At 71.9% G+C, this 55,851-nt stretch carries 51 protein-coding genes, 1 tRNA gene and 4 pseudogenes (2 of these 56 only partly in view); 35 read left to right on the top strand and 21 right to left on the bottom strand.

The window, feature by feature from the left end; genetic code table 11:
* The 3 genes from EJG53_RS23870 to EJG53_RS23860 all read left to right on the top strand — a co-directional run.
* Positions 1-210 carry the 3' end of a TetR/AcrR family transcriptional regulator gene (locus tag EJG53_RS23870; protein ID WP_125046479.1) on the top strand. Its footprint begins 366 nt before the window's first position, so 210 of the gene's 576 nt are visible here — the last part of the coding sequence; its start codon lies off the left edge, out of view; its stop codon occupies positions 208-210.
* A gap of 80 nt (positions 211-290) precedes the next feature.
* Positions 291-1,169, top strand: a complete 879-nt coding sequence (locus EJG53_RS23865) for a MerR family transcriptional regulator (protein ID WP_125046478.1) — start codon at positions 291-293, stop codon at positions 1,167-1,169.
* Positions 1,166-1,411, top strand: coding sequence for a hypothetical protein (locus tag EJG53_RS23860; protein ID WP_125046477.1), 246 nt, complete (start codon positions 1,166-1,168; stop codon positions 1,409-1,411). Before EJG53_RS23865 ends, EJG53_RS23860 begins: the two co-directional genes overlap by 4 nt.
* On the opposite strand, the gene EJG53_RS23855 is transcribed toward EJG53_RS23860, so the two are convergent.
* Positions 1,371-2,666: a M20/M25/M40 family metallo-hydrolase gene (locus tag EJG53_RS23855; RefSeq protein WP_125046476.1), complete on the bottom strand. Its 1,296-nt coding sequence runs from the start codon at positions 2,664-2,666 to the stop codon at positions 1,371-1,373. The genes EJG53_RS23860 and EJG53_RS23855 overlap by 41 nt on opposite strands.
* 553 nt (positions 2,667-3,219) lie before the next feature.
* Here EJG53_RS23855 and EJG53_RS23850 point away from each other — a divergent pair.
* The 8 genes from EJG53_RS23850 (at position 3,220) to EJG53_RS23815 (ending at position 11,041) form a co-directional block, all read left to right on the top strand.
* Positions 3,220-3,573 carry a WXG100 family type VII secretion target gene (locus EJG53_RS23850; RefSeq protein ID WP_125046475.1) on the top strand — a complete coding sequence of 118 codons (354 nt, stop codon included), beginning with the start codon at positions 3,220-3,222 and terminating at the stop codon, positions 3,571-3,573.
* A 162-nt stretch (positions 3,574-3,735) separates the two neighbouring features.
* Positions 3,736-4,074 (top strand): hypothetical protein, encoded by a 339-nt coding sequence (locus EJG53_RS23845; RefSeq protein ID WP_244955297.1) that lies wholly within the window; start codon positions 3,736-3,738, stop codon positions 4,072-4,074.
* A 127-nt stretch (positions 4,075-4,201) separates the two neighbouring features.
* On the top strand, positions 4,202-5,821 hold the full coding sequence (locus EJG53_RS23840; RefSeq protein WP_125046473.1) for a cysteine peptidase family C39 domain-containing protein: 1,620 nt from the start codon (positions 4,202-4,204) through the stop codon (positions 5,819-5,821).
* Positions 5,822-5,829: 8 nt separating this feature from the next.
* Positions 5,830-6,708 carry a hypothetical protein gene (locus EJG53_RS23835; protein ID WP_125046472.1) on the top strand — a complete coding sequence of 293 codons (879 nt, stop codon included), beginning with the start codon at positions 5,830-5,832 and terminating at the stop codon, positions 6,706-6,708.
* Positions 6,709-6,758: 50 nt separating this feature from the next.
* Positions 6,759-7,913, top strand: coding sequence for a low temperature requirement protein A (locus tag EJG53_RS23830; protein WP_167515158.1), 1,155 nt, complete (start codon positions 6,759-6,761; stop codon positions 7,911-7,913).
* A gap of 319 nt (positions 7,914-8,232) precedes the next feature.
* On the top strand, positions 8,233-9,003 hold the full coding sequence (locus tag EJG53_RS23825) for a L,D-transpeptidase family protein (RefSeq protein ID WP_241269157.1): 771 nt from the start codon (positions 8,233-8,235) through the stop codon (positions 9,001-9,003).
* A gap of 121 nt (positions 9,004-9,124) precedes the next feature.
* Positions 9,125-10,363, top strand: coding sequence for a P1 family peptidase (locus tag EJG53_RS23820; RefSeq protein WP_125046470.1), 1,239 nt, complete (start codon positions 9,125-9,127; stop codon positions 10,361-10,363).
* Positions 10,364-10,507: 144 nt separating this feature from the next.
* Positions 10,508-11,041, top strand: a complete 534-nt coding sequence (locus EJG53_RS23815; protein ID WP_125046469.1) for a YIP1 family protein — start codon at positions 10,508-10,510, stop codon at positions 11,039-11,041.
* 48 nt (positions 11,042-11,089) lie between these two features.
* On the opposite strand, the gene EJG53_RS23810 is transcribed toward EJG53_RS23815, so the two are convergent.
* The gene (locus EJG53_RS23810; RefSeq protein ID WP_031008742.1) at positions 11,090-11,356 is read right to left on the bottom strand and encodes a hypothetical protein; all 267 of its coding nucleotides are present in this window, start codon (positions 11,354-11,356) and stop codon (positions 11,090-11,092) included.
* A 284-nt stretch (positions 11,357-11,640) separates the two neighbouring features.
* On the opposite strand from EJG53_RS23810, the gene EJG53_RS23805 reads away from it, so the two are divergent.
* Both EJG53_RS23805 and EJG53_RS23800 read left to right on the top strand, forming a co-directional pair.
* A complete protein-coding gene (locus tag EJG53_RS23805) occupies positions 11,641-12,879 on the top strand; it encodes a CaiB/BaiF CoA transferase family protein (protein WP_371858718.1) in 1,239 nt (412 codons plus the stop codon).
* 81 nt (positions 12,880-12,960) lie between these two features.
* Positions 12,961-14,235: a L,D-transpeptidase gene (locus tag EJG53_RS23800; protein ID WP_125046468.1), complete on the top strand. Its 1,275-nt coding sequence runs from the start codon at positions 12,961-12,963 to the stop codon at positions 14,233-14,235.
* Positions 14,236-14,297: 62 nt separating this feature from the next.
* Here EJG53_RS23800 and EJG53_RS23795 read toward each other — a convergent pair whose 3' ends face one another.
* The 4 genes from EJG53_RS23795 to EJG53_RS23780 form a co-directional block, all read right to left on the bottom strand.
* Positions 14,298-16,319 carry a PTS fructose transporter subunit IIABC gene (locus EJG53_RS23795; RefSeq protein WP_125046467.1) on the bottom strand — a complete coding sequence of 674 codons (2,022 nt, stop codon included), beginning with the start codon at positions 16,317-16,319 and terminating at the stop codon, positions 14,298-14,300.
* Positions 16,320-16,415: 96 nt separating this feature from the next.
* Positions 16,416-17,363 (bottom strand): 1-phosphofructokinase, encoded by a 948-nt coding sequence (pfkB, locus tag EJG53_RS23790; protein ID WP_125046466.1) that lies wholly within the window; start codon positions 17,361-17,363, stop codon positions 16,416-16,418.
* Positions 17,360-18,130 carry a DeoR/GlpR family DNA-binding transcription regulator gene (locus EJG53_RS23785; RefSeq protein WP_125046465.1) on the bottom strand — a complete coding sequence of 257 codons (771 nt, stop codon included), beginning with the start codon at positions 18,128-18,130 and terminating at the stop codon, positions 17,360-17,362. Before EJG53_RS23785 ends, pfkB begins: the two co-directional genes overlap by 4 nt.
* Positions 18,131-18,417: 287 nt before the next feature.
* Positions 18,418-19,419: a sigma-70 family RNA polymerase sigma factor gene (locus EJG53_RS23780; RefSeq protein WP_031008728.1), complete on the bottom strand. Its 1,002-nt coding sequence runs from the start codon at positions 19,417-19,419 to the stop codon at positions 18,418-18,420.
* Positions 19,420-19,593: 174 nt separating this feature from the next.
* On the opposite strand from EJG53_RS23780, the gene EJG53_RS23775 reads away from it, so the two are divergent.
* Both EJG53_RS23775 and EJG53_RS23770 read left to right on the top strand, forming a co-directional pair.
* Positions 19,594-20,115 (top strand): GNAT family N-acetyltransferase, encoded by a 522-nt coding sequence (locus EJG53_RS23775; RefSeq protein ID WP_125046464.1) that lies wholly within the window; start codon positions 19,594-19,596, stop codon positions 20,113-20,115.
* 103 nt (positions 20,116-20,218) lie between these two features.
* On the top strand, positions 20,219-20,800 hold the full coding sequence (locus EJG53_RS23770) for a hypothetical protein (protein ID WP_174856446.1): 582 nt from the start codon (positions 20,219-20,221) through the stop codon (positions 20,798-20,800).
* An 85-nt stretch (positions 20,801-20,885) separates the two neighbouring features.
* Here the strand turns inward: EJG53_RS23770 and EJG53_RS23765 are convergent, their stop codons facing one another.
* Positions 20,886-21,449: a pyridoxamine 5'-phosphate oxidase family protein gene (locus EJG53_RS23765; RefSeq protein ID WP_244955296.1), complete on the bottom strand. Its 564-nt coding sequence runs from the start codon at positions 21,447-21,449 to the stop codon at positions 20,886-20,888.
* A 148-nt stretch (positions 21,450-21,597) separates the two neighbouring features.
* On the opposite strand from EJG53_RS23765, the gene EJG53_RS23760 reads away from it, so the two are divergent.
* On the top strand, positions 21,598-22,653 hold the full coding sequence (locus EJG53_RS23760) for a questin oxidase family protein (RefSeq protein WP_125046463.1): 1,056 nt from the start codon (positions 21,598-21,600) through the stop codon (positions 22,651-22,653).
* 143 nt (positions 22,654-22,796) lie between these two features.
* Positions 22,797-23,293 (top strand): annotated as a pseudogene (locus tag EJG53_RS23755) (MarR family winged helix-turn-helix transcriptional regulator).
* Positions 23,294-23,429: 136 nt separating this feature from the next.
* Here the strand turns inward: EJG53_RS23755 and EJG53_RS23750 are convergent.
* A complete protein-coding gene (locus EJG53_RS23750; protein ID WP_125046462.1) occupies positions 23,430-24,965 on the bottom strand; it encodes an MFS transporter in 1,536 nt (511 codons plus the stop codon).
* Between the two features lie 396 nt (positions 24,966-25,361).
* Complete coding sequence (locus tag EJG53_RS23745) at positions 25,362-26,030, bottom strand: TetR/AcrR family transcriptional regulator (RefSeq protein ID WP_125046461.1); 669 nt, start codon at positions 26,028-26,030, stop codon at positions 25,362-25,364.
* Between the two features lie 259 nt (positions 26,031-26,289).
* Here EJG53_RS23745 and EJG53_RS23740 point away from each other — a divergent pair, with 259 nt between their 5' ends.
* Positions 26,290-26,946 carry a rhomboid-like protein gene (locus EJG53_RS23740; protein ID WP_125046460.1) on the top strand — a complete coding sequence of 219 codons (657 nt, stop codon included), beginning with the start codon at positions 26,290-26,292 and terminating at the stop codon, positions 26,944-26,946.
* Between the two features lie 118 nt (positions 26,947-27,064).
* On the opposite strand, the gene EJG53_RS23730 is transcribed toward EJG53_RS23740, so the two are convergent.
* Together EJG53_RS23730 and EJG53_RS23725 are read right to left on the bottom strand one after the other, a co-directional pair.
* Positions 27,065-27,877: a helix-turn-helix domain-containing protein gene (locus EJG53_RS23730; protein ID WP_125046458.1), complete on the bottom strand. Its 813-nt coding sequence runs from the start codon at positions 27,875-27,877 to the stop codon at positions 27,065-27,067.
* Positions 27,878-27,996: 119 nt separating this feature from the next.
* Complete coding sequence (locus tag EJG53_RS23725) at positions 27,997-28,647, bottom strand: TetR family transcriptional regulator (protein WP_125046457.1); 651 nt, start codon at positions 28,645-28,647, stop codon at positions 27,997-27,999.
* Between the two features lie 91 nt (positions 28,648-28,738).
* Between EJG53_RS23725 and EJG53_RS41195 the strand changes: the two genes are divergently transcribed.
* Positions 28,739-28,912 carry a hypothetical protein gene (locus tag EJG53_RS41195; RefSeq protein ID WP_167515157.1) on the top strand — a complete coding sequence of 58 codons (174 nt, stop codon included), beginning with the start codon at positions 28,739-28,741 and terminating at the stop codon, positions 28,910-28,912.
* On the top strand, positions 28,909-29,277 hold the full coding sequence (locus EJG53_RS23720) for a hypothetical protein (RefSeq protein WP_125046456.1): 369 nt from the start codon (positions 28,909-28,911) through the stop codon (positions 29,275-29,277). The genes EJG53_RS41195 and EJG53_RS23720 overlap by 4 nt, the downstream gene beginning before the upstream one ends.
* 42 nt (positions 29,278-29,319) lie before the next feature.
* Here EJG53_RS23720 and EJG53_RS44285 read toward each other — a convergent pair.
* The 3 genes and pseudogenes from EJG53_RS44285 to EJG53_RS23700 all read right to left on the bottom strand — a co-directional run bounded on the left by EJG53_RS44285 (position 29,320) and on the right by EJG53_RS23700 (position 33,027).
* Positions 29,320-30,620 (bottom strand): annotated as a pseudogene (locus EJG53_RS44285) (IS701 family transposase).
* A gap of 466 nt (positions 30,621-31,086) precedes the next feature.
* Positions 31,087-32,052, bottom strand: coding sequence for an aminoglycoside phosphotransferase family protein (locus EJG53_RS23705; RefSeq protein WP_244955295.1), 966 nt, complete (start codon positions 32,050-32,052; stop codon positions 31,087-31,089).
* A gap of 105 nt (positions 32,053-32,157) precedes the next feature.
* Positions 32,158-33,027, bottom strand: a complete 870-nt coding sequence (locus tag EJG53_RS23700) for a TetR/AcrR family transcriptional regulator (RefSeq protein WP_125046453.1) — start codon at positions 33,025-33,027, stop codon at positions 32,158-32,160.
* 437 nt (positions 33,028-33,464) lie between these two features.
* Between EJG53_RS23700 and EJG53_RS42695 the strand changes: the two genes are divergently transcribed.
* The gene (locus tag EJG53_RS42695; protein ID WP_435844692.1) at positions 33,465-35,084 is read left to right on the top strand and encodes an IS701 family transposase; all 1,620 of its coding nucleotides are present in this window, start codon (positions 33,465-33,467) and stop codon (positions 35,082-35,084) included.
* Between the two features lie 114 nt (positions 35,085-35,198).
* On the opposite strand, the gene EJG53_RS23680 is transcribed toward EJG53_RS42695, so the two are convergent.
* A complete protein-coding gene (locus EJG53_RS23680) occupies positions 35,199-36,299 on the bottom strand; it encodes an NAD-dependent epimerase/dehydratase family protein (protein ID WP_244955293.1) in 1,101 nt (366 codons plus the stop codon).
* A 37-nt stretch (positions 36,300-36,336) separates the two neighbouring features.
* On the bottom strand, positions 36,337-36,951 hold the full coding sequence (locus EJG53_RS23675) for a ScbR family autoregulator-binding transcription factor (protein ID WP_125049543.1): 615 nt from the start codon (positions 36,949-36,951) through the stop codon (positions 36,337-36,339).
* Between the two features lie 294 nt (positions 36,952-37,245).
* Between EJG53_RS23675 and EJG53_RS23670 the strand changes: the two genes are divergently transcribed.
* The 10 genes from EJG53_RS23670 to EJG53_RS23630 all read left to right on the top strand — a co-directional run bounded on the left by EJG53_RS23670 (position 37,246) and on the right by EJG53_RS23630 (position 46,637).
* The gene (locus EJG53_RS23670) at positions 37,246-38,262 is read left to right on the top strand and encodes a ScbA/BarX family gamma-butyrolactone biosynthesis protein (protein WP_244955292.1); all 1,017 of its coding nucleotides are present in this window, start codon (positions 37,246-37,248) and stop codon (positions 38,260-38,262) included.
* Between the two features lie 659 nt (positions 38,263-38,921).
* Complete coding sequence (locus tag EJG53_RS41190; protein WP_167515155.1) at positions 38,922-39,083, top strand: hypothetical protein; 162 nt, start codon at positions 38,922-38,924, stop codon at positions 39,081-39,083.
* A 305-nt stretch (positions 39,084-39,388) separates the two neighbouring features.
* Entirely contained in the window at positions 39,389-40,666 is a 1,278-nt protein-coding gene (locus EJG53_RS23665) for a phenylacetate--CoA ligase family protein (protein WP_125046451.1), read from the top strand.
* Between the two features lie 133 nt (positions 40,667-40,799).
* Entirely contained in the window at positions 40,800-41,321 is a 522-nt protein-coding gene (locus EJG53_RS23660) for a glycine-rich domain-containing protein (RefSeq protein WP_125046450.1), read from the top strand.
* Positions 41,322-41,361: 40 nt separating this feature from the next.
* Positions 41,362-42,759 (top strand): MFS transporter, encoded by a 1,398-nt coding sequence (locus EJG53_RS23655; RefSeq protein WP_125046449.1) that lies wholly within the window; start codon positions 41,362-41,364, stop codon positions 42,757-42,759.
* Positions 42,756-43,667, top strand: coding sequence for a hypothetical protein (locus EJG53_RS23650; protein WP_125046448.1), 912 nt, complete (start codon positions 42,756-42,758; stop codon positions 43,665-43,667). Before EJG53_RS23655 ends, EJG53_RS23650 begins: the two co-directional genes overlap by 4 nt.
* Positions 43,668-43,763: 96 nt before the next feature.
* Positions 43,764-44,366 carry a carbonic anhydrase gene (locus tag EJG53_RS23645; RefSeq protein WP_125046447.1) on the top strand — a complete coding sequence of 201 codons (603 nt, stop codon included), beginning with the start codon at positions 43,764-43,766 and terminating at the stop codon, positions 44,364-44,366.
* Between the two features lie 17 nt (positions 44,367-44,383).
* Positions 44,384-46,006, top strand: a complete 1,623-nt coding sequence (locus EJG53_RS23640; RefSeq protein WP_244955291.1) for a SulP family inorganic anion transporter — start codon at positions 44,384-44,386, stop codon at positions 46,004-46,006.
* Between the two features lie 257 nt (positions 46,007-46,263).
* Positions 46,264-46,339, top strand: a tRNA-Arg gene (locus EJG53_RS23635).
* 73 nt (positions 46,340-46,412) lie between these two features.
* On the top strand, positions 46,413-46,637 hold the full coding sequence (locus tag EJG53_RS23630) for a cold-shock protein (protein WP_125046446.1): 225 nt from the start codon (positions 46,413-46,415) through the stop codon (positions 46,635-46,637).
* A 135-nt stretch (positions 46,638-46,772) separates the two neighbouring features.
* On the opposite strand, the gene EJG53_RS23625 is transcribed toward EJG53_RS23630, so the two are convergent.
* Both EJG53_RS23625 and EJG53_RS43385 read right to left on the bottom strand, forming a co-directional pair.
* Complete coding sequence (locus tag EJG53_RS23625; protein ID WP_125046445.1) at positions 46,773-47,057, bottom strand: hypothetical protein; 285 nt, start codon at positions 47,055-47,057, stop codon at positions 46,773-46,775.
* 104 nt (positions 47,058-47,161) lie between these two features.
* Positions 47,162-47,701 carry a DUF4232 domain-containing protein gene (locus EJG53_RS43385; RefSeq protein ID WP_125046444.1) on the bottom strand — a complete coding sequence of 180 codons (540 nt, stop codon included), beginning with the start codon at positions 47,699-47,701 and terminating at the stop codon, positions 47,162-47,164.
* A 363-nt stretch (positions 47,702-48,064) separates the two neighbouring features.
* Here EJG53_RS43385 and recQ point away from each other — a divergent pair, with 363 nt between their 5' ends.
* Positions 48,065-50,044, top strand: coding sequence for a DNA helicase RecQ (gene recQ / locus EJG53_RS23615; protein WP_244955658.1), 1,980 nt, complete (start codon positions 48,065-48,067; stop codon positions 50,042-50,044).
* A 66-nt stretch (positions 50,045-50,110) separates the two neighbouring features.
* On the opposite strand, the gene EJG53_RS23610 is transcribed toward recQ, so the two are convergent.
* A complete protein-coding gene (locus tag EJG53_RS23610; protein WP_125046442.1) occupies positions 50,111-50,683 on the bottom strand; it encodes a hypothetical protein in 573 nt (190 codons plus the stop codon).
* A gap of 168 nt (positions 50,684-50,851) precedes the next feature.
* Between EJG53_RS23610 and EJG53_RS41185 the strand changes: the two genes are divergently transcribed.
* Positions 50,852-51,283, top strand: coding sequence for an effector-associated constant component EACC1 (locus tag EJG53_RS41185; protein ID WP_167515154.1), 432 nt, complete (start codon positions 50,852-50,854; stop codon positions 51,281-51,283).
* A gap of 4 nt (positions 51,284-51,287) precedes the next feature.
* A pseudogene (locus EJG53_RS23600) lies at positions 51,288-53,396 on the top strand (caspase, EACC1-associated type); the annotation flags it as partial.
* 123 nt (positions 53,397-53,519) lie between these two features.
* Here the strand turns inward: EJG53_RS23600 and EJG53_RS23595 are convergent.
* Positions 53,520-54,916 (bottom strand): annotated as a pseudogene (locus tag EJG53_RS23595) (sensor histidine kinase); the annotation flags it as partial.
* Positions 54,913-55,542, bottom strand: coding sequence for a hypothetical protein (locus EJG53_RS23590; RefSeq protein WP_244955290.1), 630 nt, complete (start codon positions 55,540-55,542; stop codon positions 54,913-54,915). The gene EJG53_RS23590 and the pseudogene EJG53_RS23595, both read right to left, overlap by 4 nt.
* 298 nt (positions 55,543-55,840) lie before the next feature.
* On the opposite strand from EJG53_RS23590, the gene EJG53_RS23585 reads away from it, so the two are divergent.
* On the top strand, positions 55,841-55,851 hold the start of the coding sequence (locus EJG53_RS23585; RefSeq protein ID WP_125046439.1) for a hypothetical protein. Its footprint extends 283 nt past the window's final position; the window shows 11 of its 294 coding nt (coding positions 1-11); its start codon is at positions 55,841-55,843; its stop codon lies beyond the right edge, outside the window.

The raw sequence follows: 55,851 nt of genomic DNA, 5'->3' as shown, positions 1-55,851 counted from the left end.
GTGCTGACCGAGCGCGTCCGTGCCGACGTCGACGCCAACGTGGCCTACCACCAGGAATCCGGCCTGCCCGGCGACGCGACCGCCGTCCGGCTGCTGTACCTGGCCTTCAACTGGCTCATCGTCGAACAGCTCACCCTGCCCGACGTGTTCTCGGAGGCCGAGCGCGAGGAGCTGGTGAACGCCGCGGTCGACCGCATCGTGGCGCCCTGACCGCCCCCGGCCCGCGCCCCGGGTCCCGTCCCGCCGGCCGGACTTGAACCTGACGTCGCGTGATGTTGCACCGTAAAGACATGACCGACGCCACCACCTGGAAGGTCGGCCGGCTCGCCGAGGCGAGCGGGCTGACCGTCCGGACCCTGCACCACTGGGACACCATCGGGCTGCTCAGCCCGTCCCGCCGCACGCCCGGCGGCCACCGCGAGTACACGGAGGACGACGCCGCCCGCCTCTACCAGGTGCTGGCCCTGCGCAGTCTGGGCCTGGACCTGGAGACCATCGCGGTCTGCCTGGACTCGGGCGTCGCTCCGCTGCGCCTCGTACGGGACCACCTGGCGGAAGTCGAGGAGTCCCTGACCGCCCTGGAAGCGCTGCGCGGGCGGCTGCGGCGGCTGGAGGAGTCACTGTCGGCGGGCACGGCACCGGGCACCCCCGACCTGCTGGCGGCGCTGGAGGCGATCGGCCGCACCGGCCCGTCGGCGGACCGCGCCCTGCGCCGCCACCTGGACGCGGACCAGCTCCAGGTACTCGCGGCGCGCGGCGCGGCGCTGGGACCGGCGGCGCACTACCTGCTGCGGGTGGAGTGGCCGGAGCTGTACCGCCGGGCGGAGCGGCTGCGTACGGCCGGGGTGCCGGCTGCCGATCGGCGCGTACGGCGCCTGGTGGCGCGGATGGACGAGCTGGGCGCGCTGTTCAGCGGCGGGGACGCGGGGGTGTCCGCCGGGGTGCGGGAGGCGTGGCGTACGGAGGTGGGGGCGGAGGAGGCGGGGCCGGGCTCTGCTCCAGGGCCAGGGACGGAGCCACGGCGAGAGCCTGGGCCAAGGCAAGAGCCGGAGCCAGGGGCAGCGGCCGACGGCAGCCTCAACGCCTGGGCGGCGCTGGCGGATTACCTCGACGCGGCGCGCGGGGTGCGCTCCACCGGCCCCCGAACGACCACAGGAAACGATTCATGACCCGCCACCCCCGCTCCCCCATCAGCACCCGCACCCGTATCCGCCTCGCCACCGCCTCCGTCCTCCCGACCCTGATCACCGTCCCCCTGTGCGCCGCCCTCGCCGCCGCGGGAGCGCTCCCCTGGGCCGTGCCGCCCGCCGTCGTGGTCGCGTTGGCCGTCCAGGGGTGGATGGCCTACGTACGTCTGGGCGTACGGGAGATCACCGGGCCGGCTCCAGGTGGCTCAGGGCCGCGACGGTGAGCGCCTGGACGCCCATGGTCAGGGTGGGCTGCTTGACCGGGGTGAAGTGCGGCGAGTGGTTGGAGGGGATGTCCTGCGCGAGGCGTCCGGAGGACATCGCGGCGCGGAACTCGTCCGGGTCCCAGCCGCCCAGCCACCAGTAGTAGAGCGGCGCGCCGGCGGCCGTGGCGATCAGTCCGGCGTCCTCGCTGCCGGCGGCCGGTTCGTAGCCGAACAGCCGCTGGGCGCCGAAGTGGTCGGTGAAGGCGGCGTTGACCCGTTCCAGCGTCCGGTCGTCGTTGCGGGTGACCGGGAAGGTGTTCAGCACCTCGGACTCCGGCTCGCGCGGCGCGCCGGACGCGGTGGCCTCGGCCTTGGCGATGCGGTCGATGGCCGCCAGCACCCGGCCGCGCACGTCCTCGTCGAAGGTGCGGACGCTGAGCTGCACCACCGCCTGGTCGGGGATGACGTTGGGGGCGTCCCCGGCCTGGAAGGAGCCCACGGTGACGACGGCGCGGTCCTTGGGCGCGACCTCGCGGGCGACGACGGACTGCAGCCGCTGGACGAAGGCGGCGGCCATCACGATCGGGTCGACGGCAGTCTCGGGCCGGGAGCCGTGGCCGCCGGTCCCGTGGAAGGTGATCTTCAGGCTGTCCGAGGCGGCCATACAGGCGCCGGGGGCGTACGAGATCAGGCCCGCGCCGAGCGGGGCGACGTGCTGGGCGAGCACCACGTCGGGGGTCGGCACCCGCCCCTGCCCGTCGGCGCCGGCACCAGAACCGGCCTCGGCACCGTCCGCCACGGCCCCGAACAGCCCGTCCTCGATCATCGCCCGTGCCCCGTCGCCGACCTCCTCGGCGGGCTGGAAGAGCACGACCAGCGTGCCGGACCAGTGCTCCCGGCCCGCCGCGAGCAGATCGGCGGCGCCCGCCAGGCAGGTGACGTGCACGTCGTGGCCGCAGGCGTGCATGACGCCGGGGACGGCGGAGGCGTACGGCAGGCCGCTGCGCTCGGTGACGGGCAGGGCGTCCATGTCGGCCCGCAGCAGGACGACCGGGCCGGGGCCGTTGCGCAGCACGCCGACCACGCCCGTCCGGCCGATGCCGGTGGTGACCTCGTAGCCGTACGAGGTCAGGCGGCGGGCCGCCTCGGCTGCCGTACGGGACTCCTGGAAGCCGAGTTCGGGGTGCCGGTGGAGGTCTTCGTAGAGGGATTCGAGGTCCGCCATGCGGGCGTCGAGCGGGGCCAGTACGGTGTCACGCGCGCTATCGCTCATATGTAGCATTTGATCATCCATCGGACGCGCGGGCGAGGTCCGGACCGGCCGTGGCGGGCCGGAAAACACCGTCCGGGCCCACCCCGGACCCACCGGCGAAAACCGGCGGCAGCCGACAGCAACCGGCGCACGGCAGACCGCTGCGCGCCCCCTCCTTTCCTGTGCAAATCCTGTACGGACAACGTCCGTTGCCCACGCGAGAGTTCCCGGCCGCGCCACCTTCTTCCGCCTTCTCCCGTCTTCCCACCCCGCCCGCGGATCACCCGCACGGAAACCCCCATGCGGGAATTCCCGGGACCGAAACGCCTGGAACGGTTTATTGGGCGCCCTATCGGGCCGAATGGCCGCCCCGCCACTCTTCGTCCGGCCGAAGTCCGACGGGAATCGGCTATGCTCCTCCGGCACCGAAGTGACCTGGTGAGCAGCGGAATACAGGGACCATGGAAACGGCGTGCGGTACGCGATTCGTCCGCATCCGGGAATTCCGCACGGCACATCAGGCAGTTCGGTACGGGAAGCGCACGCATACACGCACGGGGGACGGTACTCAGGCATGGCCGACGGGTCGGGTTACGCGATCAAGAAATCCGGTACGGAGAGCAGCGCGTCGGAACTGGATTCCGCCGCCGGACAACTCGCCTCCGTACAGAAATCCCTCCCGCAGCAGTCGTGCAGCAGGCCGGAATCGTTCGGCGGCGAGGACGTGGCGCCCGCCTTCGACAACTTCGCCGGCGCCTGGCAGCGCGAAGCCACCGTTCTGCACGACGCCCTCGGTGAGATCGCGAAGAAACTCCGCACCACGACGGCGAACTACGGCGCCGCGGACCATGCCGCCATCTCCGGCCTCCGTCACGCGGCCGCCGCCGCACCGGCGCCCTCCGGCGCGGGCAGCACCCCCTTCGGCTGACCGGCGCCCCCACCCGCCACCACCGAACCAAGCCGCCCCGGCCCGCACCCTTCCGTACCGAGCGGCGCCCCGCCCCGCCACGCCACCAGAACAGGGCAAGCCAGCCATGACCGCATTCCCCCGAAGACCGACGACGACCTGCTGCGCCTCGACATCCCGCCCATGCTCCGCTTCGGCCTGCCCGCCGAAGGCCACGCCCGCCGCGCCCTCTTCAGCGACGGGGCGATCGCCGCCGCCGTGACGCTCGGCCGGCTCGGCGTACTGCCCCGCTCCGTGGCCTACCTCGCCCGGGTCGTCCGCGCGGGCGGCGCCGCGTACGCCGCCGCGCTCGACCTGCCGCTGCCGGGCGAGACACCGGCCCGTACGGCGGGCGCCTGGCTCGCCGCCGCGGCCGGGGTCGGCGGGGGCGTGGACGACGACGAGACGCTCGCCCGCTGGTTCGAGGCGGTGGCCGCGCTGATGGAGCTGCGGCTGACCGCAGGCACCTCCCCGGCACCGTAAGCGCACATAAGCACACGCGAGCACGCATAAGCACCCACTGGCACCACCAGCTCATCACTCAACACCACCAGCTCATCACCACCGACACCACAGCAACAGCAGCACCACGGGGGAAAGGCGGCCCACCATGGCGGGCGAATCCACGACGGCGCGGCGGGCCGAACTCGCCGAGCGGATCAAGGGCATCGACGGTGCCGACAGCAAGAACGACCTGATATCCGAGATCAAGAAGGCGCTCGCCGTACCGGCGCCGTTCGGTGACCCCGGCGCGATCGAGAGCGCCGGCAAGAGCTACCGCGCCGCGGCCGACGCCTGCGCCCACGAGGTGCAGCCCCGTACCCAGAAGGTCGCCCAGGAGACCCTGCCGGACGCCTGGACCGGCACGACCGCGGTCAAGGCGGCGGACGTGGTGGCCGCGGCGGACCGGGCGGCGCAGCAGATGGCGGAGGCGTTCAGCAAGGCGGGCGGTGAGCTGATCCGGCTCGCGGACGCCGTACGGTCCGCCCAGGAGACCGACCGCCGGGGCCGCCCCAGCCTGGAGGAGGCGCTGAGCCTGCTCGGCGGCGAGGACGGGTTCTTCGACGACATGTGGGAGGACGACGGCGAGGAGGACGCCAAGAACCGGGCGAAGAGCCTGGCCCAGACCGGCGTCGGCGACCTCCACAGAGCGGCCGTGACCGCCGACGACGCGGGGCGGGAGGCGGCGCGCGAGCTGAACAAGTACGCCGCGGAGGCCCGTTCGGGCAAGGTGACCGCCCAGGGGCTGACCGCCGCGGACAAGCTGATGCTCGCCGACACCTCCACCGTCGACGAGAACGACCCGTCCCGCGAGCAGAACGAGATCCTCACCAGCAACGATCTCCAGCGCTCCAGCCAGTACCTGAACAAGATGAACGCCGAGGACCGGGCCGAGTTCGAGCGGATGCTCGCCGAGTCCAAGTCGCCCGAGGAACGCGCCTACCTGATGAAGGCGCTCGCCGCCGGCAACGACCTCGACTCCGTACGCGGCTTCCGCGACAAGATCCATCCGCACGGCGACGACGAGGCGTGGCTGGCCGCCCACCTCACACCGGTCGTCACCCAGGGCGACAGCAAGAACGACGAAGGGCTCAACGCCGACGGGTCGAACGTCAACAGGGACACCGCGGCCTTCAACGGCCAGGCGTGGGCCCAGGGCGGCGACGGCCAGGAGGGCACCTGTGTGGCCTCCTCGACCGTCACCGCGCGGGCGATGGTCGACCCGGTCTACGCCCTGGGCCTCACGGGCGGCGAGTCGGGCCAGGAGAACGACCCGAAGGCGTTCCGCGAGCGGCTGGTGGACGAGCAGCACCGGGTGCACGAGGAGGGCGACGGCGGCCACGAGGGCTGGTTCGGCACCGGAGCGCCCAGCGGTATGGACAACGACGGCAAGACCGAGGTCGTCAACAAGGAGATCAGCCCGCACACGGGCGGTGCGTACGAGCTGCGCGAGATCGGCAGCGCGGACGCCCGCCGGGACGCACTGCCGGACATCGAGAAGGCGGTGGCCGAGGGCAAGCCCGTACCGATCGGCGTCGAGGGCTACAAGGACGGCGACCGCAGCGGCCACGCCATGATGATCGTCGGCCAGGAGGGCGACATGCTCCAGGTCTACAACCCGTGGGGGACCACGACCTGGGTCAGCGAGGACGACTTCGTCAACGGCCGGATGCAGAAGGCGTCCGACAACGACCTGCCGGACGCGTACGCCGTGCACGTACCGAAGTGAGCCGCCCGATGCCGAATTTTCCAGGACCCGTTCCCCGGCTGCGCGCCGCCGCCCTGGCCACGGCCGGCGCCGCGCTCGTCGCCCTGACGACCGGCGCGTGCGGCGGCCCGTCGGACTGCTGCGTCAAGGCGCCGACCGCCTCGCCGTCGCCCACCGCACCGGACGGGGTCCGGGCGTTCCCGTCCCAGGCGACGAGCCTGCGGGTGCGGACCGGTACGGACTTCGACATCGTGCTGCGGGCGGGCGGCAGCAGCGGCCCGGGTGCAGGGGTGGCCGAGAACAGCGGCTGGCGGGTGGACGAGCCGAAGATCGAGGGCGCGGCGGTACGGCACCGGACCGGCCTCCCTGCTTCGCACGCCGGCGTACGGGCCGCCTTCCACGCCGTCAGCCCCGGCACCGCGCGCATCGTGCTGACCTCGGCGGACCGCGAGCGCACCATGACGTACCAGGTCACCGTCGGTACGGGCCCGGCCACCGCACCGAGCGCGGCACCGAGCGCGACGCACGGTGGCCTCAACCGGGGGCGCTCGCTGAGCACCGGTTTCGCGGCCGGTTCCGGCGGCGAGGTGACCGTCCGGCGCGGGGAACGCTTCTCGCTCCCGAACGCCTACTCGAACGTTCCGGGCATCACCTGGCGGGTCGTCAGCCGCAGCTCCTCCGGACCCGCTCCGCTGCTGAGCGACGTGCCGCACGTCGAAGGCGACGCGGCGGGCGAGCGCACGGACTGGTACACCTTCTCGGCCGACCGGCCGGGCACCACCGTCGTCGAGCTGTTCGGCTGCTACCGCTGCATGAACGGCGGTGCCGGCACCGGCCCCGGCACCCCGGAATCGGCGGAGAGCCGCGCGTACTCCGAGACCAGAACGGTGAAGATCACCGTGCGCTGACCCCGCGCGTCTCATGGCGATTTTCGGCCAAGCGGACTGTACTGATCACCATGATGGCCCGAATGACAGCCCGCGGCCGCTCCGAGGCGCACCGTGCGGCCACCCCGCTGGAGCTCTTCTTCGACCTGTGCTTCGTCGTGGCGGTCGCCCAGGCCGGGAAGCAGCTCGTCCACGCCCTCGCCGAGGGGCACCCGGGGCACGGCGTCCCCGGCTACCTGATGCTCTTCTTCGCCATCTGGTGGGCCTGGGTCAACTTCTCGTGGTTCTCGTCCGCGTACGACACCGACGACGCGCTGTACCGGGTGGTGACGCTCGTACAGATGGCGGGTGTCCTGATCCTGGCGGCTGGGGTGCCACGCGCGTTCGACGGCGACTTCGCGGTGGTCTGGTTCGGCTATCTGGTGATGCGGCTCGCGCTGGTGGCGCAGTGGCTGCGGGCCGCGCACGGCAGCACCGGCCCCGAGCGGACCACCGCGCTGCGCTACGCCGCCGGGGTGGCGCTGTGTCAGGTCGGCTGGCTGGCCGTCCTACTGTCTCCGGAGGGCGTACGGCCGTGGGTGTTCCTCGCGCTGGCGGTCGCGGAGATGGCGGTGCCCACGGTGGCCGAGCGCGACCACCAGACGGCCTGGCATCCGCACCACATCGCGGAACGGTACGGCCTGTTCGTCATCATCATGCTCGGCGAGACGGTCTCCGCCGCGACGATCGCGGTGCAGTCCGCGGTGGACGAGCAGGAGGAGCTGGGCAATCTGCTGCCCATCGCGGCGGGTGGGCTGCTGCTGATCTTCGCGGCGTACTGGATCTACTTCGCGGTCCCGATCCACCTGCACCTCTCCTCCAACCGCCAGGCGTTCCTCTGGGGTTACGGGCACTACCTGATCTTCGGCTCGGCGGCGGCGATCGGCGCGGGCATCGAGGTGGCGGTGGAGGAGTCGGTCGGCAAGGCGCACCTCTCGCAGTTCGCGGCGTCGGCGTGCGTGACGGTCCCCGGCGCGCTGTTCATGTTCACCGTGTGGCTGATCCATTCCCGCCATCAGAAGCGCGGCCTGGCCCAGCAACTGGTCCTGCCGGTGTCCTCCGTACTGGTCCTGGCCTGCACGTTCGCGGGCCATGCGGCAGTGCTGCTGGCCGGGCTGGTGGCGTCGCTCACGGTCGCGGTGGGGGTGACGCTGACCGCGCGGCAGGGGCAGGCGCTGGGCGACTGACGGAGGGCCCTGGGGCTTGGGTCCTGGGCCCTGAGTCCTGGGGCCTTGACTCTTGGTCCCCACGCGTCAGTACGCTCGTACCGCGCACCAGCAGACGCACGGAACCCGTGATTCCGGCCAAAGGGCCTGTCTCTTTCGGCCATTGACCTCTCCTGACGCATGAACAGCACCAGGACCGGTACGGAGCATTTCCCTGAACGGTGTAGGGTGCAGATTGCCCGATTTATACCTGCGACAGCCCACCGGCCAGAGCCGACGGGCGAGGAGACGCCACGACATGGCTGCCCGCCACGCCCAGCCGGGCGGTACGCGAATAAGGATGACCCGTCGCGGCAAGGCCGTGAGCGGTCTCGCCCTGACCACCCTCGTGGGCACCGCGCTGTGGGCCTGGCCCGCCTCCGGTGACGACCACGACGGCCACCGCACCGACCAGGCCCGCCCGGCCCCGTCGGCACCGGACGCCCCCGCGCACCACGTCACCGGCGGCACCACCGCACCGGCCCCGCGCACGATCCCGGGCCTGAGCGACGCCGCCCGCAAGCAGATCCCCGCCGAGTCCCGGCAGGTCCTGGTCGTCACGGGCCAGGGTCCGGACGCGCACGACTCCTCCGTCGTGCTCTACACCCGCGCCGAGCACTCGGAGGACTGGCGGCCCGGCACCCGCTGGGTGGCGCACAACGCCTCCCGCGGCTGGACCAAGGACCACCACTACGGCGACCTGCGCTCGCCCGAGGGCGTGTTCACGCTCAGCGACGCGGGCGGCAAGCTGGCACCCCCGGAGGGCACCAAGCTGCCGTACGACCGCAACGACAGCTTCGTCGCGCACGGCACCGGCGTCGAAGGGGAGCCGCTGGGCGGCGCCTTCGACTACGTCATCGCCATCGACTACAACCGGGTCAAGGGCTCCTCGCCCCTGGACCAGCGGCGCCCGCAGGGTGCCGCGAAGGGCGGCGGCGTCTGGCTGCACGTCGACCACAACGGGCCCACGCAGGGCTGCATCAGCCTCAAGCCCGAGGTGATGCGGGAGCTGCTGCGCACCCTGGACCCGGCACAGCACCCGGTCGTCGTGATGGGCCCGGCGGGCCACTGACCCCGCCCGCGTCGGACGGGCAGGCCACCGTCAGCGGCCCCGGCGGGGCCCGCCGAAAGCACCACCTAAAGCCCCGCCGCTCCCCGTACCGCCCCGGCTTCACACGTGGTACGCATGTGCCATGGCCGACGACCCTCGGAAGTCGCACGACGAAGCCGCCCCCCGCGTCTCCCTCTCCGCCCCTGAGGAGGCCCCGCAACGCTCCGGCCCCCGTGACGCGTTGACCGACGTCACCGGCCTGCGGGTCGGCCACGCGCAGCTCCTCGGCGACGGGCGGCTGACGGGCACCACCGTCGTCCTGGCGCCCGAGGGCGGTGTGATCGCCGCCGTGGACGTGCGCGGCGGCGGCCCCGGCACCCGGGAGACGGACGCCCTGGACCCGCGCAATCTCGTCCAGCACATCGAGGCCGTCGTCCTGACGGGCGGCAGCGCCTTCGGGCTGGACGCCGCCTCCGGGGCGGTGGCCTGGCTGGCGGAGCAGGGCCGCGGCTACCGCGTCGGCCCGGACCCGGCGCAGGTCGTCCCCGTCGTACCGGCCGCGGCCCTGTTCGACCTGGGGCGCGGCGGCGACTGGTTCGCCCGCCCGGACGCCGCGCTGGGCCGCGCCGCCATCGAGGACGCCGCCACCACGGAGCTGAACGCGCCCGTACGGGAGGGCAACACCGGCGCCGGTACGGGCGCGGTGGCCGGCGGCGTGAAGGGCGGCGTCGGCACCGCGAGCGTGGTCCTGCCGTCGGGCGTCACGGTCGCCGCGCTGGCTGCCGTCAACGCTGCGGGGTCGGTGGTCGATCCGCGTACCGGTGTGCTGTACGGGCGGTACGGGGACGTGTGCGAGGAGTTGGCGCGGTCGGTGCCCGAAGACGGTGCCGGACATCTGACCCCGGGGGCGCTCTCCGGCCTGCCCTCCCCCGGCGCGCACGCCCGCGCACAGCGCCGTCTCGCCGAGGCCCGTACCGCTTCCGAGCGACGTTCGGCCGTCTCCGCGCGCCCGCCCCTGAACACCACCCTCGCCGTCGTCGCGACCGACGCGGTCCTGACCCGTGCCCAGGCCCAGAAGCTGGCGGGCATCGGACACGACGGGCTGGCCCGCGCCGTCCGCCCGGCACACCTGCTCACCGACGGCGACACGGTCTTCGCGCTGGCCACCGGTGACCGGCCGCCGTGGTCCGAAGCCTCCGCCGGCCCGGCGTCCGGGGCGCACGCCGAGACCGCCGCCCTCAACGAGATCCTGGCCGCGGGGGCCGACGTGCTGGCCCGCGCGGTGGTCAAGGGCGTACTGGCGGCGGAGACGGTGGACACTCCGGGCGGCCACTTCCCGTCGTACCGCGACCTCTACCCGTCGTCGTACCCGTCACCGTAACCGCCGCCCTACCCGTCGCAGCCGCCCTCCTGACACCGGTGGTAGAACGGGCCTTATGTCCGTGCCGCCGCCTCCCCCACGCTCGTCCAGCCATCGCCCAAGAAGAAACCGGGCCCGCCGCAGCCGCCGAAGCGGCGCCGGCGGCTGTGGTGGCACCGTCTGTTCCTCGGGCTCTGGTACCGGCCCGTCGAGGTGATGGACGAGGCGCGCGACCGCAGCGCCTGGAGTGCGGCCGTCCTGCTGTGCCTGATCAGCGGCGCCCTCGGCATCGTGTCGGTGGACGCCTTCCGCAAGCAGTGGGCGATGGACCAGCGCGAGGCCCTGGAGCTGGCGGCCGTCGCGGAGGCGGGCGTCCTGCTCGCCAGTCTCGCGCTGGGCGTGGTCACCCACGCCATAGCGCGCACGATCGGCGGGAACGGCAGGTTCGAGCCGACGGTCAGCCTGTTCGTCGTGCTGTTCTGGGTCACCGACCTGCCGCGGCTGGTGCTGGCCACCTGGCTGCCGCACGGCTCGACGCTCGTGCAGGCGGTGGCCTGGACGACCTGGGGCTTCGGCTATCTGCTGGCCATCCTGCTCATCCGGGGCCAGCACCATCTGTCCACCGTCAAGGCGGCGGTGGCGGTGGCGGTGCAGATGCTGACGTCGCTGGCGCTGCTGAAGCTGGGGCCGGTGCGCTGAGGCCGGGTCCGGGGTGCTGAAGCCCGGCCCGGCGCCGCACGGCTCGGCTCAGTGCCGCTCGTTGCCGTCCAGTTGCCGTACGAGTCCGGCGAACGCCTCGCGCTCGGCGGCGCTCAACTCCACGCGCTCGGACGGCGGCCCGGCCGGGCCGGTCTGCCGCGGGACCGCGCGCAGCAGCGGTCTGGTGCCGTTCCCGGCCGGGGAGCCGAAACGGTGCCGGCGCACGAGCCGGGCCTGGCTCACGGCCCACCCCACGGTGACGGTGAGCAGGATGGCCAGGCCGATCTGCTGGAGGAGCGGAACGGAGGGGAGCATGCGGTCCTCCAGGTCGGGTGCGCGACGGTGCGGTTCCGGGCCCGTGCGGGCCCCGGCGGGCGGACTTCAGTAGTAGACACCATGTCAGGGACTTCCGTCAGGGGATTCAACGGACTTACACCCCACACGTGACGTAACTCCCACACTGTTCGCACACTTCCGCACGTCCCGCCCGGCCTCCCCACGCTTCACCCACACCGCCGCACGCCGACGCCCCCTTCCCCTCCCCCAAGATCGTCCACGAGCATGTGGCACACCGCCCTCCCGATACGAGGAGTACGCACGTGCCGCAGCCGACCGCGCCCCGCACCGCCCAGGAGGCGCCCGCCGCCCCGACAGCCCTGGCCTGCACCGCCCCCAAGGCCCTGGAAGGCGTCCTCGTAGCCGACTTCAGCCGTGTCCTGGCCGGCCCGCTGGCCGCCGCCACACTGGCCGACCTGGGTGCCGACGTGGTCAAGGTGGAGCGGCCCGGCTCCGGCGACGACACCCGCTCCTGGGGGCCGCCGTTCTCCGCCGACGGCACGGCCGCGTACTTCGACGCCGCCAACCGCTCCAAGCGCGGCCTCACCCTGGACCTTTCCGACCCCGGCGACGCGGCGGCCGCCCGGGAACTGGCCCGCCGGGCCGACGTACTGATCGAGAACTTCCGGCCCGGCGCGCTCGCCCGCTACGGGCTGGACCCGGCGGCCACCCTCGCCGCCCACCCGGGCCTGGTGCACTGCTCGATCACCGGGTTCGGCTCCGGCGAGGGCGCCCGCCTTCCGGGCTACGACTTCGTCGTGCAGGCCGTCGGCGGCCTGATGAGCATCACCGGCGAACCCGGCGGCCCACCCCTGAAGGCGGGCGTCGCGCTCGTCGACGTGCTGACCGCGAAGGACGCCACCACCGCCGTCCTGGCCGCGCTGCGCCACCGCGACCGTACGGGGCAGGGCCAGCACGTCGAGGTCAACTTGCTGTCGACGCTACTCGGTTCGCTGGTCAACCAGGCGACCGGGCACCTGGCCACCGGCCGCGACCCGGGCCCGATGGGCAACCGGCACCCGAGCATCGCCCCGTACGAGACGCTGGCCTGCCGGGACGGCGAGCCGCTGGCCGTCGCGGTCGGCAACGACCGGCAGTTCCGGGCGCTGGCGCAGGCGCTCGGCGCGCCCGGCCTCGCCGACGACGAGCGGTTCGCGCGCAATCAGGACCGGGTGCGGCACCGCGTCGAACTGGTCGGGGAACTGGAGAAGCGGCTGGCGGCGGAGACGCCCGCGGTCTGGACCGAGCGGCTGACCGCCGCGTCCGTGCCGTGCGGGCCGGTCAACTCCGTCGGCGAGGCCCTGTCGCTGGCCGAACGGCTCGGCCTGGACCCGGTCGTGCCGGTCGGCGCCGGCCGGACCCCGCAGGTGCGCAGCCCGCTGCGGCTGTCCGCCACGCCGGTCGTCGCCCCGCACGCCCCGCCCGCCCTGGACGAGCACGGCGACCCCCTGCGCGCCTGGCTGTCCGGCCCGGACGACACACCCCTGCCACCTCTTGTGTGACGTTCATCACAACCGTTTGGGGAGTGCAACCAAACCCGCCCGTAGTTGCTGTTTACCAGCACTGACTGACAACACCCTTGCATGGAGCAGCCCGTGACAATGCCGGACAACACCGCGCCGCCCGCACCGTCCCGCGCCAAGCGCCGGCTGCGTCGCGGTCTTGCGGCGGCCTCCCTCCTGACCGCCGGGGCCCTGGCCCTGTCCGCGTGCGGCGGTGACGCCTCGGCGGGCGGCAACGACGGCAAGGGGCAGGCGGGCGCGGACGCCGCGGCCGCCAAGGACGCCTCCGAGGCGAAGATCACGGTCACCTCGAAGAACGGCGCCACCGACGCCAGCATCAACGACACCGGGGTGAAGGTCAGCGGCGGCAAGCTGACCGACGTGAAGCTGGTGCAGGCGGACAACGGGGCGGCGGTCAAGGGCGCGATATCCGCCGACGGTTCGTCCTGGAAGCCGTCGGCGCAACTGGAGCGCGGGACGAAGTACAAGCTGGTGGCCAACGCCAAGGACGGCAAGGACCGGCCCGCCACCGAGAACGTCACCTTCACCACCGTCTCGTCGAAGAACAGCTTCATCGGCTCCTACACGCCCGACGGCGGCAAGACCGTCGGCGTGGGCATGCCGGTGTCCTTCACCTTCGACAAGGCGATCAGCAACAAGAAGGACGTCCAGTCGCACATCACGGTGACCTCCAGCAGCGGCCAGAAGGTGGTCGGTCACTGGTTCGGCGCCCAGCGGCTCGACTTCCGCCCGGAGCAGTACTGGAAGGCCGGGTCCAAGGTCACGCTGAAGATCGACCTGGACGGGGTCAAGGGCGGCCAGGGCATCACCGGTGTGCAGTCCAAGACGGTGTCCTTCACCGTCGGCCGCTCCCAGGTCTCGACCGTCGACATGAACACCCAGACCATGACGGTGGTCCGGGACGGCAAGACGGTCAAGTCGATACCGATCTCCGGCGGCAGCGCGAAGAACCCGACGTACAACGGCCAGATGGTCATCTCGGAGAAGTTCACGCAGACCCGCATGGACGGCTCGACGGTCGGCTTCGGCGGTGAGTACGACATCAAGGACGTCCCGCACGCGATGCGGCTGTCCAGCTCCGGCACGTTCATCCACGGCAACTACTGGGGCAGCCCGTCGATCTTCGGCAGGGCCGGCACCAGCCACGGCTGCGTCGGCCTCCAGGACAACCGGGGCGGCGGTGGCGACACCCCCGGCAAGTGGTTCTTCGAGAACTCGCTGATCGGTGACGTCGTGGTCGTCAAGAACTCCCCCGACAAGACCGTGAAGCCGGACAACGGCCTCAACGGCTGGAACATGTCGTGGAGCGAGTGGCAGGCGGGCAGCGCGGGCTGATTCCGCGTACGTACCAGTGACGGTGGCCGGTCCCCTCGGGGGACCGGCCGTCGTCGTTTCGCTCAGACCGCCACCGGGGTGTTTTCGGCGGGCGCCTGGGCCGGACCGGCCGCCACCTCGGGCGCGGCCGGCTTGCGCAGGCCCTTCAGGAGGATCACCAAGGCCGCGGTGACCGCCGTACCGGCCAGCACGGCCACCAGGTAGAGCAGCGGCTGCCCGATCAGCGGCACCACGAAGACACCGCCGTGCGGGGCCCGGAGCGTGCAGCCGAACGCCATCGACAGGGCGCCGGTCACCGCGCCGCCCGCCATCGCGGACGGGATGACGCGCAGCGGGTCGGCCGCCGCGAACGGGATCGCGCCCTCGGTGATGAACGACGCGCCCAGGACCCAGGCGGCCTTCCCGTTCTCCCGCTCGGTACGGGTGAACAGCTTGCCGCGTACGGTCGTGGCCAGCGCCATCGCCAGCGGCGGCACCATGCCGGCCGCCATCGCCGCGGCCATCACCTTCAGGCTGCCGTCGTTGGGGTTGGCGAGGCCGCCCACGGCGAACGCGTACGCCACCTTGTTGAGCGGGCCGCCGAGGTCGAACGTCATCATCAGCCCGAGGATGACGCCCAGGATGACGGCGTTGGCGCCGGACAGCCCGCTCAGCCAGTCGGTCAGCGCCTTCTGGAGCGCGGCGATCGGCTTGCCGACCACCAGGAACATCAGGAAGCCGACGACCGCCGACGAGAGCAGCGGGATGACGACGACCGGCATGATCCCGCGCAGCGCGGGCGGCACCGCGACTCGCTGGACCGCCATCACCACCGCGCCCGCGATCAGACCGGCGATCAGTCCGCCGAGGAACCCCGCGTTGACGGTCAGGGCGATCGCGCCGCCGACGAAGCCCGGCACCAGACCCGGCCGGTCGGCCATGCCGTACGCGATGAAGCCCGCCAGCACGGGGACGAGGAAGCCGAACGCGACGCCGCCGATCTGGAAGAGCAGCGCCGCCCAGCTCGCGGCCTCGGTCCACACGAAGTGCTCGGCGACGGACGGCGCCTTGTCGATGCCGTACCCGCCGATCGCGAAGCCCAGGGCGATCAGCAGACCGCCCGCGGCGACGAACGGGACCATGTAGCTGACGCCGGTCATCAGCCACTTGCGCAGCCGCGTGGCGAAGCCGTCGCCCGCCTCGCCGTCGCGGTCCATGGGCGCGGAACCGGCCGCGGCGGGAGCGGTGGTGTCGCCGCGCGCGGCCTTCTCGCGTACCTCGGCGATCAGTTCGGCGGGCCGGTTGACGCCCGCCTTCACCCCGACGTCGACCGTCGGCTTCCCGGCGAACCGCGCCCGGTCCCGTACCTCCACGTCGTGCGCGAAGATCACGCCGTCCGCGGTGGCCACGACCTCCGGGTCCAGCCGCTCGAACCCGGCCGACCCCTGCGTCTCCACGACCAGTTCGACCCCGGCCTCCTTGCCCGCCTTGGCCAGCGCTTCGGCGGCCATGTAGGTGTGGGCGATGCCGGTGGGGCAGGAGGTGACGGCGACGATGCGGAAGGGGGCGGCGGGAGGAGACGTTTCCTCCGGGGCGGGGTCCGCCTCAGCGGTTGCCGCGGGTACGGACGCGGCCTCCGGTACGGCATCGGACGCGGCCTCCGGCTCGTCGCCCCGGATCAGCGCCGCTGCCGCCGCCGGATCGTCCGCCGCCCGCAGCGCCCCCGTGAACTCCTCGTCCATCAGGTGCCGGGCCAGCGTCGACAGGATCGACAGGTGGTCGGCGTCGCCGCCCGCCGGGGCCGCGATCAGGAAGACCAGGTCGGCGGGCCCGTCCGCCGCGCCGAAGTCGATCCCGGCGGCGCTGCGCCCGAAGGCGAGCGTCGGCTCGGTGACGTGCGCGCTGCGGCAGTGCGGTATGCCGATGCCGCCGTCCAGGCCGGTCGGCATCTGGGCCTCGCGCGCGGCCACGTCGGCGAGGAAGCCCGCCAGGTCGGTGACCCGGCCGAGCGCGGCCATCCGCTCGGCCAGCGACCGCGCGGCCGCTTCCTTGGTCTCGGCGGACAGGTCGAGATCGACCAGTTCCGCGGTGATCAGCTCACTCATCGCGGGCTCCTTCGCTCGCATCAAGTCCCAGCACATCCAGCCCGTCCGGCAATTGAGGACGAGCGGAGCGACAACACGTGAGCCGGTCCGGGGCGCTCATCCCACCGGTTCCCGCAGCTCCAGCCCCACCGGCACGGGGGCGCCCACCAGAACCGCCGAAGGATCGAGATCCTTCGGTGTCGGCATGGCACTGCCGGGCAACTGCACGGCGGCCGCCCCGTAGGCCACGGCCGAGGTCAGCGCCCGTACGCCCGTACCGCCCGCCGCCAGGAATCCGGCCAGCGACGCGTCCCCCGCGCCGACGTTGCTGCGTACGGTCGCGACCGGCGCGGAGGCGAAGTGCTCCCCGTCCGCGTCGACCAGAAGCTGCCCGTCCGCGCCGAGGGAGGCGAGCACCGCGCCCGCACCCAGGGCGCGCAGTTCCCGTGCGGCCTCGACGGCGTCACCGACGGTGCGCAGCGGCCGGCCGACCGCCTGGGCCAGCTCCTCCGCGTTCGGCTTGACGACGTCCGGCCGGGCCCGCAGCGCGGCGGTCAGCGACGGCCCGGAGGTGTCCAGTGCGATCCGGGCCCCGGCGCGGTGCACCTGGGCGACCAGCTCCGCGTACCAGGAGGGGGCCAGGCCGCGCGGCAGGCTGCCGCAGCAGGCGATCCAGTCCGCGCCGGCCGAGCGGGTCCGTACGGTGTCCAGCAGCGCCCGCGACTCGTCCGCCGTCAGTTCGGGGCCCGTCGCGTTGATCTTCGTGAGGGTGCCGTCCGGTTCGACGGCGGAGATGTTCGAACGGGTCTGACCGGCCACCGGCACGCCCGCGACCTCGATGCCCTCCGCCGCCAGCAGATCGCCCAGCGCGTCGCCCGCCGGTCCGCCGAGCGGCAGGACGGCGAGGGTGCGGTGCCCGGCGGCGGCCACGGCGCGGGAGACGTTGACGCCCTTGCCGCCCGGGTCGATCCGGTCCGCTGTGGCCCGCAGCACGGCGCCGCGCTCCAGCGCCGGGATCTCGTACGTCCGGTCCAGGCTGGGGTTGGGGGTGACGGTGAGGATCATGCGCGCACTACTTCCGTGCCCGCGCGCTCGATGGCGAGGGCGTCGTCGGGGCTGAGCCCGGTGTCGGTGACGAGCAGGTCCACGTCGTCCAGTCCGCCGAAGCGGGCGAAGTGCACCTGCCCGAACTTGCTGCTGTCCGCGACGAGCACGACCCGCCGCGCGGCGGCGACCGCCGCCCGCTTCACGGCCGCCTCGGCGAGGTCGGGGGTGGTCAGGCCGCCCTCCAGGGAGAAGCCGTTGGTCGCCAGGAACACCACGTCCGCGTTGATCTCGCGGTAGGCGCGCAGCGCCCACTCGTCGACCGCGGCCCGCGTGCGGTGCCGGATGCGGCCGCCGACGAGGTGGAGGGTCAGGCCCGGGTGGTCGGCCAGCCGGGCGGCGACCGGGAGCGCGTGCGTGACGACGGTCAGCTCGGCCTCCAGCGGCAGCTCGGCGGCGATCCGGGCGGCCGTGGTGCCCGCGTCGAGGATCACGCTGCCGGGCGCGGACCCGCCGGGCAGTTCCGCGAGGGCGGCCCGCGCGATGCGCTGCTTCTCGTCGGCGGCGACGGTGTCCCGTTCGGCGAGGTCCGGCTCGAAGTCCAGGCGTCCGGCGGGGATGGCGCCGCCGTGCACCCGGCGGACCAGGCCGGCCCGGTCCAGGGCCTTCAGGTCCCGGCGTACGGTCTCGGCGGTGACCTGGAACTCCTCGGCGAGCGAGAGGACGTCGACCCGTCCGCTCTCCCGCGCGAGGCGCAGGATCTCCTGCTGCCGCTCCGCTGCGTACATGTGACTTCGCGCCTGCCTCGTGCCCGACTGTGTGGTTTCAGGCCAAAGGTACGTCCGGGCGGACGGGAAGTAAACACATCCGGGCAGACAACAAAAGCAAACGGGCATGAGTGGGCAGCAAAGAGCCCCGGCGCCGAGGGGGGGTTCGGCACCGGGGCTCGTCTATGGGGGAAGGGGTCGGATCGGGCGCAGGCTGCCGCCCCACACCGGGTCAGGCCACCGCTGACCAGCAGGAGCAACGCCATCGGCGTTCGACCACCGGGCCGCGGGCAGCGGCCCCGCGGCCACTACGCCGCCGCGTCGAACCCCGTGTCACGCGCCATCCGCTTGAGCTCCAGCAGCGCGTGCTTCTCTATCTGCCGGATGCGCTCGCGCGTCAGGCCGTGCTGCTTGCCGACCTCGGTGAGGGTCCGCTCGCGGCCGTCCTCGATGCCGTACCGCGCCTTGATGATCGAGGCCGTACGGTGGTCGAGCCGGTCGATCAGGTCCTCCAGCTCCTCACTGCGCAGCAGCGTCAGGACGGACTGCTCGGGCGAGGCCGCGGAGGTGTCCTCCAGCAGGTCGCCGAACTGGGTGTCGCCCTCGTCGTCCACGGACATGTTCAGGCTGACCGGGTCGCGGGCCCAGTCCAGGACGTCCGTGACGCGCTCGGGCGTGGAGCCCAGCTCCTGGGCGACCTCGGCGGGCTCCGGGTCGCGGCCGTTCTCCCGGTTGAACTCGCGCTGCACGCGGCGGATGCGGCCCAGCTCCTCCACGAGGTGGACGGGGAGCCGGATGGTGCGCGACTGGTCCGCGATGGAGCGGGTGATGGCCTGGCGGATCCACCACGTAGCGTACGTGGAGAACTTGAAGCCCTTCGCGTAGTCGAACTTCTCGACCGCGCGGACCAGACCCGCGTTGCCCTCCTGGATCAGGTCGAGCAGGGGCAGACCGGCGCGCGGGTAGCGGCGGGCGACCGCTACGACCAGGCGCAGGTTGGAGCGGATGAAGATGTCCTTGGCCTTCTCGGCCTCTTCGGCCAGCGCTTCGAGCTCCTCGCGGGTGCCGCCGGCGGCGTTGCCGTCTTCGACGGTCCCGTCGAGGATCTGCCGGGCGTAGACGCCCGCCTCGATGGTCTGGGACAGCTCGACCTCCCTGGCGGCGTCGAGCAGGGGTGTTCGCGCGATCTCGTCGAGGTACATGCCGACCAGGTCGCGGTCGGCGATCTCCCCGCCTACGGCGCGAACACTGTTGGCCCCGTCAGCACCGCTGCTGGTGGCCTGACGTCGGGCGACGGCACGGGTTGCCATGCGTGTGCTCCCTTTGCGATGAGTCGGTCGCGGGATGGTGGCGGTGGGACACCGGGTGCGAGACCCGAGTACCCCTTCCGAAGGAAACAACGGCTGGAATCCGGACAGAATTCCCCTGCCGAGCACCTATTTTCGTGATCATGCAGTACCCTGCATCCCCACCAAGGAGGTCGGATGTCTCCGGAGTACCGGGAAGTGCAGGTCAGGGCGGCAACCGAGACCGACCTCGGCAGCCTCACGGACCTCTACAACCACTACGTCCGTGAGACGCCCATCACCTTCGACACGGAGCCGTTCACCCCCGAGCAGCGCCGCTCGTGGTTGCTCTCCCACCCTGAAGACGGCCCGCACCGTCTTCTGGTTGCCCGGGACCGGACCTGCCGGAGTCTGTTGGGTTATGTGACCAGTACGCCTTTCCGGATCAAGCCCGCCTATGCCACCTCGGTGGAGGTGAGTGTCTACTGCGCGCGCGAGGCCGTCGGACGCGGCGTCGGCACACTGCTGTACAAGGCGCTCTTCGAGGCGCTGGCGGACGAGGACGTGCACCGCGCGTACGCGGGCATCGCCCTGCCCAACGAGGCGTCGGTCCGGCTGCACACCCGTTTCGGCTTCCGGCACGTCGGTACGTACGGCGAGGTCGGCCGCAAGTTCGGCCGCTACTGGGACGTCGCCTGGTACGAGAAGCACCTGGACTGAGCGGGCCTACGGCCCGGCGACAGGCCGGAACCGGCCCCTCCGGTTGACGGTGGCGAGGCCCGGGTGTCGCCTGGAAGACGGGGGCGACTGAGAGGAGCCCGTCATGGAGACACCCGTCCACCGGCACGGCGCCACCGCGGACCCGCAGTCCGGGGCCACGGCCCGGTCCCAGGCCGCATCGCACGAGAACGCACCCGGCTCCGCCTCCGAGCGGGGCTCCGGCTCCAAGCGGCGCGGCATGTCCACCACCGCGCTGACCCTGCCCGTCGCCGCCGCGGCCCTCTACGGTCTGTGGACCGCCTTCGTCGACCGCACCAGCGGCTCCTCACTGGGCCACGCCTGGCTGCTGGGCCTGATCGCGGCCGTCGTCAGCGGCGTGCTCGGGCTGGCGCTGGTGAGCGTCCAGTCGACGCTGATCACCGAGGTACGGGCACTGGCGTACGGGGCGCTCTTCGGCACCGCGATGGGCTACCTGTACAGCATCTCCCACACGACCGGACCGTCCATCCTGGAGTCGGTGCGAATGGGGCTGGTCCTGGGCGCGGTGATGTTCGTCGTCTCCTTGTACATCTTCCGCACCCACCGCACCCGCGAGCCCCACGGCGAACACCGGCCCCGTGGGACGGGGATGACGCATCGGTCCCAGGGAGCGCACCGGACACACCAGCCGCATCCGACCCGCTGAGAGGCGAACTCCGTGTGACTCCGTCCGGCTCCGTACGGCTGCACCCGGCTCCGTACGGTTCCGTCCGGGCGACCACGCAGGCGTCCTACGCGGACGCGACGGTGACCTCGGGCGGCTCGGCGCCGTTCCCCCGCCGGATGACACGCAGGGGGCCGCCGGGCCGCCAGGTCTCCAGCACGATGTCCGGGTCCTCGACATACGTACGGACCACCTCGGTCAGCTCCGCCCGGAACAGGTGGAACGGTTCCGGCGGCTTCGTCGCGTCCGCGTAGCGCGCGAGCACCGCCGGGTCGGTCACCTCCACGGCCCGGCCGGCGACCCGTACGTCACCGCCCGCCATGTCCGTCCCCGGCCCCGGGTTGGCGTGCAGTTCGAACCGCGGATCGCGCCGCAGGTCCAGCGCCTTGCGGGAGTTGGCCATCATGCCCAGCCTCAGTTCACCGGACCGGAAGTCCGCCTCGATGCCGCTGAGGCGCGGTGAGCCGTCGGCGCGCAGCGTCCCGAGGACGTGATGCCGGTACGCCGCGAAGCGCGCCTCCACCTGTTCCGCCAACTCCGGCTGCGCGGCCAGGAATCCCGCCCAGCCCGCGCCACGGGCCGTCCGGCCTGGGCGGTCGCCGCTGCTCGTGCCTGTCTTGTCGCTCGTCATGCGCCCACCGTCCCTTCCATACCCGACATCTCCTGTCCGGTATGGGGGGCGAGGTGGCGACCGCACCCGGCCTTACGACCATCGCCGTACAGCGGCGTAGGACCGGCGTCCGTTACGGAGGCCCGGCACCCCGCCTAGCCTCGACGCCATGGACTTAAGCAGCGGCATTCTCGACGAGGCCCTGGAGCGCCTGCACAGCTCGGGCCCTGAATTCGAGGGGTTTCTCGCCAATCACGGGCCGATGGCGGTGGAGGCCCTGGTCCGGCACGGGCAGGCGGACTCCGTCCACCGCTGGCTCGATCAGTACGCGACGAAGCTGGAGGAGGTCCCGAGTCCGCAGGAGGCGATCTCGGACGCCGACTGGCAGGCGGCGCTGGGAGATCCGCGCCGGGTCACCGACTGGACCACGTACTTCTCCCGGCTGGTCGCCGAGCGCCCGTGGCGGGACGTGCTCGCCGAGTGGTGGCCACGGCTGCTGCCCGGCATCGCCGGTGCCGCGACGCATCCCGTCATCCGGGTGGGGCATGTCGTACGGACGCTCCTGGAGGACGGCGAGGAGGCGCCTCGGCTCGCGGAGCTGGCGCATGCGCTCGGTTACTGGGCGGCGCGCCACACCACGCTGCCCGTCGCCGTGAACCCCGCCGGCACCGCCTCCCCCGACGAGGCGCTGGCCGCCCTTCCGCGCATCGCCGACCAGCAGGTTCTGCCGCTCGACGGCCTGGCCCAGCTCCCCGGTACGCCGGGCTGGACGGCCGCGGCGGATGCGCTGCGCGTGCCGTACGGGGACCCGGAGGCCGTCCGCGAGCAGTTGGCCGCGCTCGTCCGGGCCGCCGTGCACCGCTATCTCGACCGCGGGCACGGCAACGGCATCCTGATGGTGCACACCGCCACCGCCCCGAACGCCGTGCTGCGCACCCTGCCCGCGCTCCCCCGCGAGCTGTGGGCGGTGTCGCTCGGCGCGGCCTGGGCGGCGAGTGCCGCGATCACTTCGGTGTACGGGGCCGCCGAGGCGCTGCCGCCGCTGACGGGGGCCGGGACGCTCGACCCGGAGGACGTGTTCGAGCGTTCCGCCCGGCACGGCGACGAGCACGTCATCAAGATGACCGACACGGCGTTGGACGTGGCGGCCTCGGCCGTGGACGGTGACGACCGGGCGCTGGCCGCCGCCGTGCGCGCCCAGCGGCTGATTTCCGCCGTTTCCTGAACGGATTGCCTCGGGTTGCGGCTGTTCCAGAGCGTTCCTGAAAAAACCGGCGCCCCCTGGACAACGGCTCACCTGCGCATTTCTCGCCTGTCACCCTTAGTTAAAACTTCAAGAAATGGCGGAGCGGTGAGACAGTGGATGGTATGAGCACCGAACCCGCAGGTGAGCCTCGCTGGCTCAGCGACGAAGAGCAGTACGCCTGGCAGTCGTACCTGCACGCCACCACGCTCCTGGAGGACCACCTCGACCGCCAGCTCCAGCGTGACGCAGGCATGCCGCACGTCTATTACGGGCTGCTCGTCCAGCTCTCCCAGGCCCCCCGGCGCCGGTTGCGGATGACCGAACTGGCCCAGAACGCCAAGATCACCCGTTCCCGGCTCTCGCACGCCGTGGCCCGCCTGGAGAAGAGCGGCTGGGTCCGGCGCGAGAACTGCCCCTCCGACAAGCGCGGCCAGAACGCCGTCCTCACCGACGAGGGACTGCGCGTCCTGGAGAAGGCCGCCCCGGCCATGTCGCCGCCGTACGGGCGGCGATATTCGACCGGCTCAGCCCCGAACAGGTCGGCCAGTTGGCCGCCATCTGCCGCACGGTGGCGGACGGCCTGCAACCGCAAGGCGCCGACCTGCCCTGGCTCCGCTGAGAGACGGGAGCAGAGGGGGCAGGCCGGCGCCCGAGGGTTCGGAGCCACCCGCAGTACGGGCCTGTGGCCGGTCACCGACCGGCCACAGGCCCGTACGCGCACGCTCAGTGCCTCAGCACCTCAGTGCCTCAGCGCCTCAGTGCGCCATGACCGGAATCGGCACGTCCGCCTCCGCGTCGGCGCCCTCGGCCGTGTCCGCGCCGTCCCCGGAGCGGGCGACCGGTCCGCTGCCGCCCTGGTGGCCGGTGGTGACCATGGTGAAGGCGAGGACCGCCGCGACGGCCAGGATGCCGACCGCCCACCAGATGGCGGCGGTGTAGCCGTGCACCATCGACTCCAGCTTGAGCAGGTCCACCGAGGGCGTGCTCTTGGCGTGGGAGGTGGCGTACGCGGTGGTGGCGCTGGCCGCGATGGTGTTCAGCAGGGCCGTGCCGATCGCGCCGCCCACCTGCTGCGAGGTGTTGACCATCGCCGAGGCGACACCCGCGTCACGCGCCTGGACGCCGTGCGTGGCCAGCGACATGGCGGGCATGAAGGCGGTGCCCATGCCGAGGCCGAGCAGCAGGAAGGCGGGCAGGATCAGCGCCGGGTAGGACGTGTCCAGGTCGATCCCGGTCAGCAGGAACATGCCGACGGCGGCGAGCAGGAAGCCCGGGGCCATCAGCAGCCGCGGCCGGACGCGGGTCATCAGCCGGGCACCGATCTGCGTCGAGCCGGTGATCATGCCGACGATCATCGGAAGGAAGGCCAGACCGGTCGTGACCGGCGTGTATCCCTTCACGATCTGCATGTAGTAGGTCAGGAACAGGAACAGACCGAACATGCCGATGACGGCCAGACCCAGCGACGTGTAGACGCCGGCCCGGTTGCGGTCGGTGAGCACCCGCAGCGGCAGCAGCGGGGACTTGACCTTCGACTCGACGAGCACGAACGCGCCGAGCAGTACGGCGGCGGCCACGAACAGGCCGATGGTCATCCCGGCGCCCCAGCCGTCGGACTCGGCGCGCGTGAAGCCGTACACCAGGGAGACCAGGCCGAGGGTGGCCAGGATGACGCCGGGCACGTCCAGCTTGGACGGGTTGCGGCTGCCCGCGGGCTCGCGGATCACCAGCAGCGCGCCGACGGCCGCGATCACGGCGAACGGGATGTTGACGAAGAAGGTCCAGCGCCAGTTCATGTACTCGGTGAGCACACCGCCGAGGATCAGGCCCACGGCACCGCCACCACCGGCGATGGCGCCGAAGATGCCGAACGCCTTGGCCCGCTCGCGCGCCTCGGTGAACGTCACCGCGAGCAGCGACAGCGCCGACGGCGCCAGCAGCGCGCCGAAGACACCCTGGAGGGCACGGGCGCCGAGCAGGACGCCCTCGTTGGACGCGGCGCCGCCGAGGGCCGAGGCCAGCGCGAAGCCGACCAGGCCGATGATGAAGGTCCGCTTGCGGCCCCACAGGTCGGCGACCCGCCCGCCGAACAGCAGCAGACCGCCGAACGCGAGCGCGTACGCCGTGATGACCCACTGCCGGTTCGCGTCGGAGATGCCGAGGTCGGCCTGTGCGGAGGGCAGTGCGATGTTCACGATCGTCGCGTCGAGCACGACCATGAGCTGCGCCAGGGCGATGAATATGAGCGCTTTCCAGCGCCGGGGATCGACGTAGGTGGTCGAATCAGACATGGGTGGGTCCGCCTAGTGGTGCGTGAGCGTACGTGAGCGAAGAAGTCGGGACGTGGGCAGGGCGTGTCCGTCCGTGAACGCGTGGACGTCCGTGACGGCCCGTGACCGCGGTGCCGTGGTGTGGAAGAAACGTGTCGGAGTGGTGTTGATCGGGTGTTCAGTACGTGTTGATCACATGTTGATCGCTTGCGTGTACGGCTACGGGTGCGCCGGCGCCGCCGGTACGGGCGTGCGACGGTGCTCCGTACGGCAGGCCGGCACGGTGGATCGGCGCGCTGGATCTGTGCCGACGAACCCACCGGCCTGTAGGTCGGTGACGGGTCGCCGGAAGTTCCCGGTGCGTCCGGAAGCCCCCGTGTGGTGTGCGGTGAGTGCCGCCTCCGGGCCGTCGGCCCCTCAGCCGTGCCGGAGGTCCTCCAGCGTGGCCGCCGCCCCGGGCAGTTCCGAACGCGCGGGCGCCCGCAGACCGTCCAGGAACAGCACCAGGTGCCGGTACACGAACCGATCGAAGTTCGTACAACCGCTTCCGGGCAGCGGCCGCGTAAGTTGGGTGAGCGCGACCATCAGGTCACCGACGGCGATGTCGGTACGCAGTTGGCCGCTGTCGCGTGCGGCGCCCATCAGGGCCTCGACGGCCCCCTCCAGGCGCTCACGCGCTGCGAGCAGGTCGGGGTGGTCCTTGTCGACGCCGTCCGAGAGCAGCGGGCACAGGGCACCGATCCGCTCCTCGACCGCGGCGAAGACGAAGCGCCTCAGCGCTTGGAAAGCATCGGGCTCCTCGGCGAGCGCACTCTCCGCCTTGTCCGCGGTGCGGTCCATGACGGAGAGCGTGACGTGGTGGATCAACTCCAGGCGATCCGGGAAGTGACGGTAGAGCGTCGCATTGCCGACCCCGGCCCGTCGAGCGATTTCGTCGAGCGGGATCTCCGCCCCGAACTCGACCATCGCCTCACGGGCCGCGCCGATGATCCGCTCCCTGTTGCGCACGGCGTCCGCGCGCAGCCGGTGCGGCGGAGTCGCCGCGCAGGCGCCGGGGACGCGGGTGCGGGACCGGGTGGCGGTCATGTCGGCACGTTCCTCTCGTCGTGAGCAGAATTCGGGTTTCGCGAAGTGGGGAGTGACTCCCCGCTTCAGTCGGACACCGGGTTAAACGGGGATGCGCTCCCCGGTTATTTCGGCCATCGCTGTGTCCTGCGCCACATCCCTCCGTACGGACCCCGCACCGGCACGCCGGATCCCCCGCGGCCCGGCGGGGCGCGCACGAGCGCGCGGCATGGCGGACCACGTGCTGTGCACGGCGGATCGCGTGCCGTATACCTGCGCCATGACCGCTTCGTTCCGCCCGGCCGCCCCGTTCCGCGCGGTCCGGTCGTACGTGTGCCGGGCCCCCGGCACATTCATCTGGCTCGCGATCCTCTTCGTGACGTCGGTGATCGTGCGCCACCTGTCACCCGAGACACTGGACAGCGTCCTTCAGCGCCGCTCCACCAACATCCACAACCTGGTGCACACGCCCGGCCGGGTACTCCTCACCAGCGCGCTCTGGATCGACGGCGGCGGCTGGCTCCGCTACTTCGTGCTCTACAACGTCTTCCACGTCCCGGCCGAACGCTGGCTCGGCACCCGCCGCTGGCTGGCGGTCCTCGGGATCGCCCACATCGGCGCCACGTATCTGAGCGAGGGAATACTCGCCCTCGCCATCCACACGGGCGCGGCGCCGCACTCCGCCGTGGACACACTCGACGTCGGCGTCAGCTACGCGCTGGCCGGCGTCGTCGCCGTCCTGACGTACCGCATCCCCTGGCGCCCGGTGCGCTACGTATACGCCGCAGGCGTCCTCGTCTTCTACGCGATCCCCCTTTTCGACAACCTCACCTTCACCGACATCGGCCACTTCAGCGCCGCGCTGCTGGGGCTGGCGTGTTACCCCCTCACACCGAGGAGGAAGTCACTCCAGGCCGCCGACCCGAACGTGAGCTGAAAACTCTGCGGGCCTCGGGAATCCCGGACGTGAATGGCGACGGGGGTCATGGATATCTCGACGCACTCCGCGCCGTCGTCATTGCTGTAGGTGCTCGTGAGCCACACCCGGCCGTCGTTCACAGCTCCGCCTCCAGCTTTTCGATGAACCGAGCCGAGTCCTCGGCGTCCATGGCCATCTGGAGAAGCATCTCGTACCTCTGACCGATTTGGCCGACCCTCTCGGGATCCGCGCACAACACGCCCCCCAGGTGACCCTCTTCGTAGACGATTCGCTCGCAATCCGGCGTCGTCAGCACGATGAAAGAACCGAAGAGCGCGGGGCTGGCACCGTTTCTGTGGAGCAGGACCTGGAGGGTCACGTTACGCCGCTCCCCCGCTTCGAGCAGCCGGTGCAACTGCTCCTTGTGCTCCTTTCCCGTGACCACGGACTGCCGCAGCACGGCTTCGCCGATGACGAAGCTGAACGTCCGGGTTTCCTCGTCCAGCAAGGGCTGACGCTCCAAGCGGATCCTGACGCGCTGCTCGATCGTCTCCCGATCCGCCGGTGGCCAGCGACCTTCCAGGAGTTTCCGCGCATACTCCTCGGTTTGGAGCAGACCGGGAATCAGTTGCGTCTGGTACGAGTTGATGGCGATGGCATCGGCCTCGTACCGCATGTACTCGGCGGAGTACAACGGGAATTTCTCCGGCTGCAGGTACACATCACCCGCCGTCAGCATCCCGCGCGCCCCGCACATCTCGTCCGCCACCCGCAGCAGTTGAAGCGTCGGCCTGCGTCGGCCCTGCTCCATCGACTTCACGTACTCGGCCGAATATCCGGCCTCCTCCGCCAATTCCTCCCGACTGACCTCCGATCGCGCCCGCCACAGCTTGATCTGATTGCCGCAGTACCGCCATGCGACCGGTGGATTGGCATTCTCGTCCGACATCGCGCCCGCCTCCCGCTACTCGCGTAGTTGACCCACGGCAAACGCTAGACCCACCCACTGACAATCGCGCCAAATGGCTTAACTGCGCCACCATTTGGTCGCCGACGAACAAACGGCGATCAGGAACCGGCATCGCGCCAATGCCTACGCCCCACGTCGATGAGACGTAGCTGCCTCCTCGCCGTACCCGCGACCGCGCGCCACCGCTCCGTGTCCTGGTCACCCCCGTCCCGTACGTCCAGGAACGCGGAGGCCGTCATTACCAGCCGGTCCACGTACAGCTCCGCCAGCATCCGTACGTCCTCGTCGCTCCAGCCGTCCGACACCGGCTGGGACTTGAGCGCCGCGGCGACCTCCGTCGCAAACCGGTCCAGTTCACCGGCTATCGCCTGCCGTACGGCCCGTACGCCGCCGTGCCGTTCGCGGGCGATGAAGCGGACGTGCGCGGGCTGTTCGCGTACGTACCGTTCGACGACCGCCACCGTGTGGTCGATCCGCTCCTCCGCGCCGGCCTGTTCGGCGAGCACCGCGCGGACGGTCGCGTGCAGGCTGCTCAACGACTCCTGGACCAGGGCGACTCCGAGTTCGCCCAGGTCACGGAAGTGCCGGTAGAAGGCGGTGGGGGCGACGCCGACCACCCGCGTCACCTCGCGCAACCCCAGGCTGCTCAGACTCTGTTCCTCCAGCAGCCCGAGTGCCGCGTCGAGCAGGGCTTGCCGCGTGCGCTGCTTCTGGGCCTGCCGGACGCCGCCGGCCTCGCTGTGACTCATGCCATCCAGTAAACAACTGTGCTCTGAGTTTCTCCACCCCTACAGTGGGAACCTGAGTGAACAACTGTCCTCCAGAATGGAAAGGCAGATCATGCTCTTCCTTGTCGCAGCCCTCCTCCTGCTGGGGATTCTGGTGGGTACCGCGGCACACCTCCCGGTCCCCGTCACGATCATCGCGGCAGTGGCCATCAGTTGCTGGCTGCTCGTCTTCTTCATCCGCGAGCGCCGCCACCACTCCGACAAGACCGAGGGAGCATCCCGATGACCACCCTCACCCCCGACCACGACACCGAGACCCGGCACGACACCGACACCCGGCACGGCACGGGCGCCGGCGCCGCCACCGAGCCGGACGCCAAGTCCCCCGCCGCACCGGCGAAGCGCGGTGCGCCGCGCGGGCAGGCCGACGGCATGGCCGTGGCCGCGTTCGTCCTCGGCCTCGTCGGCACCCTGGTCGCCAACGTCGTCCTCGGCCCGTGCGCCCTCGTACTCGGAGCGCTGGCCCTGGCCCGCAACACCACCCGACGCTTCCGCGCCGTCCTGGGCATGGCCCTCGGCGCCGTCGACCTGATCATCCTGGCGACGCTGGCCACCGCCGACGGCACCCTGAGCTGGACGATCGGCGGCTGACACCGCCTCGCTCCGCCCCGGCCCGCGGCACGCGACCGCCCGTCACCCCGCGAGGGAGAGGGGCGGTCCGCCCGTGCGCTCCCGGGAGGCGGCGGACGGTTGCGCGGGAACGTGGCCGTACGGGCGCGGGAGCGCGTGCAGCCGCTGGTGCGGGCCGCGTTCCGCCCGTACGGCGTCGAGCGCGGTGAGCGACTGGACGGCGTACGCGGCAGAGGCCAGCGTCATGTGCCGGTGCCAGCCCTCGTACGACCGGCCCTCGAAGTCCCGCAGCCCCGTACGGCCGCCGATGCGGACGCTGTCCCGCGCCACGTACGCGGCGGTTCTCGTGAACTGGTGCAGATCGACCGGCGACCGCCGGGTCGGCGTCGTCAGCCAGAAGTCCGCGCGGGGGCCCGCCCCGTGGCGCCCGTCGCGGCCCTCGCGCCCTTCGGGGTCCTCGTACCGCTGCGCGTAGAGCATCAGCTCACCCGCCTCGCCGCTCGCGCCACCCTCACCGCCCACGCCCGGCCGCACCGGCACGACCCGGGCCAGCACCGCCCGCACTCCGGGGGCCACGTCGTGGACCTGGAGGCCCAGGCGTTCCGGCGCGGCCAGGACGCGCTGCGCCGGAAGGGCGCCGCGGCGCGTCGGCCGCCCGCTGCGGTCCAGCAGTTGGAGCGGGAGGGAGCCGGGCGTACGGGCCATGACGGGCAGCCCGAGTGGGGCCAGGGCGCTCAGCACCTCCCCGCGTGGCGCATCTGGCTGTCCCAGACGACGGGGGCGGCGGCTCCGGGTGCGGCGTTCGCGGCCCGCCGCACCAGTTCGAGGATCTGGGGCACGCCGTCGTCGTCGGGGGCGGGGAGACCGGTGGCCGGCGGCTGGAGGTGCAGGCGCCAGTCGACGGGGACGTTGAGGGACTGGCCCGCGTACCAGAGCCCGTACGCGAGCTGGCCGTTGACCAACTGTCCGGTGGCGGGGACGAAGTGGCGGTGGACGCCGACCGAGTTCGTGCCGGACTTGGGGATCAGCATCGGGCGGACGACCCACGAGCGCGGCCGGGTGAGGGCGAGGAGGTAGTCGGCGAGGGCTTCGCGGACGGTGCGCCAGTTCCACGGGGCGTTGCAGACGAAGTGGTGCAGGCGCTGGGCCGCGCCGGTGTCGTCCAGCGTCCGGGCGATGTTGCGGATGGACTTGCGGCCGGGGGCGGTCAGCAGCCCGCGCAGGTACTGCTCGCCCTTGAGGTGGTGGTCCGCCCGGTTGAAGGAGACGAAGAGGTGCCTGCACAGGTCCTCGACCCACGCCTCCTGGGTGCTGGTCGGCCGCCCGGGGAGGTACGGCGGAACGGCGGTGGGGGATGCGGGCACGGACAAGGGACTGGCCCCCGGGGAGACGGGACGGGTGTGCGGGTGACAGCAGGACAATAAAGAATGTTCGCTATGTTTCTCGCCCTGTCGGGCGGATCGCGTACGACTTCACGAAGTTGCCGAGGGGGGCGGGGCGGGGGCGGCGGCATGGGGCTGAAGTGGCCCGCCAGAGGCGCGTGGCGGGCGCCTCAGGGCTACGGACGGTCCGCGGAGCGGGGCGGGGGCGAGGCCGTACGTCCCCGGCCGGGCGGGATTCCGAGCGGCCCTCCGTCCGGGTTTCCGTACGGAATTTCTGGTACCGCGTGGGCGAGGACGAGCTTGGGCAGCGGGGCGGCCGGGAGCACCCGAAGCCGGTCGGTACGGCGAACAGCGCGACCGGCCGGACGAGATGCCGTCGCGACCGGTGACCAGCGTCGCACCGGTCGGCGCCCGTCCTCCCCCGGTGGCGCCGCCCCGCGCTGTCCCCTCAGTCCCGCAGGCCCCCGGCGAACGGCAGCGTCCGCCAGTGCTCGATGGCGGGCTTCAGCGCCTCCGCCAGCATGGGCAACCGCGGCACGAGCGCGAGGCACGCCACCACCCGGATCATGCCCACCGCGTCGACGAAGCGCAGGGCGCGTGCGTCGAGTTGCCGCAGGCCGTGCCGACGCGCGGCTTCGTCGTACGCGGCCGCGCATTCGGGGCCGAGGGTCGCCATGTCCCACTCGGCAGGTCCGAACGTGGTCAGCTCGAAATCGGAGTACAGCGCGCCACCCTTGGCGGCGACGATGTTGACGGCGGGCGCGTCCCCGTGGATCGGCTGGAAATCGACGCCGGGGAACTCCGCCTCGAACGCCGCACGCGAAGCCACCAAGGGCTCCAGGACCGCCCACTCCCGCCGCGCACGGTCGAGATCGGCCGGATCGATGAGGTCGGTGTGCCCTTCGAGGGCGGCCAGCGCCTCCGTCGCGAACCTCGGTTCGGCGGCCGACAGGAACGGCAGCTCGCCCGGGTAGGCGCGCAGGGCGGCGTGCAGGTCGGCCGTCAGGCGGGAGTTGCGTACGTAGTCGGGCTCCCGGCCCTCGCCCTCCTCGTGCTCCACGAACTGCCAGAACGTCATCGAGAAACCGTCGCGCCGCACGGGCTCCCGGGGCACGAGCGGGCTCGGCGGGATCACCGGGACACCGCGCATCGCCAGCCAGGCCACCACGTCCAGTTCGAGACGCTGGCGCACCGCCTGGGTGGCGGCGTCGGCGTACGGCGGCAGGACGGTCGGCACCCGGACCACCACGGGTGAGGGGGCGAGGTGCACGACGACGGAGAACATGTCGTGCAGCACCGTCGGATCGGTCACCGTCAGGCCCAGTTCGCGCCCGGCGGTGACGGCCGCGTCCAGCGCGCGGGACGTGCGGGCGGCGAGCTGGTCGGGCGTCATGAACTCCGGCAGTCCTGGCATGGCGCCGATGGTGCCACGGCCGGTGGCGGGGCGCGACGGAATTGCCGATCACCTGGCGGGGGGCCGCGAGCGGGTGCCGTACGGCGTCGGGCGGTCGTACCGCCGTCACCGGGAGGCGGCGCGCACCCGGCCTTCGCCTGCCCGGCAGTCCCCCGGCCGGGGCTCGGGCAGCCGGTGTTCCGTCACACGGATGTCGGTCGGCCGGTGGTCGCCCGGCCGGTGGTCTCCCGTTCGGAGGTCGCTCGGTCGGTGGTCTCCCGCCCGGTGGTCGGCGCCGCGGTCGACGCCCGCCGGGTCCTCGCCGGGCAGCCGGGGCTCCGAGTACTCGCTGGTCGGCCGGGCCTCCGGGTACTCGTCACCGCCCACCAGGAGCGGCGGCCGCGCGCCGAGCACCAGGCCCCAGACGCGGTCCACGTGTTCCGTCGGGGACAGTCCGGACGCGACGCCGCGCGGCACGCCGGTGCGAGCCGCGAACTCCGCGCCGGTCACCACGGAGACCGCCGTGGCGGTGACCGCCTCCGCCGTCGTCCAGCCGGTGAAGTCCGGGCGGGCCCGCTCGACGAGCTCGCCGAGCGACGGCAGCCACATCGCGTACCAGGTGTCGCCGTCGTCCGGGAAGTCCCAGGCCAGGCGGGCGGCGGCCCGTACGGACGGTTCCTCTTCGAGCAGTCGCGCGAGGGTACGGGTGAAGGTGACGACCCGTCGTAACTCGCCGCGCGCGGCCGCCTTGGGGCTTCTGCTCGCCGTCATGAGGGAGGACAGCGCGGCGCAGGTCAGCGTGCAGCCGGACTCCCTGACCGCTTCGGCGAGCGCCGCCTTGGACGGAAAGTGGAACGTCAGGCCGCCGATCGTGACGTCCGCCGCGGTACTGATGCGGGACATCGAGGCACCCGCGTACCCCTTCTCGGCTATCTCGTCGGCGGCGGCCCGCAGCAGGGTCCGGCGCGTCCGCTCAGCTCGGTCCTGTCGCGCCATTGTCCCGCCTCGGTGATCGCCCTCGGTTGCCAACGTCGTACCGGTGACACCCAACCAGCCATGTTAGGGGCGGGTTTGACGGGGCGCACAGTCGCGGCGGCAGTTGGCAAAGACTTGATCAGTATGGGAACCGGCGGGCACCGCGGGCAGTCATTCATTCTCCTGGGGTGAGGCCGGGCCGGCCCCGAGGGGGCTGGGGGCTGCGGAAGCGGAATCCTGGGCGCGGCCCGTCCCCGTGCCCGCTCCCGGGCCCGCCCGCATTGATCGTTTCCCCGCCGCACGCCCGCAGTTCGGCCTCCGTCCGGCCGCGCCCGGAGGGCTCCTGGTACGACGAAAACAGCCCCGGACCTCGTGGGCTCGCAAAAAAAACGATCGTTCTTTATTCTTTGCTGGTCGGCGCCCGATTCACGGGATGACCACGGGAGGGAACGAACACCATGACGACAGAAACTGCGCATCCGGCGACCCGCACCCCCGCACACACCCTGGCCGCGTCCCTCTCTTCCAGCTCTTCCAGTCGCCCGATCGCAGTACGTAGTCTGTCCGACAAATCGGGTGTGCGCGACGTCTCGTCCGTCACCACCGACGCCCTTCCCGCCGGCTCCGGAAGGACCGCCCGCAACGGCCGCTCGGCCGCCCGCAACGGCGGCACCGGAAGGGCCCCGGCCGCCGGTCCGACCGGGCCTGCCGGACGAACCGGAACCACCCGCAGGGCAGGCCGTACCGAGGCCCCCGCCGCCCCCGCGCCCGCGCTCCGCGCCGCCGTGTCCGGCGCCTCCGCCGCCCCGGCCGGGACGTCCGGCCCGTGCGAGAAGTCCGTCCCGTCCGAGAAGTCTGAGGCGTGTGAGACGTTCGGATCGTTCGATGCCTTCGCGGACGACCTTTTCGGCCATCTTCCGCGCACCGATCAGCGGCGCTGGGCCCACGCGTACCTGCTGGCACTGCTGACCACCGAGGGCAAGAAGTCCGTACGCCGGCTGGCCGCCGCCGTCTCCGACTCGCCCACCGCGTCGCAGTCGCTCCACCAGTTCCTCAACGCCAGCCCCTGGGACTGGAACCCGGTACGCCGCGAACTCGTACGCCGGGCGGAGCAGCCCGCGGCACCCCGGGCGTGGATTCTCGCCCCGGCGGTGCTGCCCAAGCGCGGCGGGCACTCCGTGGGCGTGCACCGCCGCTTCGACTCCGCCGCCGGGCGGACCGTGAGCTGTCAGCTCGCCATGGGGATGTTCCTGCCGGTGGGGGAGGCGGCCACGGCTGCGGCGGTGTCGGTGTCCGCCGCTTCGGGGGCGCTGGGTCCGGGAGCGTCGGGTGCGGCGGCATCCGGGGCATCGGGTGCGGCGGGGGACTCCGGCGCATCCGCCGCCGGTGACTGCGGCGGCAGCGCGGCCGTGTCCGTCGACTGGCGGCTGTTCCTGCCGCCCCAGTGGGCCGAGGACCCCGAGCTGCTGCGCCGCAACCGCATACCCGCCTCGGAGACGAACCACCCCCGCCCGATGTGGGTGCACGCGCTCGACCTCGTGGAGGCGCAGGCCGCCCGCTCGACCTGCGCTCCGGCGCCGGTGGTGGCGGATCTGAGCGAGTACTCCGACTCCGTACGGCTCATCGAGGCGCTGGCCCGGCAGGGACGCGACTTCGTCATCGCCGTACCGTCCGCCACCGCGCTGGCCACCCCGGCGACGCCCGGCATGCCCGGTGACCCGGGCGCCCGCCCGCGCCTGCTGCAGTCCGCGCCCACGCCGGTACGCCTGCCCGGCTCGCACCACACCTACCGCGCCTTCACCGAGCCCGGACCGGCCGGTGTCCGGCCGTCCCGGATCTGGCTCACCAACATGGCGCACCGGCGCCTGGGCCAGCTCCTCGGCCTCGCCCGGCTGCACCAGCTCCCCACGGCCACGCTGCGCACCCTCGCGACGGACTTCGGACTGCACGACTTCGAGGGCCGCTCCTTCCCGGGCTGGCACCACCACATGACGCTGACCTCGGCGGCGCACGCGTATCGCGCGCTGGCGGAGGTGCCGGACGAGCAGACGCTTACGGCGGTGCGGTTCGTGTCCTGAGACGGTTCCTGGCCTGAGGGCGGGGGCCGGGGGCTGTTCGGGGCTGCTGCTCGGGGCGGACGTTCGGGGCCGGTTCGGGGGCCGGCCTGGGGACGGGTTCCGGGGCAGCCCGGTTCAGACCCGGGTCTGAAGATGGGAGCGGTACCAGTCGGCGGCTTCCGCGAGCCGTACGAGGGGGCCGGGGCCCGGGTCGCAGCCGGCCGCCGTCCACACCTCATCACTGCGGTACCAGTGATCGCTGGCCAGGAGGGCGAACTGCCGCGCGCTCACCCGGCCGGGGACGGCGGCGAGGCGCTCCAGGCAGGCGTCCCAGGAGAGGTCGGGGCCGCCTTGAGGTGAGGTGGCATACGGGTCCGGGAGGACACCGTGGCCGATCAGGGTGTCCATGAGGTCCCCGTTGCGTACGGGGGTGGGGTGACTCGCGTGGTACACGCCGCCGGGTACTCCCCCGGGCGCGAGGGCCAGCCGCACGAACAGGCGGGCCAGGTCCTCGACCGCCACGACGGAGAGCAGGCCACGCCCGCCGTCCCAGCGCGCCGGCACCCGGTGGAGCAGTTCGGCCAGCGCCGGCACCACCCACCGGTCGCCCGCGCCGAGCACCAGGCCCGGCCGCAGTACCGTGCCGCCCGCTTCCAGTACCGGGCGTTCGGCGGCCAGGCGGGTACGGCTGGCCGGGGAGACCGGCGCGGGTTCGACCTCGCCCACGCCCGGACCGGTGTGCGGCCCGGCCCCGTACACGGCGGCGGTGGAGAGCTGGACGATCCGGCCGACACCCGCCCGTACCGCCTCACCCACGAGGGCGGCGGTGCCCCGGACGTTGACGAGCTCGCAGCGTTCCGCGTCCCGGCCGATGTCGGAGGCGAGGTGCAGCAGGACGTCGGCGCCTTCGCAGATGCCGCGCAGGGAGGCGGGGTCGGCCAGGTCGGCGGCGCGCCATTCGACGGGGGCGGTCGGGTTCGGCTGCGGGGGCTGGTGGGGCTCTGGAAACCCGACCGGCTCCGGGGACCCGGCGGGCTCCGGCGGCTTGCGAGCCACGGCCCGGAGGCGGAGCGAGCGCGCCGAAACCGAATCCAGATTCGGAAAAGCGAGCAGTTCCCGTACCACCGCGGAGCCGATGAACCCGGACGCCCCGGTCACCACCACCCGCCGGGGAGCCGTCGCCGCCGCACCGTCCGCCACCTCGCCCAGCACGCCCTTCACCCCGCTCTTCGCCACGCCTTCCACCGTCACCGTACGCGGCCTCGCCCCGCCCTCAGACCGCAGCCCGCTTCTGTCGCACCGCGTCGTCGACCCGCTGTCTGACGGTCGGCGCGGCGACGCCCGGGAGGAGGTAGCGCCAGAGGGAAACCACGCGTTGGTGCAGGTCAGCGCGGCCGGTGGAGATCTGCGAGAAGAGCTGCGTACCGGTGTAGGCGCTCACCAGGACCCAGGCCAGCTCCTCCACGTTCACCTCGGGGAGCAGTTCGCCCTTCTCCCGCGCGGCACGGAGCTGGCCGCCGAACTGCTCGGCCCAGAGGCGGTACGCGGAGTCGTCCTGCACGCCGAACTCGCCCTGCTCGGCCGCGAGCCGCACGCCGGCCCGAAGGGTGGGGTTGGACTGCAGCTCCTCCGCCAGATACAGGGTGATGTCGACCAGGCGCTCAAGGCCGTCCTCTCCCGGCGGCAGCCGCAGGCCGTCGCTCTGCTCGACCATCACCGCCCTGGCCAGGGCTTCTTTGGACGGGAAGTGGAAATACATCCCGCCCTGGGTCACCCCGGCGCGCTTCATGATCTTGCTGATGCTGGCGCCGCTGAACCCGAACTCGTCGAAGACCTCGGCGGCAGCCCGGAGGATGACCTCCCGTGTCCTGACCGCGCGCTCCTGCATGGACAGCACCAGCTCCCTCGACAAACAAAAAGAATAGTATTTATTTTATGAGCGCCGAGGCCCTCACACGGCGACAGCGGAACCGGGCACGCCACGGCTCCTGTTGGTCAGCAGGCGCCGTGCGGGACAGCGACGCCCTGCCCCGGGAGCCCCGGCCGGACCACAAAGGGCCAGGGCCGCAAAGGGCCGGACCTGCAACACTCCCCAGGGGGACACCGCATGAGCATCACCGGCCGGCTTCCGGAAACCTCCGCACCCGCTGCCGGCCCGTGTCCACGCACGCTGACCACCACCGTGCCCAAGGAGTATGTACACAAGACGGCGCTGTCCGAAGTCCTGCTCACCAGTTGGAAGGAGACGGCCCCGGACGTCCACGTCGTGACCGCGGAATGGCCGCGGGCCCACGCGTTCTACTCCTCCAGGAACCGGCTGCACGACCCCCTTCTGCTCGTCGAGACGATCCGCCAGACCATTCCGCTGCTCTCGCACCTCGCTTATCAGGTGCCGTTCGGACACCAGTTGATCTGGGACCACTTCACTTATGCGCTCGAACCCGGCGTGCTGCGTACCGAGACTGCCCCCACCGAGATCGAACTACGCATCGTCTGCTCCGGCATCAAGCGCCGCCGGGGCATCCTCAGCTCTCTGACCATGGACGTCGAGGCGACGCGGAACGGCGTCCGCCTCGGCACCGCGGTCGCGCGTTTCACCAGCCACGCCCCGGCGGTCTACCGCCGCCTGCGCGGAGCATACGGCGACGCCCGCGAGGCGATGGCCCGCGCGGTGCCGCTGCCGCCGCCGGTCGCGCCGCGGCGGGTGGCCCGCGCCCAGTACGAGAGTGTGGTGCTCTCCCCCACGGACACCCGCAACCGCTGGCAGCTCCGTGCGGACACCACCCACCCGGTCATCTTCGACCACCCGGTCGACCACGCACCCGGGATGCTGCTGCTGGAAGCCACGCACCAGGCCGTCCATGCCGTACTCCACCCGCTGCCCGTGATACCCGTCGGCTTGAGCGCCGTATTCGCCCGGTACGCCGAACTGGACGCGCCGTGCTGGATAGAGGCCACGATAATCGGCCAGGAGGGCGAGGTGGGGGAACCAGGGACGGAATCAGGGGTGGGAACGGGAGCGGATTCGGGGGCGGAATCCGGGACGGAATCGGGGGCCGCGCGCACCGGTTCGTCCGGCCTCGTCCACGTACGCGTCACCGCGCACCAGAACGGCCGGGAGCTGTTCACCGCAACGGTCGAGGCCCGGCCACTGGTACCGGAGCCGCGGATGCCACCGAATCCCGAATATGACGGTTAGTCAGGCGCTATGCGGGCAGGGAAAGTCGGGCGCAACGACAAGAATCCGGCACAAGAACTCGGACAAGACCCGGCACAACAACTCACGTACCGACAGAAGCGACCACGACTGTCGAATCCCCGGCGCATGAACAACACACAGGCGGCACACAGACGACACACAGGAAACGCATAGACAAGGCACGGAGCGAGGCCGCCGAATGCCTTGTCCGGCACGCCCGATTCACCCCCCTGCGGGGCCGCACACTTCGCGCGCCAACCCGCTACGACTTCGGGAGATCCACCGGGCGTTCGGCGATTCACCGAGCGTTCACTCTGTGGCCACCTTGTCGTAACCAGGCCACTCCAAGCCGTTCCGGCCATCGTTTTTCTTGTCATGAACGCGACATAACAATTCTGTGGTCCAGACCATCAGTCGACCGCACGCCTGTCGGCCGCAACCGGCCACTACCGGCCACGGAGCCCCTGCGAGCTGTGGCCATGAGGGGAAGGATCAAGCCAAAGTGCCCGTCCTTGTCGGCGTTTGAGCCATCCTTGCATTGCGGGCCTTTGACGATCACTTGGTCTTTCTTTTACGTTCTAAGGAGCGGCACCCGCGCGACTCGCGTGGCTGATCATCGCCGTTTTCCGCCATCCCCTGCCTTCGGAGGCTCGACGGACATGGAAAAGCTGATCAAGAAGATGGCCCAGGACAACGTCTGGCGCGAGTGGGTCGCCGTGAACTCCCCGCGCGAAGCGGGCAAGGACGGCTGCATCAGCGCGACGAAGTCCGGCTGCATCAGCGCGACCTCGGCCGCGCCCAAAACGGGATGTATTTCCTGACCGGGCGCTGAGCCTTCCGGGCGGGGAGCCGGCCGGCGGCCCGCACACCTCCGGCCGCCTCCCCGCCACTTCCAGCATCCGGCCGCGATCCGGGCGCGGTCCGGTCGCCATTCGGCCGCGTTACCGGTCGCGGTCCCGGTCACGGCCCGCTCGCAGCCCGTTCGCGGCAGGCCGGTTATGCGGATTCCGCGAGTTCCACGGAAACCGCGCGTTCCGCTCGCTTCCTACGCTTTTGGTACCGGTTCCCGTACGCCGCGACACCGATCACTCCCCGTCCGCCAGACAAGACAGACCTGAGGGTGACCATGGATGGCCAGCCGAGCAGGCCCGGACAGCCGACCGCCGACATCGTGGACCGGATAAGGGACATACCGATCTACCGCTCGTCGATAGAGCGGGGCCACTTCCCCATACTGGAGAAGCCCGAGATCGCCCGGGGATTTCCGGACAACTGGATGACGCCGGTACTGGCCGACGCCCTCGCCGCCGGCACCGCGGAGTACGTGCTCTCCACCGGCACCAACCACGCGCGGATGCAGATCATCCGGCCGCCGTACTTCCTGCTGAACTCGTACTACCGGTTGTGGAGCGAGCACCCGGACATCGCCGGCACCTGGCACGAAGGGTGCCGGCGCGTCTCCCTCACCACCGTGCTGGCCACCGAGCACGTGGCGCGCGTCAACGCGAAGAAGCACGGCCGTACCGCGCCCGCGCCCGTACCCACCCTGGCGGACCGGCGCCTCGACGAGCGCACCTTCTACGTCAACCGCACGCTCGACCCGGCCCTTTGGGACCGCGCGGACGTCGAGCGGATGCTCGGCGAGATCCGCACGGCCCAGCAGGAACACCCGCACGGCCGCTACCACCTCGACTGCAGCAGCTACCACTTGGCGCACCTCGTGCGGAAGGTGACCGACTGGGGCCTGTGGGACCGCTTCCCGCAGCCGGCGAGCATCGTGCACGCGTACGAGTACACGCCGGTGAACGTGCGGCGCTACCTGCACGAGCACTTCGACTGCCCGGTCATCGACCTGTTCGGCAGCACCGAGCTGGGCTACCTCTACTACAGCGACCGGCACGGCAGGTACCACCCGTACCTCGACAAGATGAGCGTCGAGCTGGTCCCGGTGGAGCCGGGCAGCCACCTCTTCAGCATGATCGTGTCGAGCGTCCGCAACCCGTACATGCCGCTGATCCGTTACCGCTCCGGGGACTGCGCGCGCACGCTCGACGGCACACCGGACCCGGCGAAGATCTCCCGGTTCTGCGGCCGCGAGAAGGAGCTGCTCGCGTCGGCACACGGCCAGGGCCCGGTCGCGCAGGGCGATCTCGACGACTGCGTCAGCGCGGCGTCGACCCGCGTGTTCGTCCACCAACTGCACGTGCCGGAGGACCGGAGCGGCGCCGAGCTGCGGTACACGACGTTCGACGGCGCTCCCGTGGACGCGGCGGAAGCGGCGGCGCTGAGCGCGGGAGTGGAACGGCTGACGGGGCTTCCGTGCCGTGTCGAGCACCGCGCGCACATCCCGATAGGGAAGTCGGGGAAGTACGCGTGGCTGGAGCGGGGGCAGGGCGTCGGCTGACGCCCGCGCGCTTGATTCCGTACGGCTGAGACGCGTACGGCCGGAGCCGTACGGAGCGGCCCCGAAGACTTCCGTACCGACCGCACCGACCCTTGCGACCGCACCGACTCGACCCGAAGAGACCGGGAGCACCATGACCTCGCAGACGCGGGAACCGCACGTCACGCCCGACGACCTCACAGCCCTGCTCGGTGAGCGCCTGCACACCGAAGTGGTCCAGCACTTCGTGGCGCTGAGCGGCGCCGGGACCGCGTACGTGGAGCGGCAGGTCACCGAGTGCCTGCGCTACCTCTACCTCGTCTCGCGCCACCGCGAGCAGCTCAGCGGCCTCTTCCTGCCCGTCGAGCAGGACATCGACGAGATCTGGCACTACCTCATCCTCCAGACGCGCGAGTACCGCGAGTGGTGCGAGCAGCGGCTGCCGGGACGGTTCTTCATCGAGCACCGCAGCATCGGCTACGACGCGTACCAGCAGGAACCGGGGCGGGAGCAGGCCATCGAGGAGGCCCTGCGCTGGATACCGCTGTACGTCCGCGAGTTCGGCCCCTTCGACGAGGGCGCCCTGCCGCACTGGACGATCGTGCGCTTCCTGCACGACCAGCTCAGCATGTCGCTGCGGGACATCGCGGCGCTCCAGCCTGCCGGCGCGCCCTGAGCGCGCTTTCGGGGCAGCCCGAGAACGAGGAAACGGACCCATGAGCGCTCGGCCCGGCACACCGGCATCACCAGCCGCACCGCACGCCGCACCGGACGGCCCGCACGACGATCGGACCGGAGAGGTGTGGGAGCCCCCGGAGCAGAAACGTGTACTCATCGTGCTCGCGCTGTCGCAAACGCTCAGCGGCGCCGGACTGGCCGCGGGCATCACGGTGGGGGCGCTGCTCGCGGAGGAGATGCTCGGCTCGACGGGGCTGGCCGGCCTGCCCGCCGCCCTGTTCACGGGCGGGGCGGCGCTCGGTGCCGTCGGCATCGGCCGGGTCTGCCAGCGCTGGGGCCGGCGGCCGGGCCTCACCGCGGGGTACGCGACCGCCGGCCTGGGCAGCCTCGGCGTCGTCGCCGCCGCGGGCCTCGGCTCCGTATGGCTGCTGTTCCTGTCGCTGCTCGTCTACGGGGCGGGGACGGCGACGACCCTGATGGCCCGGTACGCGGGCGCCGACCTGGCCGCACCGGCGCGGCGGGGGCGTGCGGTGAGCCTGGTGCTGTTCGCCACCACGCTCGGTGCGGTGATCGGGCCGAACCTGGTCGGGGTGACGGGCGAGGCCGCGCACGGGCTGGGCGTGCCGCGCCTGGCGGGACCGTTCCTGCTGGCGGTGGTCGCGTACGCGGCGGCGGCCGTGGTGCTGGGGGTGTTCCTGCGTCCGGACCCGCTGCGTCTGGCGCGGCGGCTTGCGGAGGAGAGGGAGGCGGAGGCGGGCGCTGCTCCTCCCCTTGGCGCGGCGGAGGACACTTCCGCTGATCCGGCCGCCGCCCCCGCGCCCCGTACCGACACCCGAAAGCTCGCCACCGGCGCCGCCGTCATGACCTTCACCCAGTTGGTCATGATCGCCATCATGACGATGACGCCCGTCCACATGCGGGCGCACGGCCACCCGACCGAGACCGCCGGGCTCGTCATCGCCCTGCACGTGGCGGCGATGTACCTGCCGTCGCCGCTCACCGGAATGCTGGTGGACCGGATCGGCCGGCTGCGCGTCGCGGCGGCCTCCGGCATCGTCCTGCTCGCCGCGGGCGTCCTCGCCGCACTGGCGCCGGCCCACTCCGTACCGGCGCTCGCCACCGCCCTCGTACTCCTGGGCCTCGGCTGGAACTTCGGCCTCGTCAGCGGCACCGCCATCGTCACCGACACCGTACCACTGGCCACCCGCGCCTCGACGCAGGGCCTGGTCGACGTGGGCATCGCCGTCGCCGGCGCCACGGGCGGCATGGCGTCGGGCCTGGTCGTGGCCACGGGCGGCTACTCCACGCTGGCGCTGGGCGGGGGGATCGTGGCGCTGGGCCTCGTACCGCTGCTGGTGCTGAGCGGGCGTGGTGACCGTACGGGTACGGGCTCGCGCGCGGTCGCGGGTCCGTCGGCGCCGGGGGAGCAGGCATGAGGTACTTCAAGAGCCTCACGGGCCGCAAAGGCTTCCCCCAACTGCAGACCCGTCCGGACACCGCCGGGCACCCTGCCCACTACACGGCCGCCAACCGCCCGCACAGCCCGCCAGGTTCGGGGCCGGTGCGTACGGCGGTCCGTACGGCGGCGCGCGCGGCGACACGTACGGGCACTGGTGCGGGCACCGCCTCCGGGCCCGCCGCCACCAAGGCCGCAGCCTCCGAGGCCACCGCCGCTGAACCCGCCGCCGTCACCCCGACCGGCAAGCGTCCGGCAACGCCGCCCTGTATGCGGACCGCTGCCCGCGTACGGCCCCCCGTCCGACGGCGGCCCCAGCACACCCGGAAACCCGACAACACCAGCTCCACCCGCTCCCCCCACCACATCCCTCACCCCCGTACCTCCCTCACCTCCCGCACCCCCCTCCCCCTCCTCAGCGTCCTCGGCATCTTCATCCTGGCGCTGACCCTGCTCTACTCCGGAACGGCAGCGGCCAAGGGCGGCAAGACCCCGACCCTCACGGCCGCCGGCACCGCGCCCGTACAGGCCCCCGATCCCACCCCCACCCCGGCGGCCCCCAAAGGCGCGCACGGCACCCCCACCCAGGTGTCCCCCGCCCAGGCCGGTTCCAGCACGGGCATCCAGTACCGGCGCGACAACGAACGCGATCCCGGGCGGGAGAAGGAAAAGGACCGTAACCAGGCGCGCCGTTGCACGCGGACCGCGCCGGGCGCGCCGTCCCCGCACCGCCGTCCGCTTCCGTCGCACCCGTGCGCGGCCCGGTCGTACCCGACCGACGTCCTGTTCTCCGCACACACCGGCACCGCCGCCGCACTCACCACTTCAAGACCAGGCGTGGCCACCCGCCCCGCCTTGCACTGTCTCCACTGCGTATTCCGCTGCTGAGAAGCACTGCTGGGGCTTCCTGCTCCGCACCAGTCGAACGGGTTCTGCCATGCCCCTCAATGGCACCACTTACCGACCAGCAGGAGACATTCCCTCGTGGAAACCTTCATCGAACATGCCCGCACCTTCAACGCCCGCATCGCGGCCGCGCACGAGGAGCGTGAGACCTACCAGCGGCTCGCCGACGGCCAGTCGCCGCTCGCCCTGTTCATCACCTGCTCCGACTCACGGATCATCCCGTCCCTGATCACCGGGGCGCTGCCGGGCGAACTCTTCGAACTGCGTACGGCGGGCAACGCCGTACCCGCGCACCGGCCGGACCGGCCGGCCAGCGCGGAGGCCGCCACCATCGAGTACGCGATGCGGGTGCTCCGCGTCGCCGACATCGTGGTCTGCGGTCACTCGCACTGCGGGGCGATCGGCGCCATGGCGCGCCGCGAGGATCTCGCCGGTGCTCCCGACGTCCGCGCCTGGCTGACCCAGGAGCTCTCCGACGAGCTGCCCAGGGACGAGGCGCCGACGGTCGCGACCGCGGTCCAGCGGCACGTCACCGAGCAGGTGGCGCGGCTGCGCGAGTACCCGTGCGTGCGCGAGCGCGTCGACGCGGGCGAGGTGAACCTGCACGGCTGGTACTACGAGGTCCACACCGGCCTGGTCACGGCGCACCGTCCCGACACCGACACGTTCCTCCCCCTCTGACGGCGAAGGCGCCCACCATGACACCGAAATCGACCCCGGGCACGACCACGGACGTGACCACGGGCGTGACAGCTCCCTCCCCGGCGCCCGCCACCGACGGCGCGCCCCACTCCACCCCGACCCACCCGAAATCCCCCGCCTCCTCTCCCTCCTCTCCCGCCTCCCCCTCCCCCCGCTGGCCGCACCTCCGGGCGGACTTCACCGCCTCCATCGTCGTCTTCCTGGTGGCCCTGCCGCTGTGCGTCGGTGTGGCCGTCGCCTCCGGCGTCCCGGCCGAACTCGGTCTGATCACCGGCATCGTCGGCGGTCTGCTCACCGGCCTCCTGCCCGGCAGCAGCCTCCAGGTCAGCGGACCGGCCGCCGGGCTGACCGTCCTCGTCTTCGAGGCGGTCAAGGAATTCGGGCTCGGCACCCTGGGCGCGCTCGTCCTCGTGGCGGGCCTCCTCCAGTTCGCCATGGGCGCCCTGCGCCTCGGCCGCTGGTTCCGGGCCATCTCCGTGGCCGTCGTCCAGGGCATGCTGGCGGGCATCGGGCTCGTCCTGATCGCCGCACAGCTCTACACCCTCACCGACGCCAAGGCCCCCGGCAGCGGACTCGCCAACCTCGGCGGCCTGCCCGGCCTGGTCATCGGCACCGCCGGCTCCGGAGCCGCCCTGTCCGCGCTCGCGGTCGGCGCGGGCACCATCGCCGTACTGGTGCTGTGGCCCCGGTGGAAGCGCGCGGCCCGCGTCCTGCCGGCCCCGCTCGCGGCCGTGGCCCTGGCCACGCTCGCGGTCTTCGCCCTCGACCTGCCCATAGCCCGCGTCGAGGTCCATGGCCTGCTCTCCTCGATCCAGCCGCCCGGCGGCTCGGACTTCGCCCAGTTGGCGGGCATCGGCGCGATCGGCACGGTGCTCGCCTTCGCGCTCATCGCGTCCGCCGAGTCCCTGTTCAGCGCGGCGGCCGTGGACCGGCTGCACGACGGGCCGCGTACGCAGTACGACAAGGAGCTGATGGCGCAGGGCGCGGGCAACACCGTGTGCGGCATCCTGGGCGCGCTGCCCATGACCGCGGTGATCGTGCGCAGCTCCGCGAACGTCAGCGCCGGCGCCCGTACCAAGGCGTCCCGGGTGCTGCACGGCGCCTGGCTGCTGATCTTCGCGGCGGCCCTCCCGGCGGCCCTGGGCATCATCCCGGTCGCGGCGCTGGCGGGCGTACTCGTCCACGCGGGCTTCAAGCTCATCCCCGTACGCGACTTCGGCCCCCTGTGGCGCGAACACCGCGGCGAAGCGGTGGTGCTCGCCGCGACGGCGATCGCCATCGTCGTCACCAACATGTTCGAGGGCGTGCTGATCGGCCTCCTCCTGGCGATCGCCAAGACCGCCTGGGAGACCTCGCACGTCCACCTGGAGATCTCCGGCCTGGACGCCCCGCCCACCGAACCCGTCCGGGTACGCGCCCTCGGCAACGCCACCTTCCTGCGCCTCCCCAAGATCCTCGACCAGTTGGAGGCCCTCCCCCACGACCGCGAGGTCACCCTCGACCTCACCGGCCTGCGCCACCTCGACCACGCCTGCGCCACCGCCCTCACCACCTGGACCACCCACCGCTCCACCCCCGCCAACTCCCCGACCCCCGACAACCCGGCCCACGCGCCCTAACCGGTCGGCTGCGCTGGCCCGACAGCCGGCCCTGACGTCCCCAATGGCGCCCACCGCCCCCACCCGGGGCGGTGGGCGCCGCCTACCTGGGGCGCGGGCGCCGCCTATCTGGGGCGTGGGCGCCGCCCACCTGGGCCTGCGGCCGCCTACCTCCCCGACCCCCGCCCCTCCCCACCACCCACCCCCCATCCGCTACCCTGTCCAAAGCTGCCCACCAGCAGCCCGGCCGCGCGCCCACCAGGCGCCGACCACGCCCCGCCTCCGTAGCTCAGGGGATAGAGCACCGCTCTCCTAAAGCGGGTGTCGCAGGTTCGAATCCTGCCGGGGGCACCAGTGCGAAGGCCCCGGAGCGATCAAGCTCCGGGGCCGGACGCGTCTGCACAGCGGAAGCCGTAAGGTTCCGTCCATGGTGATGGCGACTGTCCGTGAGTGGGACGACGAGCAAGGGTGGGGCGTTCTCGACTCCCCCGAGACCCCTGGCGGCTGCTTCGGCCACTTCACCGACATCCAGGCGACCGGCTTCCGCACTCTGTCGGCCGGACAGCAGGTCGACCTCACCTGGGAAGCCCCTGGTTTCAAGCAGGACGGATACGACTACCGCGCGGTGAGCATCGTGCCTCGAACTGCCTGACATCCACAGCGGACACCAACGGCGGCGATCGAGTCGGCGGGCGACATCTTTTCCACGCTCTCCGTTCTGCCGCAGGCCGGTGTCCGCTTTCATGAGGGGTGCTGCGGCGAGCTGTGCGTGGGTGCGGGTCATGGTTCATGAGGAGCGGGTGCGGCCTCTTCGGGGGCGTTGGGGGCGTGGGGTCGAGCAGCGTGGGCACCAGTAGCCGTCGCCCTGGTAGTACGTCCACCCCATGTCGGCGATGCGCGGGGCGGCCGCCTTGGCGCTGTGCAGGAGGTGGCCGAAGAGGTCCGTCTCGATGTCCGGGGGCTGATCGGGGACGACCAGGTCGAGGACGGCGCGGGCGCCGCAGCCCAGGCGGTCGCACATGAGGAAGAAACGTACGGGGCCTGGCGGTTCGCCGGCGGTCGTGAGGCTCATGCGCTCACTTTGGTGGATGGCGTGGTCGAAGGCGGGCGGTTCGGTACAACCCGCCCTCGATGGTGGCCACTTGACCGCGTGACTGGCGTGTTGATGCGTTGATGTCAGGCGGGTGTCGGGCGCCACCAGGTCGTGGTCGGGGTCCAGACGCGGATGCCGGTGGGCGGGGCGCCGATGGCGGTGGCGTCGAAGCGGCGGCCGTGGTGCGACGGGTCGGCGGCGACGGTGATGAAGTCGACGGTACGGACGGGCGGGGTGGGGCGGCCGGTGACGGTGTGGACCGTGGCGTATGCGGTGGAGCCGGGGGCGAGGTGGTACGGGGCACTCTCGGTGGGCGGGTCGGGCTCGGCGGCACCGTCGAGATCGCCGAAGGTGACGGTCGGGATGCGGCCGATGACGCAGGGCTTGGTGGTGCGGTTGGTGGCGCTGATGTGCAGGACGTCGGGGTGTTGGGGGGTGGGGACGGATGCCTTGATCGTTAGGGCGGATTCGGGGCAGTGGGGGGTGGTGGGGGTGGCTGAGGCTGTGGGGGTGAGGGTGGCGAGGGTTGCGAGGGTGGCTGTGAGGGTGGTGAGGAGGGCTGTGGCGGTTCTGGCTGCGTGGGGGCGGGTGGAGTGGGTGGGGTGAGGTGGGGTGGTGCGCATGTGGGTCTCCGTCCTGCGGGTGGTCTTGGTGGAGGAGGGAGGGGGAGGGAGGGGCCTGGGCCGGGGCCGGGGCGGTGGGGTGCGGTGGCGGGGCCGTGGGGTGTCGTGTTCGCGGGGCGCGATGTGTGATGTTCCTCGTTGTTCTGTGAGACGGACGGACGGCGGTTTTCGTTGTACGGCGGCGTGGCGTGAGACGTTTCGGGGCCGCGTGGGCCCGTACGAGGCCCGTTTGGGGCTCGCATACGGCTCGTACGGGGCTCGGGGCGGGAGTAGCAGAGGGAGGTGGTCCGGCGCGGAGTTATCCACAGGGCTGAGCGCGGGTGGCGGGATTGCTCGTACGCTGCTGGCATGAGCGAGGTGGAGATGGCTTCCGGTGCCGGGGAAACCGAGGACGACGTCAGTGACGCGGTAGGCGTGCTGCGACGGGTATTCGGGTACGACGCGTTCCGCGGGGAACAGCAGTCGATCATCGAGCACGTCATAACGGGTGGCGACGCGGTCGTACTGATGCCGACCGGCGGCGGAAAATCCCTGTGCTACCAGATTCCGGCCCTGGTGCGGCCGGGCGTCGGGGTGGTCGTCTCGCCGCTGATCGCGTTGATGCAGGACCAGGTCGACGCGCTGCGGGCGCTGGGCGTGCGAGCGGGGTTCCTCAACTCCACGCAGGACCTGGAGGAGCGGCGGCTGGTGGAGGCCGAGTTCCTCTCCGGGGAGCTGGACCTGCTGTATCTGGCGCCGGAGCGGCTGCGGGTGGAGCAGACGCTGAACCTGCTCGACCGGGGCAAGATCTCGCTGTTCGCCATCGACGAGGCGCACTGTGTCGCGCAGTGGGGCCACGACTTCCGGCCGGACTACCTCGCTCTGTCGATGCTCCGGGAGCGGTGGCCCGAGGTCCCGAGGATGGCCCTGACCGCGACGGCCACGGAAGCCACCCACCGCGAGATCACCTCGCGGCTCGGGATGGAGAACGCCCGGCATTTCGTGGCCAGCTTCGACCGGCCGAACATTCAGTACCGGATCGCCGCAAAGAGCGACCCGAAGAAGCAACTGCTGGAATTGCTGCGCACCGAGCACGCCGGTGACGCGGGAATTGTGTACTGCCTTTCCCGGGCATCGGTCGAGAAGACCGCGGAATTCCTGGTGCAGAACGGCATCACGGCGCTTCCGTATCACGCGGGGCTGGACGCCCGGATGCGCGCCGAACACCAGGCCCGCTTTCTGCGGGAGGACGGGGTGGTGGTCGTCGCCACCATCGCGTTCGGCATGGGTATCGACAAGCCCGACGTACGGTTCGTGGCCCACCTGGACCTGCCGAAATCGGTGGAGGGGTACTACCAGGAGACGGGGCGCGCGGGGCGGGACGGCCAGCCGTCCACGGCGTGGCTGGCGTACGGGCTGCAGGACGTGGTCCAGCAGCGGAAGATGATCGACGGTTCGGACGGGGACGACGCCCACCGCAGGCGGCTGTCGGCGCACCTCGACGCGATGCTCGCGCTCTGCGAGACGGTGGAGTGCCGGCGGGTGCGGCTGCTCGCCTACTTCGGGCAGGAGAGCAGTCCGTGCGGGAACTGCGACACGTGCCTGACACCGCCGCAGACCTGGGACGGCACGGTCCCGTCGCAGAAGCTGCTCTCCACGGTGGTACGGCTGCAGCGCGAGCGGAAGCAGAAGTTCGGCGCCGGGCAGATCGTCGACATCCTGATGGGGCGGAAGACCGCGAAGGTCATCCAGTTCGATCACGACCAACTGAGCGTCTTCGGGATCGGTGAGGATCTGCGGGAGGCCGAATGGCGCGGTGTCATCCGGCAGTTGCTCGCCCAGCGGCTTCTCGCGGTGGAGGGCGACTACGGCACACTGGTGCTCACCGAGGCGAGCGGTGAGGTGCTGCGGGGGCAGCGCGAGGTGCTGATGCGGCGGGAGCCGGAGAAGGCCGTGAAGGCCAAGGTCGCGAAGGCGGCCAAGGGCCGGCGGGCGGTGCCGGTGGACCTCCCGGAGGAGGCCGTGCCGGTGTTCGAGGAGCTGCGCGCCTGGCGGGGGCGTACGGCCAAGGAGCAGGGCGTACCGGCGTACGTGATCTTCCACGACGCGACGTTGCGGGAGATCGCCACGGCCCGGCCGTCGAGCCTGGGCGAGCTCGGCACCGTGAACGGCGTGGGCGAGAACAAGCTCGCGAAGTACGGCGAGCAGATTCTGGCTGTGCTGTCGGAGGAGACGGTGCCGCCGGCGGAGCCTGCGGAGCAGGTGGCGGTGCCGGCCGCGGGGCGGCAGCCGGGGCCCGGGTCGGAGCCGGTTCCGGAGGAGGAGTGGGACTGGGGCGGGGAGCCGCCGGTTGAGGAGGAGTGAGGGGGGACTGAGAGCCCGGGGGGGGCAAGGAGAGCTGGGTCCGGTGTGGCGTGAGGGGGGAGGGGGCTAGTTGAGGAAGGTGAAGGCTAGGCAGGTTTGGAAGGCTTGGGCCTGTTCGGGGGTGGCCAGGACCATGATGCTGTCGTAGCCGCGGTGCGGTTGGCGTTCGAAGTCGAGACAGCGCCAGGTGCGGGGGTCGTCGTCGTGGGCGGTCTCGGCTATGGCCTCGCAGGCGGCGCCCTGGTCGAAGTAGTCCTCCGCGAGGTGGTCGGCCAGGATGGACACGAGCTTGCCGTCCCGTTCGAACTCCAGTTGGTCCAGGCGGCCGCCCTCGAAGTCGCCTTCGCCCTCGACGATCCGGACATCGGTGATGGCGACCCTGCCCCCGGCGACCGCTACGGCGTCTTCCAGCAGGGTGGCGTAGTCGTAGTGGATGGAGTCGATGTCGTCGGCGTGCACCGAGATTGCGACGCCGAATTCTTCGAGGGCGCAGGCGGCCTCGAAATGCTCTTCCAGTGGTTCGTACGCGTAGTTTGCCGCCTCCGCCAGGGTGCGGTGCATTTGCGCCTCGGACACCATGCCGATCTCGTGCAGGATCGCGCCGATACGGGCGTACGTCATCGATGAAATGTTCGACATACGGCGGATCTTGGCAGACGGTCGTACTCCGTGCATCCGGTTCTCTTACAGCCGACTGGCCGAAGCGCACGCGCCCAGGGTGATTGCGCGGAGTTCCGGGAATTGCCGCGAAGGGGGTGGGTATGGGGCGAGAGTTGATGTGAGGCCGGACCGGAGTGTGGGGGACTGATGATGATTCAGGTCAGGCTGGACGAGGCGGAGAACGACCTGGAGTTGCGGTCGTTGTGCGAGTGGCTGACGGACGACCCCGCCGTGGGCCGGAGCGCGGACGTCTCGCTGCGGGCGAGGGAGAACAGGCCCGGGAGGATGGGGCTGGGGTTCGATGCCGTCCAACTGATCGTCGACAGCGCGTTCCAGTTGAGCAGCCTCGCCATCGCCATCGACGGCTGGCGCAGGGCGTATGCGGCGCGCCCCAAGATGACGATCGAACGCAATGGCGTACGGGTCAGTTTCGCCACGGCGGACACGGACGGTGCCCGGAGCATCCTTCGCGCGTTGGAGGAGTTGGAGGGGGTGGAGCAGTTGGAGGCAGAGGGAGAAACCCGTACGGGACAACCGCGTACGGGAGAAGCGCGTGACGGTGGGACGGGTGGGGGCTGACGGAATGGGTGGAGTCGGGGGAGATGCGGGGACGGCGTTCGATCCGGCGGAGTCGGCTTGTGTGATCATCGGGGTCGACCGGTACGCCAATCTGCCGCCGCTGCCCGGGGTCCGCAACAACCTCAAGGCGCTCAAGGCCGCGCTGACCGACCGGACCATCGGCGGCATGCCCAGGAAGAACTGCCGGATCGTGTCCAACCCCCGGACGATCACGGGGGCGTTGAAGCCCATCGAGGAAGCGGTACGGGCCGCGCGGGACACCCTGATCGTGTACTACGCGGGCCACGGCTTCCTCGACTCGCGGCAGGAGGGCCTGTACCTCACGCTGCCCGGTACGGAACCGGGGAAGGTGCACAGCGGCATCCCGTACACCTGGCTGCGCAGTGCCCTGGGCACCCGTACGCCGCCCAAGCGCCGCATCATCATCCTCGACTGCTGCTACAGCGGCAGCGTGATCAAGGGCATGTCCGCCGGGACGATGGGCGGCACCATGTCCACCGTGGCGGCCACGCAGCAGGCGTCCAGTCGGCTGGGTGAGGCGCTGTTCGAGGGCATGGACAGCCTGGAGGGCGTCTCGTACCTGCTCACCTCGACGCCCTGGAACGTCGAGGCGCTGGCGCCGGAGGGCGAGGAGCACACCGCCTTCACCGGGGAGTTCCTGCGGGTGTTGCGGGAGGGGGTTCCCGGCACGGCCCAGGCCCCGGGCCCGGGCCCGACACCGGCCCCCGGGAGCACGGCAACCACCACGGCCACGGCTCCCCCGCCCCACGATCACCTCAGCCTCGAAGTCATCTACCGGGAGGTCCGCCGCGCCCTCCGCGAGAAGAACCGTCCGCTGCCGCAGCAGCAGGCGCAGAACGGCATCGAGAAGCTGCCGTTCGTACGGAACCGGGCTGTGCGCCCCGCTCCCCCGGCAGATCAAGCGGGCCAGACCGGCGAGACCGGCCGACCTGGCCGGCCCGGACAGCCCGGACAGCCTGGTCCGGCTTCGAGCGGCGGCTCGACAGCGGGCGCGAGGGCCGGCGGCCCTCCTGGGGCCCCGGGTACCGCGCAGTCCCCCGCACCCCTCGCTCCAGAAGCCGTCAAGACACGGAAGGTCCGGCGGCAGGCGCTGGTCTCCGTACTGTGCGTCGCGGTGGTGGCGATAGCGGTCCCGGCCGCCGTGTGGTGGCAGACGCGGGACGGCGAGCCGGCCTCCGGCGCCTGCTCCGCCGACGTGGCGCTGATCGGCCACAGTGACGCGCTCAACGGCGTCGAGTACGAGGGCGCCGTACCGGTGGACGGCCTGTCCGGCCTGGCGCTGTCCGGCCCCTCCCGGGCGTGGGCGCTGGCCGACAACGCGCCGGGCCGGCTCTTCGACCTCGACCTCGGCACGTCGGGCGTCGCACCGCCGGCCGCCCGCGCCGTCCACCTGCGTACCCTCCGCCCCGCCGGCGGCGGACGCTTCGACGGCGAGGGGCTCGTCCTGGAGAAGGGCGGACGGACCGTTCTGGTCGCCTCGGAGGCGGGCCCGTCAATCCGCAGGTTCCGGTTGTCGGACGGCGCGGAGACGGGTCGCGTCGAGCTGCCGCGCAACCTGGTCGAGTGGGCCGGGCCGGAGAACCTGGAGGCGCTGGGCGCGTCACCGGACGGCCGGTATCTGTACGCGGGCATGGAGGCGCCGCTCTTCCATGACGGCAAGGCGCGCGGCCGAAGCCTGCTGCGTATCCAGCGCTTCAAGGGGACGCCGGGCGGCGCGTACGTACCGGACAAGCAGTTCGCCTACCAGTCGGCGGCGGGGCTGCGGGTCTCGGAGCTGGTGGCGACGGGCGGTGACCGGCTGCTCGTGCTGGAGACCAACCACGCGGAGGGCCAGGGCAACGCGGTACGCGTCTTCGGGGCCGACCTGAGCCGGGCGAAGGACGTCTCCCGGGTGGCGTCGTTGCAGTCGGAGCCGGTCGACGCGTTCGCGAAGAAGTGGGAGCCGGTCGACCTCGTCACCTGTCCCCGGGGTGGCGCGGCGGCCGCCCAGCCGCAGTCGAACCCGTTGCTGGAGAACGCCGAGGGGATGGCGCTCGGCACCGTGCCGCTGGCCTCCGGCCCGTACAAGGGGCGGCTGCCGCTGTTCATCGTGTCGGACAACAACAACAGCCCGCACCAGATCACCCGGGTGTACGCCCTGGCGATCCGGACGGGTCGGACGGGGACGGGGACCGAGGCAGGGGCCGGGGGCGGAACTCCGGCGGGTGTGGGGCGGAGGCGGGGTAAGGCGGAGGACGGCTCGGGCGCCGCCGTCCGGTGCGTTGGTGAAGTGCAGTTCGATGCCCAGGACGGACGCCTGGCCGACGGCGATGGTCAGGCCGAGGCCGTGGCCCTTGCCGCGGCCCGGCGCGTCGGTACGGAAGCGCTGCGGGCCGTGGTGCAGCAACTCGTCCGGGAAGCCGGGGCCGTGGTCGCGTACTTCCACGACGGGGGTCGGGGGCGGTCCTCTTCGGGGGCTTCGTCGTGCGGTGGCCTGTCCTGTGATGGCTTGACGTGCGGCTCTTCCCCGTACGCCCCGCCCCCACCCCCACCCGGTACGTCCACGGTCACCACCACCGGCGGCTCCCCGTGCCGGTGCGCGTTCAGGACCAGGTTGCACAGGATGCGGTCCAGGCGGCGCCGGTCCGTCCGTACGACCGCGTCCCGCACGACGCGCACCTCGGTGTCGAGGCCCGTGCCCCGCACCGCACCGCGCACCAGTGCGCCCAGTTCGTACGCGGCCAGGTCGGGGCGTTCGGCGCCGGAGTCGAGGCGGGAGATCTCCAGCAGGTCCTCGGTGAGCCGGTGCAGCGCCCGCAGCCGGTCGTTCATCATCTCCTTGGGGCGGCCCTCGGGCAGCAGTTCGGCCGAGGCGAGGATGCCGGTCAGCGGGGTGCGCAGTTCGTGGGCCACGTCGGCGGTGAAGCGCTGTTCGGCCTGGAGGCGGGCCTGGAGGGAACCGGCCACCGAGTCCAGCGCCGCTGCCACCGCCGCCACCTCGTCCTGCGCTCCCGGCCGGCCCCGCCGCCCCTCCCCCTCGGTGCCGACCCGCGCGTCCAGGTCCCCCGCGGTGATGCGGCGCGCGACGGCCGCCGTGGTGCTCAGCCGGCGGCTGATGCGGTGCGCGAGGAACAGTCCGGCGAGGGCGACGGCGGTGGCGGCGAGGACGGCGGAGCCGAAGATGGCCGTGTCGAGGTTCTCCAGGGAGCGGCGGGTGTTCTCGTACGGGGACCAGACCGCCATCACCTGGTCGCCGGCCGGCGCCGCCGTCCACATCACGCGCTGCCCGTGGTAGGTGCCTACCATGCTGCCGCGCCTGTCGTGGTGCACCAACGTACGGAGCTGGGCGGGCAGTTCCGCCGGGTCGAGTACGGAGTTGAGGCCCTCGCGGGAGGTGCCGTACTCGTACAGGTCCAGCGCGTCGTCGAGGTCGGCGAGGGTCTCCTTCCGTACCTGGCCGACGGTTTGGCGGGCGACGGCGTTGTGGACCAGTACGCCCAGCACGGCGGCGACCGCGCAGCACACCGCCGTGACGGTGAGCGCGATCTTCCAGCGGAGGGAGAGCGCCAAGCGCGGCAGGCGGGTCGGACGCGCCGGGCGTGCCGGGCGGGTCGGACGTGCCGGGCGGGTCATGCGGGAGCCCCCGGGGACGGGGTGTTCGACGGGGCCGTGGGCAGCGGGTTCTGCGGGGTCCGGTACTCGTCCAGGGTGAGGTCCCACAGGCCCATCCGCCGGCCGTCCCACACGTAGTCGGTGACGCTGACGTAGCGCGGGTCCTTGGTGGGCTCGCGTACGGCGAGGTGGCCCGCGGCCAGTTCGACGCCCGCGAGGACGGCGCGCATCGCCAGGACGCGCGTCACGACCTGGTCGCGGACGCTGTAGACGCGCAGCAGGCTGGTGCGCGCGTCCAGGTCGACGGCGCTGATCAGGTCCGGTTTTCCGTCGTCGGTGAGGTCGTGGAGGACCGGACTGCGTACGGCGCCGGGGGCGGGCGGCCGGTCCCCGTCGGCCGCGATGTCCGCACGGACGACGGCCGCCGGGTCGGTGTCCTTCATGCTGCCGGAGGGGACGCGGGCGATGCCCGGTACGGCGCGCTGGTCGCCGGGGTCCTCGTCGCGGACGCGTGGCGCGGGCGTACGGTCCGCCCACAGGGCGAGCGGGGCTTTGACGTCCCGCGCGCGGCCGTCGTCGTGCAGACCGGCGACGGGTGCGCAGCCCGCCGCCAGGGCGAGCGGCAGCGGCAGCACGGTCAGTGCCACCGCCGTGAGCTTCCGGCGCCGCACGGCCCACCGCCTTCCCGTCCGACGCGTCCCCGTGACCTTCCGGGCACGGACACAGATGTACGTAACGAGACAAAGTTACCCATAGTGGCGGCGCGCGTACGGTTACCTGCGCCCACGCCGTGACACCACTGCCCGCAGAGAGGGTCAAGGCTGTTACACAACCTACGGATCGCCGTGAAACACGCCTCGTACATTCATCTTCGAACCAGCAGACAGCGTCAGACAGCAGACCTACGGCAGTCCGGTCAGGGCCGCCACGACGAGGAGTAGTTCCATGCGGGCAAA

The sequence above is a fragment of the Streptomyces chrestomyceticus JCM 4735 genome (assembly GCF_003865135.1).
Lineage (GTDB): Bacteria > Actinomycetota > Actinomycetes > Streptomycetales > Streptomycetaceae > Streptomyces > Streptomyces chrestomyceticus.
This window is presented reverse-complemented; position numbering and strand designations above follow the sequence as displayed.

Bases quoted from the DNA above. Each gene is read 5' to 3' on its own strand.
- EJG53_RS23865 (WP_125046478.1), top strand. From the start codon at position 291: ATGACCGACGCCACCACCTGGAAGGTCGGCCGGCTCGCCGAGGCGAGC.
- EJG53_RS23860 (WP_125046477.1), top strand. From the start codon at position 1,166: ATGACCCGCCACCCCCGCTCCCCCATCAGCACCCGCACCCGTATCCGC.
- EJG53_RS23855 (WP_125046476.1), bottom strand. From the start codon at position 2,666: ATGAGCGATAGCGCGCGTGACACCGTACTGGCCCCGCTCGACGCCCGC.
- EJG53_RS23850 (WP_125046475.1), top strand. From the start codon at position 3,220: ATGGCCGACGGGTCGGGTTACGCGATCAAGAAATCCGGTACGGAGAGC.
- EJG53_RS23845 (WP_244955297.1), top strand. From the start codon at position 3,736: ATGCTCCGCTTCGGCCTGCCCGCCGAAGGCCACGCCCGCCGCGCCCTC.
- EJG53_RS23840 (WP_125046473.1), top strand. From the start codon at position 4,202: ATGGCGGGCGAATCCACGACGGCGCGGCGGGCCGAACTCGCCGAGCGG.
- EJG53_RS23835 (WP_125046472.1), top strand. From the start codon at position 5,830: ATGCCGAATTTTCCAGGACCCGTTCCCCGGCTGCGCGCCGCCGCCCTG.
- EJG53_RS23830 (WP_167515158.1), top strand. From the start codon at position 6,759: ATGATGGCCCGAATGACAGCCCGCGGCCGCTCCGAGGCGCACCGTGCG.
- EJG53_RS23825 (WP_241269157.1), top strand. From the start codon at position 8,233: ATGACCCGTCGCGGCAAGGCCGTGAGCGGTCTCGCCCTGACCACCCTC.
- EJG53_RS23820 (WP_125046470.1), top strand. From the start codon at position 9,125: ATGGCCGACGACCCTCGGAAGTCGCACGACGAAGCCGCCCCCCGCGTC.
- EJG53_RS23810 (WP_031008742.1), bottom strand. From the start codon at position 11,356: ATGCTCCCCTCCGTTCCGCTCCTCCAGCAGATCGGCCTGGCCATCCTG.
- EJG53_RS23800 (WP_125046468.1), top strand. From the start codon at position 12,961: ATGGAGCAGCCCGTGACAATGCCGGACAACACCGCGCCGCCCGCACCG.
- EJG53_RS23795 (WP_125046467.1), bottom strand. From the start codon at position 16,319: ATGAGTGAGCTGATCACCGCGGAACTGGTCGATCTCGACCTGTCCGCC.
- pfkB (WP_125046466.1), bottom strand. From the start codon at position 17,363: ATGATCCTCACCGTCACCCCCAACCCCAGCCTGGACCGGACGTACGAG.
- EJG53_RS23785 (WP_125046465.1), bottom strand. From the start codon at position 18,130: ATGTACGCAGCGGAGCGGCAGCAGGAGATCCTGCGCCTCGCGCGGGAG.
- EJG53_RS23780 (WP_031008728.1), bottom strand. From the start codon at position 19,419: ATGGCAACCCGTGCCGTCGCCCGACGTCAGGCCACCAGCAGCGGTGCT.
- EJG53_RS23775 (WP_125046464.1), top strand. From the start codon at position 19,594: ATGTCTCCGGAGTACCGGGAAGTGCAGGTCAGGGCGGCAACCGAGACC.
- EJG53_RS23770 (WP_174856446.1), top strand. From the start codon at position 20,219: ATGGAGACACCCGTCCACCGGCACGGCGCCACCGCGGACCCGCAGTCC.
- EJG53_RS23765 (WP_244955296.1), bottom strand. From the start codon at position 21,449: ATGACGAGCGACAAGACAGGCACGAGCAGCGGCGACCGCCCAGGCCGG.
- EJG53_RS23760 (WP_125046463.1), top strand. From the start codon at position 21,598: ATGGACTTAAGCAGCGGCATTCTCGACGAGGCCCTGGAGCGCCTGCAC.
- EJG53_RS23750 (WP_125046462.1), bottom strand. From the start codon at position 24,965: ATGTCTGATTCGACCACCTACGTCGATCCCCGGCGCTGGAAAGCGCTC.
- EJG53_RS23745 (WP_125046461.1), bottom strand. From the start codon at position 26,030: ATGACCGCCACCCGGTCCCGCACCCGCGTCCCCGGCGCCTGCGCGGCG.
- EJG53_RS23740 (WP_125046460.1), top strand. From the start codon at position 26,290: ATGACCGCTTCGTTCCGCCCGGCCGCCCCGTTCCGCGCGGTCCGGTCG.
- EJG53_RS23730 (WP_125046458.1), bottom strand. From the start codon at position 27,877: ATGTCGGACGAGAATGCCAATCCACCGGTCGCATGGCGGTACTGCGGC.
- EJG53_RS23725 (WP_125046457.1), bottom strand. From the start codon at position 28,647: ATGAGTCACAGCGAGGCCGGCGGCGTCCGGCAGGCCCAGAAGCAGCGC.
- EJG53_RS41195 (WP_167515157.1), top strand. From the start codon at position 28,739: ATGCTCTTCCTTGTCGCAGCCCTCCTCCTGCTGGGGATTCTGGTGGGT.
- EJG53_RS23720 (WP_125046456.1), top strand. From the start codon at position 28,909: ATGACCACCCTCACCCCCGACCACGACACCGAGACCCGGCACGACACC.
- EJG53_RS23705 (WP_244955295.1), bottom strand. From the start codon at position 32,052: ATGCCAGGACTGCCGGAGTTCATGACGCCCGACCAGCTCGCCGCCCGC.
- EJG53_RS23700 (WP_125046453.1), bottom strand. From the start codon at position 33,027: ATGGCGCGACAGGACCGAGCTGAGCGGACGCGCCGGACCCTGCTGCGG.
- EJG53_RS42695 (WP_435844692.1), top strand. From the start codon at position 33,465: ATGACGACAGAAACTGCGCATCCGGCGACCCGCACCCCCGCACACACC.
- EJG53_RS23675 (WP_125049543.1), bottom strand. From the start codon at position 36,951: ATGCAGGAGCGCGCGGTCAGGACACGGGAGGTCATCCTCCGGGCTGCC.
- EJG53_RS41190 (WP_167515155.1), top strand. From the start codon at position 38,922: ATGGAAAAGCTGATCAAGAAGATGGCCCAGGACAACGTCTGGCGCGAG.
- EJG53_RS23665 (WP_125046451.1), top strand. From the start codon at position 39,389: ATGGATGGCCAGCCGAGCAGGCCCGGACAGCCGACCGCCGACATCGTG.
- EJG53_RS23660 (WP_125046450.1), top strand. From the start codon at position 40,800: ATGACCTCGCAGACGCGGGAACCGCACGTCACGCCCGACGACCTCACA.
- EJG53_RS23655 (WP_125046449.1), top strand. From the start codon at position 41,362: ATGAGCGCTCGGCCCGGCACACCGGCATCACCAGCCGCACCGCACGCC.
- EJG53_RS23650 (WP_125046448.1), top strand. From the start codon at position 42,756: ATGAGGTACTTCAAGAGCCTCACGGGCCGCAAAGGCTTCCCCCAACTG.
- EJG53_RS23640 (WP_244955291.1), top strand. From the start codon at position 44,384: ATGACACCGAAATCGACCCCGGGCACGACCACGGACGTGACCACGGGC.
- EJG53_RS23630 (WP_125046446.1), top strand. From the start codon at position 46,413: ATGGTGATGGCGACTGTCCGTGAGTGGGACGACGAGCAAGGGTGGGGC.
- EJG53_RS23625 (WP_125046445.1), bottom strand. From the start codon at position 47,057: ATGAGCCTCACGACCGCCGGCGAACCGCCAGGCCCCGTACGTTTCTTC.
- EJG53_RS43385 (WP_125046444.1), bottom strand. From the start codon at position 47,701: ATGCGCACCACCCCACCTCACCCCACCCACTCCACCCGCCCCCACGCA.
- recQ (WP_244955658.1), top strand. From the start codon at position 48,065: ATGGCTTCCGGTGCCGGGGAAACCGAGGACGACGTCAGTGACGCGGTA.
- EJG53_RS23610 (WP_125046442.1), bottom strand. From the start codon at position 50,683: ATGTCGAACATTTCATCGATGACGTACGCCCGTATCGGCGCGATCCTG.
- EJG53_RS41185 (WP_167515154.1), top strand. From the start codon at position 50,852: ATGATGATTCAGGTCAGGCTGGACGAGGCGGAGAACGACCTGGAGTTG.